51 protein-coding genes, 1 tRNA gene, 1 pseudogene and 1 riboswitch (1 of these 54 running past the window's edge) are annotated in these 57671 nt (G+C 60.8%); of the genes and pseudogenes, 20 read left to right on the plus strand and 33 right to left on the minus strand.

Annotated features, from left to right (window positions below; genetic code table 11):
* The 6 genes from ABDB81_RS24125 to ABDB81_RS24150 form a co-directional block, all read left to right on the plus strand.
* Positions 1–415: isochorismatase family protein (locus ABDB81_RS24125; protein ID WP_346813810.1), on the plus strand; the 415-nt coding region annotated here is incomplete at its 5' end.
* 221 nt (positions 416–636) lie between these two features.
* Positions 637–1116 (plus strand): VOC family protein, encoded by a 480-nt coding sequence (locus tag ABDB81_RS24130; protein WP_160474523.1) that lies wholly within the window; start codon positions 637–639, stop codon positions 1114–1116.
* Complete coding sequence (locus ABDB81_RS24135; protein ID WP_346813811.1) at positions 1113–2333, plus strand: FAD binding domain-containing protein; 1221 nt, start codon at positions 1113–1115, stop codon at positions 2331–2333. The genes ABDB81_RS24130 and ABDB81_RS24135 overlap by 4 nt, the downstream gene beginning before the upstream one ends.
* Before the next feature lie 28 nt (positions 2334–2361).
* Complete coding sequence (locus ABDB81_RS24140) at positions 2362–2739, plus strand: DUF485 domain-containing protein (protein WP_346813812.1); 378 nt, start codon at positions 2362–2364, stop codon at positions 2737–2739.
* A complete protein-coding gene (locus ABDB81_RS24145; protein WP_346813813.1) occupies positions 2736–4373 on the plus strand; it encodes a cation acetate symporter in 1638 nt (545 codons plus the stop codon). Before ABDB81_RS24140 ends, ABDB81_RS24145 begins: the two co-directional genes overlap by 4 nt.
* 119 nt (positions 4374–4492) lie before the next feature.
* Positions 4493–5158, plus strand: coding sequence for a TetR/AcrR family transcriptional regulator (locus tag ABDB81_RS24150; protein ID WP_202126872.1), 666 nt, complete (start codon positions 4493–4495; stop codon positions 5156–5158).
* Between the two features lie 8 nt (positions 5159–5166).
* Here the strand turns inward: ABDB81_RS24150 and ABDB81_RS24155 are convergent, their stop codons facing one another.
* From ABDB81_RS24155 to ABDB81_RS24180, 6 genes are all read right to left on the minus strand, one after another.
* Positions 5167–6285 carry an alkene reductase gene (locus tag ABDB81_RS24155; RefSeq protein ID WP_346813814.1) on the minus strand — a complete coding sequence of 373 codons (1119 nt, stop codon included), beginning with the start codon at positions 6283–6285 and terminating at the stop codon, positions 5167–5169.
* A gap of 52 nt (positions 6286–6337) precedes the next feature.
* Entirely contained in the window at positions 6338–8602 is a 2265-nt protein-coding gene (locus ABDB81_RS24160) for a molybdopterin cofactor-binding domain-containing protein (protein WP_346813815.1), read from the minus strand.
* Complete coding sequence (locus tag ABDB81_RS24165; RefSeq protein WP_160474517.1) at positions 8599–9081, minus strand: (2Fe-2S)-binding protein; 483 nt, start codon at positions 9079–9081, stop codon at positions 8599–8601. The genes ABDB81_RS24160 and ABDB81_RS24165 overlap by 4 nt, the downstream gene beginning before the upstream one ends.
* A complete protein-coding gene (locus ABDB81_RS24170) occupies positions 9078–10364 on the minus strand; it encodes a c-type cytochrome (protein ID WP_346813816.1) in 1287 nt (428 codons plus the stop codon). The genes ABDB81_RS24165 and ABDB81_RS24170 overlap by 4 nt, the downstream gene beginning before the upstream one ends.
* A gap of 247 nt (positions 10365–10611) precedes the next feature.
* Complete coding sequence (locus tag ABDB81_RS24175; RefSeq protein WP_346813817.1) at positions 10612–11811, minus strand: MFS transporter; 1200 nt, start codon at positions 11809–11811, stop codon at positions 10612–10614.
* Positions 11812–11926: 115 nt separating this feature from the next.
* Positions 11927–12853: a LysR family transcriptional regulator gene (locus ABDB81_RS24180; protein ID WP_160474515.1), complete on the minus strand. Its 927-nt coding sequence runs from the start codon at positions 12851–12853 to the stop codon at positions 11927–11929.
* 193 nt (positions 12854–13046) lie between these two features.
* On the opposite strand from ABDB81_RS24180, the gene ABDB81_RS24185 reads away from it, so the two are divergent.
* The 5 genes from ABDB81_RS24185 (at position 13047) to ABDB81_RS24205 (ending at position 19660) form a co-directional block, all read left to right on the plus strand.
* Positions 13047–16244 carry an efflux RND transporter permease subunit gene (locus tag ABDB81_RS24185; protein WP_346813818.1) on the plus strand — a complete coding sequence of 1066 codons (3198 nt, stop codon included), beginning with the start codon at positions 13047–13049 and terminating at the stop codon, positions 16242–16244.
* Positions 16241–17482: an efflux RND transporter periplasmic adaptor subunit gene (locus tag ABDB81_RS24190; RefSeq protein ID WP_346813819.1), complete on the plus strand. Its 1242-nt coding sequence runs from the start codon at positions 16241–16243 to the stop codon at positions 17480–17482. Before ABDB81_RS24185 ends, ABDB81_RS24190 begins: the two co-directional genes overlap by 4 nt.
* On the plus strand, positions 17479–18933 hold the full coding sequence (locus ABDB81_RS24195) for an efflux transporter outer membrane subunit (RefSeq protein WP_346813820.1): 1455 nt from the start codon (positions 17479–17481) through the stop codon (positions 18931–18933). The genes ABDB81_RS24190 and ABDB81_RS24195 overlap by 4 nt, the downstream gene beginning before the upstream one ends.
* A gap of 92 nt (positions 18934–19025) precedes the next feature.
* Complete coding sequence (locus ABDB81_RS24200) at positions 19026–19187, plus strand: hypothetical protein (protein WP_346813821.1); 162 nt, start codon at positions 19026–19028, stop codon at positions 19185–19187.
* Positions 19166–19660: a MarR family transcriptional regulator gene (locus ABDB81_RS24205; protein ID WP_346813822.1), complete on the plus strand. Its 495-nt coding sequence runs from the start codon at positions 19166–19168 to the stop codon at positions 19658–19660. The genes ABDB81_RS24200 and ABDB81_RS24205 overlap by 22 nt, the downstream gene beginning before the upstream one ends.
* A 9-nt stretch (positions 19661–19669) precedes the next feature.
* Here the strand turns inward: ABDB81_RS24205 and ABDB81_RS24210 are convergent, their stop codons facing one another.
* The 20 genes and pseudogenes from ABDB81_RS24210 to ABDB81_RS24305 all read right to left on the minus strand — a co-directional run bounded on the left by ABDB81_RS24210 (position 19670) and on the right by ABDB81_RS24305 (position 43185).
* Positions 19670–20104 carry a cupin domain-containing protein gene (locus ABDB81_RS24210; protein WP_346813823.1) on the minus strand — a complete coding sequence of 145 codons (435 nt, stop codon included), beginning with the start codon at positions 20102–20104 and terminating at the stop codon, positions 19670–19672.
* A 250-nt stretch (positions 20105–20354) separates the two neighbouring features.
* Positions 20355–20648 carry a hypothetical protein gene (locus ABDB81_RS24215; RefSeq protein ID WP_160474511.1) on the minus strand — a complete coding sequence of 98 codons (294 nt, stop codon included), beginning with the start codon at positions 20646–20648 and terminating at the stop codon, positions 20355–20357.
* 514 nt (positions 20649–21162) lie between these two features.
* The gene (locus tag ABDB81_RS24220; RefSeq protein ID WP_346813824.1) at positions 21163–21636 is read right to left on the minus strand and encodes a hypothetical protein; all 474 of its coding nucleotides are present in this window, start codon (positions 21634–21636) and stop codon (positions 21163–21165) included.
* A gap of 969 nt (positions 21637–22605) precedes the next feature.
* Complete coding sequence (locus ABDB81_RS24225) at positions 22606–23412, minus strand: Imm49 family immunity protein (RefSeq protein WP_346813825.1); 807 nt, start codon at positions 23410–23412, stop codon at positions 22606–22608.
* A gap of 227 nt (positions 23413–23639) precedes the next feature.
* Positions 23640–24254 (minus strand): POTRA domain-containing protein, encoded by a 615-nt coding sequence (locus ABDB81_RS24230; protein WP_346813826.1) that lies wholly within the window; start codon positions 24252–24254, stop codon positions 23640–23642.
* Positions 24255–24464: 210 nt separating this feature from the next.
* Positions 24465–24815 carry a DUF596 domain-containing protein gene (locus ABDB81_RS24235; protein ID WP_346813827.1) on the minus strand — a complete coding sequence of 117 codons (351 nt, stop codon included), beginning with the start codon at positions 24813–24815 and terminating at the stop codon, positions 24465–24467.
* Positions 24812–25096: a hypothetical protein gene (locus ABDB81_RS24240; RefSeq protein WP_137926627.1), complete on the minus strand. Its 285-nt coding sequence runs from the start codon at positions 25094–25096 to the stop codon at positions 24812–24814. Before ABDB81_RS24240 ends, ABDB81_RS24235 begins: the two co-directional genes overlap by 4 nt.
* 1025 nt (positions 25097–26121) lie before the next feature.
* Complete coding sequence (locus tag ABDB81_RS24245) at positions 26122–26409, minus strand: hypothetical protein (protein WP_137926629.1); 288 nt, start codon at positions 26407–26409, stop codon at positions 26122–26124.
* Positions 26410–26526: 117 nt separating this feature from the next.
* Positions 26527–26832 (minus strand): hypothetical protein, encoded by a 306-nt coding sequence (locus ABDB81_RS24250; protein ID WP_237380685.1) that lies wholly within the window; start codon positions 26830–26832, stop codon positions 26527–26529.
* Entirely contained in the window at positions 26816–27154 is a 339-nt protein-coding gene (locus ABDB81_RS24255; RefSeq protein ID WP_137926630.1) for a hypothetical protein, read from the minus strand. The genes ABDB81_RS24250 and ABDB81_RS24255 overlap by 17 nt, the downstream gene beginning before the upstream one ends.
* A gap of 279 nt (positions 27155–27433) precedes the next feature.
* Positions 27434–27943 carry an SMI1/KNR4 family protein gene (locus ABDB81_RS24260; RefSeq protein WP_346813828.1) on the minus strand — a complete coding sequence of 170 codons (510 nt, stop codon included), beginning with the start codon at positions 27941–27943 and terminating at the stop codon, positions 27434–27436.
* A 22-nt stretch (positions 27944–27965) separates the two neighbouring features.
* Positions 27966–28439: a hypothetical protein gene (locus tag ABDB81_RS24265; protein ID WP_346813829.1), complete on the minus strand. Its 474-nt coding sequence runs from the start codon at positions 28437–28439 to the stop codon at positions 27966–27968.
* A complete protein-coding gene (locus ABDB81_RS24270) occupies positions 28439–29071 on the minus strand; it encodes a hypothetical protein (protein WP_346813830.1) in 633 nt (210 codons plus the stop codon). The genes ABDB81_RS24265 and ABDB81_RS24270 overlap by 1 nt, the downstream gene beginning before the upstream one ends.
* A 204-nt stretch (positions 29072–29275) precedes the next feature.
* Positions 29276–29764, minus strand: a complete 489-nt coding sequence (locus tag ABDB81_RS24275; RefSeq protein WP_346813831.1) for a hypothetical protein — start codon at positions 29762–29764, stop codon at positions 29276–29278.
* Between the two features lie 28 nt (positions 29765–29792).
* A pseudogene (locus tag ABDB81_RS24280) lies at positions 29793–30344 on the minus strand (POTRA domain-containing protein); the annotation flags it as partial.
* 196 nt (positions 30345–30540) lie between these two features.
* Positions 30541–30933, minus strand: coding sequence for a hypothetical protein (locus tag ABDB81_RS24285; RefSeq protein WP_346813832.1), 393 nt, complete (start codon positions 30931–30933; stop codon positions 30541–30543).
* Between the two features lie 101 nt (positions 30934–31034).
* Positions 31035–31292 (minus strand): hypothetical protein, encoded by a 258-nt coding sequence (locus tag ABDB81_RS24290; protein ID WP_346813833.1) that lies wholly within the window; start codon positions 31290–31292, stop codon positions 31035–31037.
* Between the two features lie 153 nt (positions 31293–31445).
* On the minus strand, positions 31446–33140 hold the full coding sequence (locus tag ABDB81_RS24295) for a ShlB/FhaC/HecB family hemolysin secretion/activation protein (protein ID WP_346813848.1): 1695 nt from the start codon (positions 33138–33140) through the stop codon (positions 31446–31448).
* A 249-nt stretch (positions 33141–33389) separates the two neighbouring features.
* Entirely contained in the window at positions 33390–33773 is a 384-nt protein-coding gene (locus ABDB81_RS24300; protein ID WP_346813834.1) for a hypothetical protein, read from the minus strand.
* A complete protein-coding gene (locus ABDB81_RS24305; RefSeq protein ID WP_346813835.1) occupies positions 33760–43185 on the minus strand; it encodes a hemagglutinin repeat-containing protein in 9426 nt (3141 codons plus the stop codon). Before ABDB81_RS24305 ends, ABDB81_RS24300 begins: the two co-directional genes overlap by 14 nt.
* Positions 43186–43576: 391 nt before the next feature.
* Between ABDB81_RS24305 and ABDB81_RS24310 the strand changes: the two genes are divergently transcribed.
* Both ABDB81_RS24310 and ABDB81_RS24315 read left to right on the plus strand, forming a co-directional pair.
* Entirely contained in the window at positions 43577–44272 is a 696-nt protein-coding gene (locus ABDB81_RS24310; protein WP_160474491.1) for a helix-turn-helix transcriptional regulator, read from the plus strand.
* 38 nt (positions 44273–44310) lie between these two features.
* Positions 44311–44817 (plus strand): hypothetical protein, encoded by a 507-nt coding sequence (locus ABDB81_RS24315; RefSeq protein WP_137928378.1) that lies wholly within the window; start codon positions 44311–44313, stop codon positions 44815–44817.
* Positions 44818–44844: 27 nt separating this feature from the next.
* Here the strand turns inward: ABDB81_RS24315 and ABDB81_RS24320 are convergent, their stop codons facing one another.
* Positions 44845–45852 carry a LysR family transcriptional regulator gene (locus ABDB81_RS24320; RefSeq protein WP_237380681.1) on the minus strand — a complete coding sequence of 336 codons (1008 nt, stop codon included), beginning with the start codon at positions 45850–45852 and terminating at the stop codon, positions 44845–44847.
* 252 nt (positions 45853–46104) lie between these two features.
* Here ABDB81_RS24320 and ABDB81_RS24325 point away from each other — a divergent pair, with 252 nt between their 5' ends.
* The 3 genes from ABDB81_RS24325 (at position 46105) to ABDB81_RS24335 (ending at position 48538) form a co-directional block, all read left to right on the plus strand.
* Positions 46105–46371, plus strand: a complete 267-nt coding sequence (locus ABDB81_RS24325; RefSeq protein WP_137928379.1) for a PepSY domain-containing protein — start codon at positions 46105–46107, stop codon at positions 46369–46371.
* 23 nt (positions 46372–46394) lie between these two features.
* Positions 46395–46928 carry a cytochrome b/b6 domain-containing protein gene (locus ABDB81_RS24330; RefSeq protein ID WP_346813849.1) on the plus strand — a complete coding sequence of 178 codons (534 nt, stop codon included), beginning with the start codon at positions 46395–46397 and terminating at the stop codon, positions 46926–46928.
* Positions 46929–46986: 58 nt separating this feature from the next.
* Positions 46987–47096: riboswitch (glycine riboswitch) on the plus strand.
* A gap of 176 nt (positions 47097–47272) precedes the next feature.
* The gene (locus ABDB81_RS24335; protein WP_346813836.1) at positions 47273–48538 is read left to right on the plus strand and encodes a D-amino acid dehydrogenase; all 1266 of its coding nucleotides are present in this window, start codon (positions 47273–47275) and stop codon (positions 48536–48538) included.
* A 213-nt stretch (positions 48539–48751) separates the two neighbouring features.
* Here ABDB81_RS24335 and ABDB81_RS24340 read toward each other — a convergent pair.
* Together ABDB81_RS24340 and ABDB81_RS24345 are read right to left on the minus strand one after the other, a co-directional pair.
* Positions 48752–48838 (minus strand) — tRNA-Leu (locus ABDB81_RS24340).
* Positions 48839–48922: 84 nt separating this feature from the next.
* Positions 48923–50485, minus strand: a complete 1563-nt coding sequence (locus tag ABDB81_RS24345) for a diguanylate cyclase (RefSeq protein ID WP_137927627.1) — start codon at positions 50483–50485, stop codon at positions 48923–48925.
* A 113-nt stretch (positions 50486–50598) separates the two neighbouring features.
* Between ABDB81_RS24345 and ABDB81_RS24350 the strand changes: the two genes are divergently transcribed.
* Entirely contained in the window at positions 50599–51066 is a 468-nt protein-coding gene (locus tag ABDB81_RS24350) for a hypothetical protein (RefSeq protein WP_346813837.1), read from the plus strand.
* Between the two features lie 24 nt (positions 51067–51090).
* Here the strand turns inward: ABDB81_RS24350 and ABDB81_RS24355 are convergent, their stop codons facing one another.
* Positions 51091–51606, minus strand: coding sequence for a hypothetical protein (locus ABDB81_RS24355; RefSeq protein WP_137927625.1), 516 nt, complete (start codon positions 51604–51606; stop codon positions 51091–51093).
* A gap of 119 nt (positions 51607–51725) precedes the next feature.
* Positions 51726–52997: an MFS transporter gene (locus tag ABDB81_RS24360; RefSeq protein ID WP_346813838.1), complete on the minus strand. Its 1272-nt coding sequence runs from the start codon at positions 52995–52997 to the stop codon at positions 51726–51728.
* Between the two features lie 166 nt (positions 52998–53163).
* Here ABDB81_RS24360 and ABDB81_RS24365 point away from each other — a divergent pair, with 166 nt between their 5' ends.
* Positions 53164–54105: a LysR substrate-binding domain-containing protein gene (locus ABDB81_RS24365; RefSeq protein ID WP_346813839.1), complete on the plus strand. Its 942-nt coding sequence runs from the start codon at positions 53164–53166 to the stop codon at positions 54103–54105.
* Here ABDB81_RS24365 and ABDB81_RS24370 read toward each other — a convergent pair.
* Positions 54062–54328 (minus strand): DUF2917 domain-containing protein, encoded by a 267-nt coding sequence (locus ABDB81_RS24370; protein ID WP_137927622.1) that lies wholly within the window; start codon positions 54326–54328, stop codon positions 54062–54064. The genes ABDB81_RS24365 and ABDB81_RS24370 overlap by 44 nt on opposite strands.
* A 189-nt stretch (positions 54329–54517) precedes the next feature.
* On the opposite strand from ABDB81_RS24370, the gene ABDB81_RS24375 reads away from it, so the two are divergent.
* Positions 54518–54925: a hypothetical protein gene (locus ABDB81_RS24375; protein WP_346813840.1), complete on the plus strand. Its 408-nt coding sequence runs from the start codon at positions 54518–54520 to the stop codon at positions 54923–54925.
* A 3-nt stretch (positions 54926–54928) separates the two neighbouring features.
* On the opposite strand, the gene ABDB81_RS24380 is transcribed toward ABDB81_RS24375, so the two are convergent.
* Entirely contained in the window at positions 54929–56587 is a 1659-nt protein-coding gene (locus ABDB81_RS24380; RefSeq protein WP_237380677.1) for a phospholipase D family protein, read from the minus strand.
* Positions 56588–56856: 269 nt separating this feature from the next.
* Between ABDB81_RS24380 and ABDB81_RS24385 the strand changes: the two genes are divergently transcribed.
* Positions 56857–57671 carry the 5' portion of a DUF1254 domain-containing protein gene (locus tag ABDB81_RS24385; RefSeq protein ID WP_346813841.1) on the plus strand. The gene runs 598 nt beyond the window's last position, so the window shows 815 of its 1413 coding nt (coding positions 1–815); its start codon is at positions 56857–56859; the stop codon falls past the right edge of the window.

Raw genomic sequence — 57671 nt, forward strand, 5'->3', positions numbered from 1 at the left:
GGTGCGCGACGCACTGGCCGCGAATGGCCGCAAGAAGATCGTCGTCGCCGGACTGTGGACCGAAGTCTGCAACACCACGTTCGCGCTGTGCGCGATGCTCGAAGGTGACTACGAGATCTACATGGTGGCGGACGCTTCGGGCGGCACCACCAAGGAAGCGCACGACTATGCGATGCAACGCATGATCCAGGCTGGCGTGGTGCCGGTGACGTGGCAACAAGTGCTGCTCGAATGGCAGCGTGACTGGAAGAACAAGGAAACGTACGACGCCGTGACGAGCCTGGCCAAGGAACACTCGGGCGCCTACGGCATGGGCATCGACTACGCCTATACGATGGTCCACAAGGCCGCGCAACGCACGCAGACGACGCATGAGTCGATTGCTCCGGTGCATGCGCCGGTGATCGAGCGCTAAGCCAAATCGAGCAAGAAGAAACCAGAATCCGCAATCGTTGGACGCCGGTTCTCCGGAATGAAGGCTGCACGCCGGTATGGATGCAGCCTTCATTTTTTTCCATGCACCGAAACACCCCTAGGGTAAATACCAGTCACGACCCGCTTGGCTAACGCCGACGTTCTCCCTATGATTTATCACATGATCACTTATCGATCGATAATCATCAGAAGGAGGCAAACATGGGACTCACGAAGCTGGCCCACTACTCGGTCCGCACGCACGATCTGGAGCGTTCCTGCGCGTTCTACGAACGGGTGCTCGGGTTCCGGCGCGGCTACCGGCCGCCTTTCGATTTTCCCGGCGCGTGGCTCTACATGGGCGACGACGAGCGCGATTTCGGGACCGTGCACATCATCGGCATTGACCCGAACAATCCGTCCGGGCTGTCTGCATATCTCGGTGACAAGGCATTGCCCGCCGCCGGTACGGGAACGGTAGACCACATCGCCTTCCTCGCCACCGGCGTCGCCCGGATGTGGACCACCCTTCGCACCGAAGGCATCCCGTGGCGCGACCGCACCGTGCCCAGTCTCGGGCTGCATCAGGTGTTCATCGAAGACCCCTCGGGCGTCACCATCGAACTCAACTATCCGGCCGAGGAAGTGGCGGCCCTTACCCCGCCCGCGCAAGACCAGCACCAAGCAGGAGTAACAGCATGAGCGCAGTGCAAACCTCGCAGCGCAAGGCCATCGTGATTGGCGGCTCGGTAGGTGGATTGTTCGCCGCCAACCTGCTGTCGCGCAGCGGTTGGAACGTCGAGATATTGGAACGCACGCCCGAGGCGCTCACAGGCCGTGGCGCAGGCATCGTCACGCATCCCGAGCTGTTCGAAGCGTTGGCCGCCGCAGGCGTGGAAGTCGATGACAGCATCGGCGTGTCCGTCAATACGCGGATCACGCTTGCACTGGACGGCAGCACCGTCTCGCAAAGGCAAATGCCGCAGACACTGACGGGCTGGGGCAAGATGTACGAAGTTCTCGGCAAGGCATTCACCGGCACCTATCGCACTGGTGCCCATGTCATGCGCGTCGCATCGTACGCCGACCATGCCGAGGTCACGCTTGCCGATGGTTCGACGCATCGCGCGGACATGGTGATTGCCGCCGATGGGTTCCGCTCCAGCGTGCGCGAGCAACTGCTGCCCGACGCGCGCCTTGAATATGCGGGGTATATCGCGTGGCGCGGGCTCGTCAATGAGGGCGACCTGACCCCGCCCACGCATGCGGCGATCTTCGACAAATTCGCATTCTGCCTGCCGCCGCGCGAACAGATTCTCGGCTATCCCGTGGCGGGCGAGCACAACAGTACGGCTGCTGGCGCGCGCCGCTACAACTACGTCTGGTATCGGGCGACGAGCGAAGACGAGCTGGCGAACCTGTTGACCGATGCCCATGGCAAGTGCTGGTCGACTGGCATCCCGCCTGGCCTGATCCGTCCTGATGTCATCGCCGATATGGAAAGCGCCGCTACCGACCTGCTCGCGCCGCAATTCGCCGAAGTGGTGGCACGCACGGCACAGCCGCTGTTCCAGCCCATCTACGACCTGACCGTGTCGCGGATGTCATTCGGCCGCGTTGCCTTGCTGGGCGATGCCGCCTTCGTAGCGCGTCCGCACTGCGGCATGGGTGTCACGAAAGCGGCTGGCGACGCCATCTCGCTGGTCCGCGCATTGGAAGCCAACGCTACCGTCGAAACAGGTCTCGATGCATACAGCGCGGAGCGGGTACAGGTGGGCCGGGCCATCGTGGAGCATGCGCGACACCTTGGCGCCTACATGCAGGCGCAACTGAAGAGTGACGAGGACCGTGCCTTGGCCGAGCGCTACCGTACGCCGGAAGCGGTCATGCGCGAGACCGCCGTGTCACGCCGGTTCTAAGCATCCAGACAGAACATAAGGAGACAACATGCCTCAAGCCGCCCCCCACGCCATCTCGGCCGGCACCCACTACGGCACTGACGCCGACGATGCGAACCCGCCGTTCGTTCCACATCCAATGCTTGCGCGCGCCGACTTCCAGACGCTGCACAGCGCTCGCCGACGCTTTTCGTGGACGCTGACTGCGATCATGCTGATTGCGTACTTCGGCTTTATCCTGACGCTGGCGTTCCGTCCCGACCTGTTGGCCATCCCACTCGTTGCCGGGCAGCCGATGAGCGTCGGCATTCCGGTCGGCTTCGGCATGTTCGCCTTCACGTTTGCGCTGGTTGCGGTGTATGTCTATCGCACCAATACGGTCTATGACCGCATGATCGACAATGTCCGCGCCGGAGTGCAATCATGAGCCGCATCCTCTGCGCCGCCATCACCATGGGGTTGGCGGCCCCTGCCCTCGCCGCCACCCCGGCCGTCGGTCAAGGTCTCAATGTCATCGCCATCGGGATGTTCCTTGTATTCGTCGTGGCCACACTCGCCATCACGAAGTGGGCCGCGCGGCGCAACAACAGCGTGGCGGACCACTATGCAGCAGGCGGCAAGATCACCGCGATGCAGAATGGCTGGGCCATTGCGGGCGACTACATGTCCGCCGCCTCGTTGCTCGGCATCTCCGCACTGGTGTTCACCAGCGGCTACGACGGACTGATCTACTCGATCGGCTTTCTCGCAAGCTGGCCCATCATCCTGTTCCTGATTGCGGAGCCGCTGCGCAACCTCGGCCGCTATACGCTGGCCGATGTGCTGTCGTACCGGCTCAAGCAACGGCCCATCCGTGCGTTCTCGGCGTCCAGCTCCATCGTGATCGTGCTGCTCTATCTGGTCTCGCAAATGGTGGGTGCCGGCAAGCTGGTGGAACTGCTGTTCGGATTCAACTACACCTCGGCGGTCGTACTCGTCGGCGTGCTGATGGTGGTCTACGTGTTCTTTGGCGGCATGCTGGCCACCACGTGGATCCAGATCATCAAGGCCGTGATGCTGCTGGCCGGTTGCGCGTTCATGGCCTTCATGGTGATGAGCCGCTTCGGGTTCAGCCTGAACAACCTGTTCGATCACGCCATCACCGCCCATGGCAAGCACGAAGCCATCATGCGCCCCGGCGGCCTGGTCTCCGATCCCGTATCGGCGGTATCGCTCGGCCTCGCGCTGATCTTCGGCACGGCGGGCCTGCCGCACATCCTGATGCGCTTCTTCACGGTGAACAATGTGAAGGCCGCGCGCAAGAGCGTGCTGTACGCCACCGGCATCGTCGGCACGGGTTACGCGCTGATCATCGTGATCGGATTCGGCACCATTGCACTGGTGTCGCAGGACCCGCTCTATCACAACAGCAACGGCGCGATCATCGGCGGCCTCAACATGGTGGCGGTGCATCTCGCGCATGCAGTCGGTGGCAACGTATTCCTCGGATTCATCTGCGCGGTAGCGTTCTCCACGATTCTGGCCGTGGTGGCGGGGTTGACGCTGGCGGGTTCGTCGGCCATCTCGCATGACCTGTATGCCACGGTGATCCGCAAGGGACAGGCATCCGACAAGGACGAGATGCGGGTCTCTCGCATCACAACGTTGGTGCTCGGTGTGCTGTCGATCCTGCTGGGCATCCTGTTCGAGAAGCAGACCATCGCGTTCATCGTCAGCCTGACGTTCTCGATTGCCGCGAGTTCCAACTTCCCGGTGCTCCTGCTGTCGATCTACTGGCGTGGGCTCACGACACGCGGCGCGGTGGTGGGCGGCACGATGGGCCTCGTCACGGCGGTGGTGCTGACCATCCTGAGCCCGACCGTCTGGGTGCAGGTATTAGGCCACGCCTCGGCCATCTATCCGTATGAGTACCCGGCGCTGTTCTCGATGCTGGTGGCGTTCATCGGCATCTACGTGTTCTCGGTGACGGATCGCTCGGCGCGCGGCGCCTGGGAGCGCAGTGCCTACCAGAACCAGCGCGTGGATTGCGAACTGGGCATCATCGCAAAGACGGGAAGCTGAGCCGCGTTCCAGCGTTTGCATGAGGGCTGCGGTCTGCAAAAGACTGCGGCCCTGTTCCCATTTATCGGGTGATTGGTAGAATCGGCGGATTACAGGACAGCAGGACCACAGAGACAGCCATGGAGTCACGCGCCACTTCCACCGAACCCGAGGTCTCCGCAAAATCCACGCGACGGCTGTTGCCCGAGGAGCGCGAGCAGCAGATCGTCGAGAAAGCGATCGAGCACTTCACGCGCAACGGCTTCGGCGGCAGCACGCGCGAACTGGCGCGGCAGATCGGCGTCACACAGCCCCTGCTCTACCGGTACTTCGAAAGCAAGGATGCGTTGATCGAGCGGGTCTACAACGAAGTCTTCCAGTGGCGTCCTGACTGGGAGCGGCAGATCGCGGACCGCTCACTGCCGCTGACCGAACGGCTCCACGCCTTCTATCTCGACTACTCCTCGGTGATCCTGCGCGAGGAATGGATTCGCCTTTTCATCTTTGCCGGCCTGACGCACGAAGGCATCAACAACAAGTATCTCAGCAAGCTGCGCACCAAGGTCTTCCTGCCGGTGCTGGCCGAAGTGCGCGAGGCTTTCGGCATCGCTGCGCCCCGTAGCACGGCGGAGACGGATGCCGAGATCGAGATGATCTGGAGCCTGCACGCGGCGATTTTCTATATCGGCGTGCGCAAGTGGGTTTATGGCCTGAAGGTACCGGCCGACCTCGATGCGTTAATCCGGCAAAAGGTCGACCTGTTCCTGTACGGTGCACCAGCGGCGATGAAGAAGTTGCGCGGGTAGAACCTGCCCTACGCAAGTGCCTTGTAGTCCGTATAGCCCACGGCACCGCCGCCGAAGAAGGTTGCCGGGTCAGGTGCATTCAGCGAGGCGGCCAGGCGGATTCGTGCAGGAAGATCCGGGTTGGCAATGAACGGACGGCCAAACGCGATGATGTCGGCCCGCCCCGAGGCCAATGCCTCCTGCCCCGTCTTGCCATCGTAGCCACCTGCGAGGATGAGGACACCGTGCCACGCTTCGCGCATCGACAGGATCATCTCGTCCCACCGTGGATCGTTGGCCTCGTCCCGGACGTTGCCGACCATCGCGGGTTCCACCAGGTGCAGATAGGCCAGCGACCACTCATTGAGACGCCGCGCGATGTAACCGAAGGTCTGCATGGGCGTCTCGTCGCCCATGCCCATGAAGCGACCCATCGGCGTCAGCCGAACGCCAACGCGCGACGCGCCAATCTCGTTCGACACCGCTTCCACCACCTCCAGCAGCAGGCGTGCCCGATGCTCCAGACTGCCACCATAGGCGTCGTCGCGATGGTTGCTGTTCGAATTGATGAACTGGTCCAGCAGGTAGCCATTTCCCGCGTGGATCTCCACGCCATCCATGCCCGCCTCGATCGCGTTGCGGGCCGCATAACGGTAGTCCTCCACGATGGCCGCAATGCCTTCGAGGGTCAACGCCTGCGGCGTCGGCACATCGCCCCACACGCCCTTGCCTTCCTCATCGACGATGAACGTCTTTCCCGGAACGGGTAGCGCGCTGGGCGCGACAGGCAGAGCGCCGCCCGGCTGGAACGACGGATGCGACACGCGCCCGACATGCCAGAGTTGCAGGAACATCCGGCCACCGGCTTCATGCACCGCCTTGGACACGGCACGCCACCCGGCAATCTGTTCAAGCGAATAGATGCCGGGGGTCCACGCATATCCCTGCCCCTGCGGCGAGATCTGCGTGGCTTCGGAAATGATCAGTCCGGCCGATGCGCGCTGCCGGTAGTACTCGACGTTCAGCGCGGTGGGCACATTGCCGGGCTGGCCTGCCCGCGACCGGGTCAACGGTGCCATGGCAATGCGATTCGGCAACTGGAGCGATCCAATCTTGATTGGCGAGAACAGCGAAAGCGTACGGTCCATGAGAATCTCCAGGATGTGGGGGAAAGAGCGCCGTGAAGGCGCCTCGCGGTAACTAGGGAGCGATCAGGTTCTTCAGCCGCTCACCCGCCAGCGGCATGTCGCGCAGACGGTGACCCGTGGCATCGAACAGTGCATTGCCGATGGCGCCCGCCGTCGGACCCATCGCTGCTTCGGCCACGCCCAGGAACGGCATGCCGGGACGGTCGATCAGGTGTACGTTGACCTGCGCGGGCACCGCCGAGAACCGCAGGATCGGGTATGTGCCCCAGTCGAAACTGCGGATGCCCTGCGGATCGAAGCGAAGCTGTTCGTAGAGACTCCAGCTTGCCGCCTGCAGGATGCCGCCCTCGATCTGGTTGCGCACGCCATCGGGATTGACGATCTGCCCGCAGTCCACCGCCACTTCGGCACGTTCGAGCTTCACCTGACCGGTGTCGCGCTCGACCGATACCTCCACGGCCATCGCCACATACGCCATCAGGTTCTTGTACTTGCCGAATGCAAAGCCCACGCCGTGTCCTGGCTTGCGCGCGGGGCGCGGCCAGCCAAAGCGCTGTGCGGCGAGGCGGATCACGTCGAGCGCGCGCGGATCGTCCATATGGCGGATGCGGAACGGCACGGGGTCGATGCCAGCCGCATGCGCGAGATCGTCCATGAAGGTCTCGATCGTGAACACGTTCATGTGCGCGCCCAGCGAGCGCATGGCCGAGGTGCGCAAAGGCATCGTCGGCGAGAAGTTGTTGACGATGTGGCTGGTCGGCAGCCGATAGAGCGGAATCGCGTTGCGATCCCCACCGCCTTCGGGCTGCAACATCGGCGTGGACGGCGCGGGCGTGAAGGGCTTGGCAAGCAAGGTGGCAGGAAGCAGGCGCCCTGCGTTGACCACGCGCTCGTTGTGCGAACTGCTCCACAACGCATAGTCCCAATCGACGATTGTGCCGTCCGCCGAGAGCGACGCCTTGACCTGCGTGACCATCGCAGGCGTGAAGTGGTCCCAGAGGTTTTCCTGATCGCGCATCCACTGCACGCGTACCGGTTGACCGGGCAGCGCGCGGGCCAGCAGCGCGGCATGTGCGGCGGCATCGTCGGCGGGGTTATGGCCGTAGCAGCCCGAGCCCTCCACATGCACGCAGCGGATCTTGTCCTTGGGCATCGACAGCATTTCCCCCAGGCCGTCGCGCAGCGGATAGACACCCTGCGAATGCGTCCAGACAGTGAGCATGCCATCGTCGAGATAGCCGACGGCGCACGATGGTCCAATCGAGCCATGCATCAGATAGTGCTTGGCGTACGTGGCGGAGAGCGTCTTCACCGCAGGCGCCATCGGCGCGCGTTGATTGGCGATGACGATGTGTTCCGTGCTGATCTGCTTGAGCTGCGCGTTGACCTGATCGGGCGCAGGTAGCGTGCGCCCCGGCCCCCATCGGCAGCCCGCCGACAGCGCGCGCTGCGCGAGCACGGCCTGCCATTCGCGGTGCGCCACCACGGCCAGCATGTTGCCGTCGCGGACGATGGCGACAAAGCCCGGCGTCGCCCGCGCGGCGGTCTCATCCACGGACAACAACTGCGCGCCATACGCTGCGGGCAGCACCACGCGCGCATGCACCATGCCGGGCAGCTTCATGTCCTGCACATAACTCGGTCCGCCGGTGACCTTGCCCGGAATGTCTACGCGATGCATCGGCGTGCCGATCACCGTGAACGTCGACGGATCGCGCAACGGCGACGTGGGCGTAGCCACTACATGCAGGTTCACGCGCGGCAGCAGTTCCGCAAAGGTCAGCGCGCGTCCATCCGCTGCGACGATGCGCGCATCGCTCGTCCTGAGCGTGGACGGATCGACGCGCCACGTTCGCGCGGCGGCATCGACCATCAGCCCGCGCACCTGCGCGGCGGCGTTGAGCAGGGCGCTGCCGCTATCGGCCATCGTATGGCTGCCGGCAGTCAGACCTTCGTCGGGCGAGTGCGCGGTGTCGGCGGTCAGGAACGTCATGCGATGCGGCGCGATCTGCAGTTCCTCGGCAGCCACCTGCCATAACGCGGTCCGGATGCCGGTGCCGAGTTCCACCTTGCCGGTGTAGACCGTGACATGGTTGTCCGGCGCCACCTGGATCCATGCATCGAGATACGGATTCGTCTTGAGGCTGCCGGCGAGCTTCGTGTATTCACGGCCCACGGTTACCGCCGCGCCTTCGTCGGCAAGCACCATCTGCGCCAGTGCCTCGCGACCCGGCAACAGCGAGAAGCCGACGACGAGCGCGCCCGACACCATGAAGGCACGGCGGCCGGGATTGTCGATCTGTTCGTCGTAGCTCATCGCGCTGCCCCCGCTGTACCACCACTTGCTGCACCCGATGCCGCCCGGATGGCAGCAAGGATGCGCATATGCGTGCCACAGCGGCACAGATTCGGCTCCATGTGCGCGCGGATCTCTGCATCGGTGGGATGCGGATTGCGGTCGAGCAACGCCTGCGCGCGCATCACCATGCCGGCGATGCAGTAGCCGCACTGCGCAGCCTGATGATCGATGAATGCCTTCTGCAAGGGGCCCGGCTTCTCTGCCGTGCCGAGGCTTTCGATCGTGCGCACGGGACGCTTGCCGATGGCCGCAACCGGTGTCACGCACGAGAACGTGGGGTTGCCATCGACGATGACCGTGCATGCGCCGCACTGGCCCATGCCGCAGCCAAACTTCGCGCCGTTCAGCCCCAGGTCTTCGCGCAAGGCGTAGAGCAGCGGCGTGGCCGGGTCGATATCGAGGGTGTGGCTGACGCCGTTAACTGTGAGCTGGATCATCGCGATGCATCTCCCTTGCGGATATCCGCCACCGCCTGCGGCACGTTCTGCCACGGCGATAGCGTCGTATAGGTGGCGCGCAGGTACATCGCCAGATCGGCGATCTGCGCATCGTCCAGCGACTCGCCGAACGCGGGCATGTAGTGCATGGGCTGCTCGCCCTGCCATGGCACGCCGAGCAACATCATCTGGATCACGTTGCGCGGCGTGCTGGCCAGCACCGCGCTGCTGGTGGACAGGCTCGGGCGGTCGCCCACGCTCTGCATCGGTGACTTGTCGCCATGGCACGACGCACACGCGCCGTTGAACAGCACCGCACCACGTGCGATGGATTGCCTGTCGGCATCTGTTGAAGTGGTAGCGGCCGGATGCTCCACGGGCTGCTGCAGCGAGAACAGGTAGGTGGCCATGGCCTGCACATCGGCCAGCGGCACCGTGGCCAACTCTTGCGTGACGGGCAGCATCGGACCCGCCGCCGCACCGTGGCGCGCCGACATGCCGGTGCGCAGGTACGTCACAAGGTCGGCCTCGGTCCATGGTGCGCGTGCATTCGCCAGCGACACCAGCGAAGGCGCGACCCAACCATCGACCACGCCGCCGTGCAAGGACTTGCCCCAGCTTTCCGCGCCAATCGGATTGAGCGGGCTGTGGCACGCTGCGCAATGGCCGAGTCCGGTCACGAGTTCACGCCCGCGATTCCATGCGGCGCTCTGCGTGGTATCTGGCGCTTCGGGACCCGTGCGTAGAAACAGCACGTTCCAGAACGCGACGAGCGGCCGGAAGTTCAGCGGGAACATCAGGTCGTTGGCCGGCGCCTTGGCAACAACGGGATCGCGCCGCATCAGGAAGGCATATGCCGCAGCGATGTCGTCATCGGACATGCGCGTGTAGTGCACATACGGAAACGCGGGATAAAGCTGGTGACCGTCGCGCGCAATGCCACGACGCAGCGCACGCTTGAATGCGTCGAGCGACCACGTGCCGATGCCCGTCTCCGCATCGGGCGTGATGTTGGTGGTGTACAGCGTGCCAAACGGCGTGGCCAGCGGCAGGCCACCCGCATAGGACTTGCCACCTGGTGCGGTGTGGCAGACCGCGCAATCGCCCAGTGCCACCACGCGTGCGCCGCGTAGTGCGAGTTCGCGGTCGATGGTTGAGGGTGCGGGCGGCTGGATCGGCGCGATGGCCGGCTCCCACATCAGCCATGCCGCCACGGCTATGCCGACCACGGCAACGGCCGCTCCGGTAATGACGATGGGCTTCCATCGGAATCTGGACAACATGTGGTGGACCTCCGCCATCTCTTCTGTGGGTTGCGGCAATCGTAGAAAACACGGGGAAGGCGGACAACTGGCACGTAGTGGAGCACGGCTGACACCATGGTATGGGCTGCGATAAACCAATCCCTTGGCGGTCTGTGCACGGGCTCAGTGTGGTGTGCGATTCAGAAATCGTTGGCGTTGTCCGGAAGCGCGATGCAGCGATATGCCCTAGGGATGCATCCCAAAGGCATACCGTATCCGACTCGATTCAACGGCGCGACGTCGCGCTAAACGCCGCCAGTGAAAGCAGCGCCATGCTGCCGCCTGCCACGACAATGCCGTGCCAGCCGAAGTGCGTGTAGAGCGAGCTGGCCAGCGCGGAGCCTGCGGCACCGCCCACAAAGATGGCCGTCATATAGAGCGCGTTCAGGCGCCCACGGCTCGCCGCATCCAGTGCGTAGATAGTCCGCTGCCCCAGCACCATGTTCATCTGTACCGCAAAGTCGAGCAGGATGCCCGTGAACGCAAGGCCAATCACTGCACCGCTACCGCTTGTCAACCCCGGCAGGAAACTCAGCGCAGCAACGGTCATCGCCGCAAGCGAGGCGATGCGTGTGTGTCCTGCATCGGCCAGGCGTCCAGCAATGGGCGCGGCCACGGCACCCAGCGCACCGACCAGTGCGAACAAACCGATTTGCGATTGCGACAGGCCATGTTGCCCAGCCAGTTCCAGCGGCACCGCGGTCCAGAACAGGCTGAACGCTGCGAACAGAAGACCCTGGAACAGCGCGCGCTGACGCAACAGCGCGTAGCGGGCGAACAGATGCCACAGCGACGCCAGCAAACTGCCGTAGGTGGCGCGATGCTGCGGCACACGGCGTGGCAGCGTCATCACGATGATCCCGACGGTCAGCAATGTCAGGGCCGCTGCAATCACGAACACCGCCCGCCAGCCCAGCCATTGCGCCGCCATGCTCGAAAGCGGGCGCGACAGCAGAATGCCCGACAGCAGGCCACCCATGATCGTACCGACGGTGCGGCCACGCAGCGCCTCCGGCGCAAGGTGGGCGGCAAGGGGAATCAGGATCTGCACGCTCACAGAACTGAGCCCCAGCAGCAGCGAGACCAGCAGGAAGACACTTGGCTGCGACGACAAGGCCGCGCCCGCGAGGCTTGCAGCGGCGGCCACTCCGCTAATGGCCAGCAAGCGGCGGTTCTCCAGCAGATCGGCGAGCGGCACGAGGAAGAAAAGCCCGACCGCGTATCCAATCTGCGTCAGCGAAACGATAACGCTCGCGCGGTCGGTAGAGAGTCCGATCGCAGGGGCGATCAGCTCGATAATCGGCTGGGCATAGTAGAGGTTGGCCACCAGGACGCCGGCGCAGAGCGAGAACAGCGCGACGAGCGCGGGTGACATCGGCGACACCGTCACATTGCCAGCGGGGGAGGGAGAGGCTTGGGTAGACATGGCTCCGGTTCCTGAAAGGGAATGACCGGAGGTTAGTCGTCAGGCGACGTTGCGGGAATCGCAACACGGCGCAAGACAGCGTTGCGCGCAGGGCAATGGGTGGATTGACCGCTGCTTATTCCGCAGTGGGCCTTGCCTGGCCGGTCGGCCCCGGCAGCGACGACAGGAACTCAAGGAACGTGGCCACGCGGCGCGATCCGCGATGATTCGGAAGATAGAGCGCCGTAATGACCGAACTCGAATCGTTGGGTGTCACGTCCCACGACGCGAGCAACGTCACCAGCCTGCCCTCGGCAATGTCATCCTGCACAAGCCAGTCTGGCAGCAATCCCACGCCCAGGCCCGCCAGCACCGCATCCCTCAACACTTCGATGTTGTTGCTGCGAAGGCTGCCGTTGACGGGCACCACCACCTTGTGCGCGTCCTGGCGAAACGTCCAGACCTGATCGCGGCGTCCAAAGCTGAAGCGCAGGCAGCAGTGATCGAGCAAGTCGGCAGGCTCCGCTATCGCCGCATGCTGGTCGAGGTATTTCGGGCTTGCCACCACCAGCCGGCGAAACCGCCCCACTTCCCTTGCCACGACATTGTCGTAAGTGGCAGCGCTGCCCAGCCTGACGGACACGTCCACGCGTGCATCCAGCAGATCGACAATCTCGTCAGTGAGCTGGACTTCGACTTCCAGCCGAGGATGCTGCGCCATCCACGCACCGAGATAGGGCGACACGCAACACCGGCCGAATGCGACCGGCAGCGATACGCGCAACTGACCCACCGGCGCCTCGCCACGGTCCGCGATCAGCGCGTCGGCCTCTTCCACCGCCTCCAGTATCTGCCGCGCGTGCTGGTAGTAGCTCGCACCGGCTTCCGTCACCGTGACCTGGCGGGTGGATCGGTTCAACAGCACGGCGCCCAGATCGCTTTCCAGTCCGTCGAGCGCGCGCGTGACAGACGAGGTCGCCAGGTTCATGCGTCGCGCAGCCGCAGAGAAACCCTTGGCATCGACGGTCTCGACAAACATTTTCAGGGCGAGCAACTTGTCCATGGGCTGGGTGGGGCAAAGGATTGAGGATGACGCAGGTTGCGGATCAACCGCTTGCGTATCGTACATGCCCGGGGATTCTGTCGTATCGAAGTGGCATTTGAAAAGCCCTGCGATCTGGCTGCTAAACGCCCCCACGCGGTATCCCTAGACTTCGCGAATCTTCACGGAAGTCCCCCAACCGGATAAAACAGGCATGTGGATCGTCAGGCTCGCCTTGCGTCGGCCCTATACCTTCATCGTTCTCGCGATCCTGCTCATGCTGGGCGGAACGCTGGCCGTCCTGCGCATGCCCACGGATATCTTTCCCGCGATCGATATCCCTGTAGTGAGCGTGGTCTGGAACTACAACGGGCTGTCGGCGCAGGACATGGCGCAACGCATCGTGACGCCTTACGAGCGCTCCCTGACCACGGATGTCGACAATATCGAGCACATCGAGTCGCAGTCATTGGCGGGCGTAGCGGTTATCAAGGTGTTCTTCCATCCAGGTGCCGACATCAACCGGGCCATCGCGCAAGCCACGGCAGGCGCACAGTCCATCCTCAAGCAGATGCCACCGGGTGCCACTCCGCCGCTGGTGCTGAGCTACAACGCCTCGACGGTGCCGATCCTGCGACTCGCCCTGGGCAGCACCACATTGCCCGAGCAGGAACTCTACGACCTTGGCAACAGCTTTATCCGCACGCAGCTCGCGACAGTGGAAGGCGCCTCTGTTCCACTTCCGTACGGTGGCAAGGTGCGCGAGGTCACCGTCGACCTGAACGTGCCCGCATTGCAGGCGCGCGGCCTCTCACCGCTTGACGTGGTCAACGCTGTGAATGCCCAGAACCTGGTGTTGCCGGGTGGCACAGCGAAGATTGGCACGCTCGAGTATCGCGTGGACCTGAACGGGAGCACGCAGACCGTTGCGGCGCTCAACGACCTTCCGGTCCGCTCCGGGCCCGATGGCACCATCTTTGTGCGCGACGTGGCGCAGGTACACGATGGCTATGCGCCGCAGACCAACGTCGTCCGTCACAACGGCTTGCGTTCCGCCCTGCTGGAGATCGAGAAAACGGGCAGTGCCTCGACGCTGACCGTCGTGGCCCAGATCCGGGCCTTGCTTCCCCATATCACGGCGGGATTGCCAAAATCCCTTGATGTGCAGCCGCTATCGGACCAGTCGGTCTTCGTGACATCCGCAATCGACGGCGTGCTGCACGAGGCGCTGGTCGCGGCTTGCCTGACAGCGACAATGATCCTGCTTTTTCTTGGAAGCTGGCGGGCGACGCTGATCATCGCGATCACGATCCCGCTATCGGTCCTCGCGGCATTGATCGCCCTCGCCGCTTTCGGTCAGACCCTGAACATCATGACGCTCGGCGGACTGGCGCTTGCCGTGGGCGTGCTGGTGGATGACGCGACGGTGGCCATCGAGAACGTTGCGCATCATCGGGAACAGGGCAAGCCGCTTGAGCAGGCCATCCTGGACGGGTCCGGCGAGATCGCGCTACCTACGCTCGTTTCCACGATGTGCATCTGCATCGTGTTCCTGCCGATGTTCCTGCTGAGCGGCGTGGCGCGCTATCTGTTCGTACCGCTGGCCGAAGCCGTCGTGTTCGCCATGATGGCCTCGTACTTTCTGTCACGCACGCTGATTCCCACGTTGGCGCACTATCTTCTGCGTGGCGAAGGGCGCGGCCCGGCAGCTACCCGAGGCCCTGCCTACTGGTTCGATGTCGCACACAAGCGCTTTGAAGCGGCATTCGAGCGCGTGCGAAGCAAGTATTCCGCGATGCTGTCGGCCGCACTGGCCGCGCCGCGCCGTACCGCGCTGGCATTCGCATTGCTGTGTGTGGGCTCGATGACGCTCGTGCCGTTTCTCGGACAGGATTTCTTCCCGGCCATCGATAGCGGAGAGCTTCGACTGCATATGCGCGTCCGCACTGGCACGCGCATCGAAGAGACGGCGCGTATCGCCGATGAAGTCGAGAACGAGATACGCCGCATTGCCGGGCCCGGCAATGTCGGCGGCATCGTCGACAACATTGGATTGCCGGTAAGCGGCATCAATCTCACCTACGACTCCTCGCTGCCCATCGGCACGGGCGATGCCGAGATTCTTGTTTCCCTGAATCCCGGTGCTGGTTCGTCCGCAGCGCTCGTGGAACGTCTCGACGCTGCGCTCCAGACATCCTTCCCAGGTGTCAGCTTCGCGTTCCTGCCCGCAGACATGGTGAGCCAGATCCTGAACTTCGGCCTGCCCGCACCGATCGACATCCAGATCGTTGGCAATGACGTGGATGGCAACCGGCAGGTTGCGGACTCCTTGCTGCGCAACCTGGCGGCGGTGCCGGGGCTGGCCGATCTTCGCCTTCAGCAGCCGGCGGACCAACCCGCCCTGGCCATCGACGTAGACCGGACGCGGGCGTTGCAAGCCGGGCTGACGCAACGTGAGGTGGCGCAGAACCTGCTGATCGCGTTGTCCGGAAGCGGTCAGACTTCGCCAAACTTCTGGCTGAATCCGAAGAATGGCGTCAGCTATCCGGTTGCCGTCTCCGTGCCGCAGTACGCGATGGATTCCCTCCAGACGCTATCGAACATTCCCGTCCGCCTGGGGGTCAATGCGCCCCAGCAAGGCGGGGCAGGTGAAATCGGCCAGCTTGGCAGCGTGAGGCGGTATTCGCAGCAGGGCGTCGTCTCGCACTACAACGTCCAGCCCGTACTCGATATCTTTGGCGCAGTGAGAGGACGAGACCTCGGAGGTGTGGCTGCCGATGTGCAGCGTATTGTCGATCAGGCGCGGCCTCATCTGCCTGCCGGCTCGGAGATCATCGTGCGCGGCCAGGTGCAAACCATGCACACATCGTTCAGCGGGCTGCTGACCGGGCTGGCCATCGCAATCGTGCTGGTCTACCTGCTGATGGTCGTCAATTTCCAGTCGTGGCTCGATCCGTTGACGATTGTCGGAGCCCTTCCGGTGGCGCTATCCGGCATGGCGTGGATACTCTTTGCCACGCACACCACTATCAGCGTTCCCGCAATGACGGGGGCCATCATCTGCGTCGGCATAGCCACCGCCAACAGCATTCTCGTCATCAGTCATGCTCGGGGCCTGCTCGCTGCCGGCAAATCGGCGCGCGACGCCGCCTTCGAGGCGGGATTCAGCCGCTTCCGTCCAGTCGCGATGACTGCGTTGGCGATGTTGTTCGGCATGGTCCCCATGGCATTGGGCTCCAGTGGAGCCGGCGCGCAGAACGCCCCGTTGGGCCGTACGGTCATCGGCGGACTCGCCTTCGGAACGACTGCCACGCTGGTGCTTGTACCGGTGCTGTTCGCTGCGCTGCACGGCTGGATGGCAGCGCGCTCGCGCCCCGCAGCTTCTCCCAACCTTCATGAAGGCACGGCATGAGTTCGCCCCAATCTGGCTCCGCGTCTGAACAGCCGCCGCAAGACCCTTCCGAAGGCGCGCTGGAAACGAATACCACGCCAATGCGCCGCTCCCGTGGGCGCCTGCTTGCGCTGCTTGTCATGGCACTGGCTGCTGCGGCGGCATTGACAGTCGGTCTTGTGCCACGCTTGCACGGACAGAAGGTCTTGCAGGAACGCGTTCAGGCAACGCAGATACCGATCGTCAATGTGGTGGCGCCGCGCAATGGGGCGCAGGCCTACGATATCGTGCTCCCTGCCGACGTCCGCGCCTACGAGGACACGGCGATCCACGCACGCGTGAGCGGATACCTGCGCCGTTGGTACGTGGATATCGGTACGCCGGTCAAAGCAGGTCAGTTGCTCGCAGACATCGACGTGCCCGAGATTGCCGACCAGCTCCGCCAGGCACGCGCCACCGAGGCCACGGCATCGGCCGAGTATGACCTTGCCCGGACTACCGCGCTGCGATGGAAGGCCCTGCAGGCGACGAACTCCGTGGCGCAGCAGGATACCGACCAGAAGGTTGCCGACATGAACGCCAAGGCGGCCCTCTTGAGCGCCGCGCACGCCAACACGGCCCGACTTGCGCAACTGACCAGCTTCGCGCAGATTCGCGCGCCGTTTGACGGCGTGGTCACGCAGCGCAACGTGGACACGGGGGCATTGGTGGATGCTGGAAGCGGTACGGGCCAAGGCCCCGAACTCTTCCACCTGTCGGCAGGGTCACGGCTGCGCGTCTATGCAGAAGTGCCACAGGACATCAGCGCAGCACTGGAACCCGGCACCAAGGCGTGGCTGACGTTGCCGCAATCACCCGCGAAGCGCTACCCGGCAACCGTGGCGCGCACGGCTGGCGCGATCAATCCTGTCACACGCAGCTTGCGCGTGGAACTGGACGTAGACAGCCAGGAGGTGGAAATACTGCCGGGCACCTATGCGGAGGTGCACCTCGTCATCGCCAATCCGCATGCCGGTCTGGATGTGCCGGCCAACACGCTGAGGTTCGGCAAGGATGGCGCAGCGGTCCTGATCGTCGACGATCAGGACCGGTTGGCCACACGCCGCGTAACGCTCGGTCGCGATTACGGCTCTCACGTCGAGATCCTTGCCGGACTGCAGGGAAACGAAAGACTTGTGACGAACCCTGGAGATGGACTGGTGGCTGGCGCGACTGTCCGCGTCGCATCCGCCGTCAAGGCCAAGGGAGCACCGGCATGAAGGGGGTCTCGATACTGCTGGCCTGCGTCGTGCTGGCGGGTTGCGCGTCGGCTCCGTATCACGCGCCCGACATGCCAATGCCATCCGCGTATCGCGAGGCGGGCAATACCGTCCATCAGGTCATCACGCAAGATTGGTGGAAGGCATATCAGGATGAGACGTTGAACACCCTGATCGCACGCATCGACGCCGGCAGTCCGACATTGATGAAGTCGATCGCCCTGCTGCACGATGCGCGCGCGCAGGTTGCAGCGGCGAGAGCGGATTACTTCCCTACGATAGGCGCCGGGGCTAGCGTCACAAGCACGCATCTGTCTGCCAACGTGCTGGGCCATTCGCTGGCTGGACGGACCACCCCGGATCATCTGCTGGGACTAGGCGCGAGTTGGGAGCCCGACCTGTTCGGCCGTATCGGAAGGAACGTGGATGCAGCGAAGGACCGCGAGCAAGCCAGTGTGGATGACGTGGCTGCGGTGCGCCTGGCCTTGCAGGCAGAAGCCGCCATTGACTACTTCGGCATCCGCTCCCTCGACAGGGACGCGGCGTTATTGCAGCGGACGATAGCTACCTATGAAGCCGTGCTGCAACTGACAGAGAACCGGTATCGCGGCGGCATCGTTGCAGAATCGGACGTAGATCAGGCGCGCAGCCAGTTGGAAACCACTCGAACCAAACTGGCCGATGCACAGTTGGCGCGCACACAGCTTCTTCATGCGCTGGCCACACTGGTCGGGGAGCCTGCAACGTCCTTCTCCGTACCGGACGAGAACGCCCGACAGCGCTTTCAGGTGCCACCCACGCCCGATGCGGTGCCCGCCACGCTGCTGCAACGCAGGCCCGACATCGCCGCAGCAGAGCGACGCGTGGCGGCGGCCAATGCGCAGATCGGCGTGGCGCGCGCAGCGTTCTTCCCTACCCTGATGTTGAATCTCAACGGCGGCCTGGAGAGTTCCGGCCTTGCGGGTTGGCTAACCGCCCCGAGCCGCTTCTGGGCCGTGGGACCGGCATTGGCCGCGACGCTGTTCGATGGCGGCAAGCGTGAAGCAGGGGTGAACAGCGCGCAGGCGCAATTCGATGCCAGTGCCGCCGACTATCGCGACACAGTCCTGAAGGCAGTACAAGACGTGGAGGACAACTACGCCGCCCTCAGGATTCTCGCCGATGAATCCAGAAGCCAGGAGACGGCGGTGGCGGCATCGGAGCGCGCGCTCCAGCAGGTGACCGAACGCTATCGCCTGGGAGCCGTTGCATATCTCGATGTCAGTGTCGTGCAAGCCACCACGCTCGATAACCTGCGCGCGCTGGAATCCATTCATCGGCGCCAGTTGGCAGCCAGTGTGTCGCTATATCGAGCACTAGGTGGAGGTTGGACCGTGAGCGACCACGACCAACCCAACGCGTCGAAGCGTCCAGATGCTTTGCGCCCGGCAGGATATGTAGAAACGCAATAACAGTTATGAACGTCCGTGGGTGGCTCGCAATCTCTACGGACGCCACAATCTCGCCTCACATCGGCACCCTCAACATTCCGGATATGCGACTCATGAAGGTTCTCATTGCACTGGCGTTCACCAGCTTGTCGATCTCGGCCTTCGCCGGCCCGGACTGGACAGTGATCGAGCGCGCCCGGGCAGCCGCGCGTCAGGCCAACGCCACGGCATCGCAGCCCCACGAACAGGCCACTTGCGCAAAGGCCACGCATTGACAGATTTGCCCACAGTCCCGCGCAGCCTGATCGATGCCGGTGACTTTGACCTGAGCGGCAATATTGCCTATCTGCTCGTTCGCGCGAAGAACACGCTGTCCCAGTACGTGGAGCAGGGAGCCAGCCATATGGGATTGACGCATGCGCAGGCATGCTGCCTCATGATGCTGGCAAATGGCCACTCCACGACACCTACCGAACTCTCCCGGCGGCTGGACATCGATGCCGGCGCCGTGACGCGTCTGGTCGATCGCATGGAGCGGCGCGGCCTCATCACGCGTAGCCGCGGCGAGGCCGACCGCCGCATGGTGCATCTCACGCTGACCGATGAAGGCCATGCAATCGTCCAGAGGCTTCCGTCGGTGTTCATCGACGTCACACACAGGGGCTTCGCGGGATTCAGCCCCGAAGAGATCGCCATGTTCCGCCAAATGCTGATCCGGGTCGTGGCAAACGGCGGCGTTGCTGACTGACTTCTTGCGCTACTTTTTGGCTGCTTCGCTCACCGCGGCGGCATCGTACACCACGTAGATCTTGGTATAGCCCTGGGTCTCGAATACCCCGCTCCATCCCTTCGGGATCGTCACGGATTCGCCAGCCCGAACCGTCATCGACGAGCCATCCGACGATGTCAGCTTGACGCTTCCCGAGACGAAATACAGGAACTCGTCATACGGAAAACCGGGGTTCGCAGCGATCTCTTCCCGGAACGGTCCGGACTTGTACATGCCCGTCTGAAAGGCACCATCCGCCGAGGTATAGCGCTGCGCATCCGCCGACACCGAGCCATCCGGCGCACGCTCCACCTTCACTTCCGGCTGCCTGAATATCGCACCGCCGATGTCGGCACGCGAGTCCTTGATGGGCTTGATAACCTCCCCGTGAGCCATGGAGGTAAGGATGCATGCGGCGGCCATCAGACCCATCCGAATTAAATTGCGCTTCACGGTATGTGTTTTGTAGTTTTTGGAAACTACGCAGTATGGGAGGCAGATGCCTCGGACGCCATGGACTGGCATTCATGGCAGGCATGCCGGGCGGGCATGGGGCGAGGGGTGATGATCTCTAAACGGAAATTCGGCTAATTGGAAGAAGGGGGATATTGCATTTCCGCTTCAACATCGCGAATTTCAGGTTTCCGATCCCTACCGTGGCACACTAAGTTTATTAGCGCGCCTCGTGGATTCTCACCAACTCTCCGGTTAATGCAGAATACACCAAATTGAAGTCCAACCCTTTATATGGACGAAATACGATGATTACTTCTTCCGCGCTTATTCCGTTCAACCAAAGATAGACTCCCTTCTCTAAAGATTCAATAGTTTGCGAGCCACGATTAAGCGACTTCCATTTTTCAAGACTCGGCGCAGTATTTCTCCATATTAAATTATTTTCTTTATCAGAATAACAAATTGACTTTCCGTCGCATGAAATTTCTAAGTTTTGTTTTTTCAATTTCATAGCTACGTTGCCTGTCCTTTTCTACGCATGCAGCCCTGCCCCGGATTGCCGGAATGAGAATGGTAATAGGTACGCCTGCCATCGCCCGGCTTTTTTGACATCGGCATTATGGAGAATGAGAGGATGCCAAGGAAAAATTTCAACGTTTACAATTAGCGCGATGCAACACCCTCAGTACGAAACCTACGAATCCAATTGCGATTAGCCCCAGCATGAAGTAGAGACAAAATAGAAATACGAGATGCAGTTGCTTCGCATCCACGTTGAATCCCAAGATCTTTGGCGACCAAGCGATGGCGTAAAGTATCCAGGGTGAGAGAATGCCTCTCGCGATAATTAGGATAGATTTAAGCTTCATTTGTTAGTACCGAATACAGACGCTGCATCGACATTCGTCTGCTTCAAACAAGGAAACGCAGGGTGCGCCGCTTGCACTCCTTAGAACATTGGAGAGGATGGAGCCTGAGTCACCCGTGATAGGGAAGAGCGCGCTGGCGCAGATGGAAGTTTATTTTCACCAGTGCTTACCCAGGAATTCAACCTTGACTAATTCCCCGTTGTTCATATCAAACATGAATCGGCAATCACATCTATCACCGTCGCTACCCTCTCCATACATTACGTTAGTCGGGTCTCCTTTCATGTGCTTCGGAATGCCAAGTTCGCCGTTCTGCGGAACAGAATTTTCACTGAGCTTTGGGACGGCAATACAAAATCTTCGTGTACCGTCCGGATTTAAAACGGTCCAACTCTTCAAGTCGGGAGCAGCGTAAACCAGCCCAGACATGTCGGGGACCGGTACTGGACGATTTTTATCTTCGTATGTTATCCCTTTATAAGTCCTTCGTGTCCCTACAATCTTTCTCGCACCAGTCCGAGCATAGAAGTCATCCCACCACTGCATCCTATCGCTGGCCGCTTCACGCTCTTCCTTAGAGGAGGTTGCACCTGTGTCCCATATCTCAAGGACGCTGCATATTTTTTCCATGATTAATATCCAAGTTGCCGCGGCAGCGTAGTGGGCTTCAAATGTTCCAGGCGCTCAGCCGGAGGAATCAAAAATTGCGCGTGTAATGCGCCACCACGCAGCAGAGAATTTAGCTCTGTGAGCTGACCATTCCCTTGCCTAGTTGTATTTATCTGTGCTCCAGCAAAATTAACGTTGCTATCAAGTGAACCCAGCCAGTCGCAATAGCTGGCGCCACCGAACCAAGCACCATGAGACCGCGCCTGTCATTTGCCATAGATCGCGAAATAACGTCTTTGGTTGCCGGATTGCCCGGAAATCGAACCGAATGTTCCAAGATGCCCCCGCGATACCGCGCCCGACTTCTTAACCGGATTCGGCGTTACTGAGGCTTGCGCATTGATTCCTCGATTTCGCGTTCAAGTTCGGGCGAAATACACTCATCCATCGATAATTCTACGATCTCCTTACGACCGACTTTTGGAAGCAAGGAGCTAAGTCGATCAAATACGACTAATTCAATTATCCCCCATTCCAATAAGCCAGATAAATATCCATGCCACAGCAGTGCAACATTCTCCGTTGCCCCCCCGCCTCGCGAGTTGACGTTTCATTCTTTCACGCAACTCGCTTTCCGTCGGATAGCCAGTCATCATTGCTGTCATTGTGGTAACCTCGGAACGTACACGCTTCTCTGGGAAGTGATAAGCGTAATACTCTTGATTTTTACGCCAGATTTAGAATCTGCCGAGTATGCACGGCTCACTCCGCGCTGAGCGATATCGGGGCTCATGCTAGGTTGGTTGCGTGCATCGATAATGCTATCCGGAGACTGTCCACACCGCTCAGGCACCGTTACCGTGAACAGATTATCCGCATTCTGGCTGATATACGCGACAGCATACCTATCACCGCTTGACCCTTTGGTCGCCCCGTCATCCACCAGACGATAGCCATTATCGAGCAACATGTTTGCTACCTAACGGCGAGTCAGATTTTTAAAAAATCAGACAGCCTTCCAATAAGACCACGGGATGACGGCACATAGTTAGGCGAGAGAAAATCGTAGACTTCAGCATAATGTTCGAGTGGAAGGATTGGCATCAATTCCATCGGCACCAAAGGATGATCAACTCCTACCTGTATACCTCGATACCAGCACAGCTTTGCCTCCAAGGCAGCCGGAAACGAGATATAGCCCTCCGTAATGGCGTCCGCATTCTGAGCATTGGCATCCTCTTTTATGCGCGCTTCCAGATCCGGTTTGCTATTCTTGATTAGCAATGAGAAAAAGTCACTTCCTTCCGAAGCAAGCGTTCGCTCCGGCTTGCGGCCATTCTTCGCAAGCCGGCGTATCTTATCTTCCAGTGCGACGTATTCCCCTCGCAGTGCCAGCTGCCACATATGCACTCTAAATTGCGGACGAATAGGGTTCTCACACGAATCAACAAATTCCTTCGATTCAAAGTTTGCCACAGCCCTGATCATGGCAGGCGAATCAGAAAAAAGTGCAAAAAGTATCTCGTACCCGATTTCGAATCGCTGATGACTATTGATTGCAAATTCCGCCAATTTTAGTTGGCAAGCCGTGTAGAGATGTTGTTTGAAATCATCAACGTTTCCCTCGACAAAATACCTAAAAAATCCAATTATCAAATTATCGGCGGCAAGACTACCGTAACACGCTGACAAATCAATCTTGTCACGGTTGTGACGAATCTTCTTGACGACGTCAGACATATGATCCATCGCAAAATGGAGTCCGCGAAGTTTGTTTTTCAAGAGTTCATTTTCCACGACAGACTCACTTTAGTTTGATAATCGTCCCACTCGTCGAACTAACTCCGGTGCCCACTCACGCGAGTTTGTCGGCCGCACAGGCCCGCCCCCGACGCATCCGCAAGAGCATTGCCACCGCCCAGCCCGGCAATCTCGTGCTGCGGAATCATCGGACTGACACCGCTTGTGTCCTTTGACGTAAATGTCGAAGCTACCATCGCCCGCCAGAATCCCGGATTACCCCCTCACGTTGGCGTAGCATCCTGACTCGCCACACGCTTCATCTGCTCCAGCCCTTGCTCAAGATCGCGCAGGTTCAGCAGTTCGCCTGGCGCCGTCGGGAAAGCAGTCTTCCACGTGCCCCACAAATCAGGATCACTGAAACGGATATCGCCGATGACGCCGGGAATCAGCGCGAGTTTCAGCGTGCCCGATGACAGGTCTTGCTCGGGCACCAGTACGCGGGTGGTGACGTAGCCTTTCGACAGGATCGTTTGCGAGAGGCCCTTCACCAATGTTTCAACGCCCTGTTTGCCAACGCACTGGCCTTGATAGTGTTCTAGCCACTGCCTCGCAAATGCAAAGGGGTCCATCGGCAAAAAAAGTGGACGCGCCAGCCGACTGTATCCGGCGCTGACAACGGAAACCCCATGTTTCCGCGTTGACCACTTCGCACTGGAAGTCCCCAAAGATCTTCCGGCGGACCTCCACTCAGCGCGCGCGATTGCCTCGGCGCGGACTGTAGGGGCATTCACCGCTGCGGCGCGTTCGCGGGCTTCCCGTTGCTGGCGGTTGCGCTGGTCTTGCTCGGCGTTGGTCAGGGCGGCGGCTTGACCTGAAGGCAACGGGACCTGCGCCATCACGGATAACGGCAAGCTTCGAGAAGCCAAGCTTTCATTTCACAGTAACTTGTCCTGTCTTCCATCTCCAACCTCATCGAGGGCGCACAATCGCACCATTATTATCGTAAACGCTTATTTTGATATTTATCACCAAAAATTTTTATAAGCTTGGAACAGCTCGCACATGGCGATCGCTCAGTTGGCAAAGTTAAGATGTTCATGGACCATCTAAGTCCATACCTCCGCTCCGTTCGCGTCAACCCAGACAACGCCAGCCGGCGCATCAGTTAGAAACCACATGCCAAAGCCATCAAGATCATCCTCGTTGGGTTCCGTGGGCCACGAAGGCCTGAGCAGGGCAAGCTGATCCTCCTCGCTTCCGGCAAGCATGATGCCACCACTGCCGAGCCTCACAACTCCTGCCGACATGAGGCTTCGCAGTATGGAAAAAAACATCGCAGTCCTGTCCACACAGATCCCCTCGGACTCTAGACCAACCGTCATATGTTGCCAGATGGCACCCATCGAAAGCCCAAATGCACTACGACGGACGCGTTCAATCAGTTCATCATTCTTCATTTAAATTTGATCTCCACCCGACGCCCGCTATTTATCGATGCATCGATTACATCAATGGTCCACGATGCACCACTCTGCTGGCCAGATGTCGAAAAATTACGTAGCGTTATCTTTGCACCGGATTCCGTGGTTGCCGAAAAAACATCGCCTTTTTCCGCCACCGTTCTTACTGTTGGCATCTCGTCGACACCAGCCAGTTTTCTGAAGTAGCTCATCACGTCGGCGGTTGTGGCTCCCGCATAGACTGGCGCGCCCAAGCTGACCTCCGGGTCCGCTTTCAATACCTTTCCATCCAAACTTTATTTGAAGATCCTTTGGTTGGACTGCGGGATTGTTGAACTGTGCAGGCAAGTTCGTCAATCCTCCTTTGAGATTGCAATTGAAGGATTGTCCTCGACCCCTTGCCCGTCAACGTCGGCCCCGCTGGATTCTGCGCCAGGCGCCTTAGAGCGGCGGCCTCTCCCTCCACGAGCGAGCCGACTGCACTTGCGGTCACTACCGCTCCCGTTCCGGCCGGCATAGCTCCGCCAGCGACAATCTCTCCGGTAGTAATGCCTGCGTTGTTGAGACAAAGAACAGGATTGGCAGCACATGCGCTCGCCGCCGCAACGGCGTTGCCGCTGTGCCCAGTTGGCGCAAGGACGGCCGGTGGGAGTCGTGGGTTCGCATTGACAACATCACCAGCGGCCCCAGCGAGACTTACCCCACGCGCGAGGAAGCCATCGCCGCAGGCCTCGCGTGGCGGGCAGGACCGCAACAGCAGCCATAGAAACGAAGAACCCGGCAGCGAGGCCGGGTTCAGGTTGTTAGCTTGCTATTTTCGCCCTTGTCCACGGGGCGCTAGCAGAGTCGCGGCAAGCATGCCACCCCAATGGCAGATCAGAAAGCTGCTGCACAGTTGGATCAATCTCTACAACGCATCGCAGACTAACGAGCATCGCATCGGACTCGCTTACTGGCTCTGTCTGACTGGTGTAAAACTGCCATGCCCCATCATCGCTATCATGCGACACGTACGCAATCCAAGCGTGCTCCGTGACAATCGTTCGATTGACGATGACCGCTACGTTTGGCTGATCGCCAAAGGGCCAGCTTTCTAGGCTCATGGGCTATTTATTTGACTTCGCTCGGTTTTACTCACGAGAGAGCACTTGCGCATTGCTGTAGCGATTACTGCCTCTGGCAACATCGGGATCAGCCGGACTCTTCGGCACAATATGGTCGATCTGTGCAGCATTTTGGGGAGGAGTAACCCCCGCCTGACTTTTCTCTGGCGTCACCAATTCTTGGCCGTCAAGATCTGATCTTAGCACTCCACCGTTTTTTTCTTTCTAGGTTCTGCTGGTAAATTTTCGCCTTCTGTGCCTGCGTGAAAGTTCTTCGCGCCTCGACCAGCACTCTTCAACTCGTTGCCAACGTAGTTCAGCTCGCGTGTCTGAAGATCCCGCACGGTGTGAGCTACCGGGTCATACTGATACATCCCCGTGGATTTCAGCTGCGCCTGTTCAGCCGTGTATTGCTGGCCACGCTGCTTTTCTGCATAGCTAGGGTCATCTAGGCGCTGCTGCTCTTCCTGGCTCTTACCACGCTGCAAGTCCGCCAACTTCTAACGACGAACCCGGCTTCACACGGCCGGGTTCGGATCTTTGCATGCATGTGTGCCACAGGCCTATGCTGCAGGCCAATGGATGCCAAGTCAGCAGTGTATTGGCTACTCCTTACGCAAATACACGTACCAAGCAAGCATACAGTCTCGATAAGTTTGCGGGGCATCGAGTCTTACGCACTCCGCCTCAACGGATGCCTCTTCAAAGTGCGAAGCCACCTCTGTCCCGACCTCGTCCATCATCTCACGATCGACATCCGAGATCGGACCATCAAAGACGGCCTTCATTTTGACGTCCCCACCTTCAAATTCGCAGCTTATGGCGCGTATGTTGGGGCTGATCCTTCCTAGCAAGGCTGTCTGCATGGCGAGAAGTAGCCGGCGCGTAATGTCTTCAGTACTCATCATCATGTTTCATATTTCTCCGAAGAAGATACGCGCGAAATTGATCGTCACCATCAATCTCAAGTAGATTGATTAATTTCGCTACCGCCTCAGATATCGATGGAAATCTCGACCACAAATCCCAAGGACCTTCTGGAGAAAAGTAATACCAATACCCGGTCAATGCATCACTGGGAGGAGCAACGGCGCCACTTCTTATTCCATCAAGGACAGGAGCCAAATTGACTTCATACAATTCCTTAAGCTGCGCGTCCTCTCCAGCCGCCGGCCGGATAAGCTCCTCTACGCTCACAACTTGAAGCAAAATTAAGTTATTCAATGTAGTCATATTCACTGCAACTTTATTAAGCCGCCGGATATCATTTTCGGCGGAGTGAACTACGATTGCATGAAGTGCGGCTCTCGCGCTCTCGGTTTCGGAAGTGCCCTTGCCAAGCGAATCGACCAGAGTTCGAAAATTGAGCCGCCCCCGTAAATCCCAACGCGCGATGACATCGCTAATTCCTCCTGAATTCGGTCGAATCTGGGTTAGTCATGCCCATTGCAGCATACGAATGATTAGGGTGATAAGATTACTCGGCCGTAGCCTTGGCAGGCTTGGCTGCGGTCAATGCTCTGTCGATCGGCTTTTTGGCGGATTAAACCAATCTGGATCCACCATCAGCCGCTGAAAAAACTCAATTAGCGAGTCGCAGATTCTGTCACCCCACATCCAGTAGACGGCATTTGGGTTGCCACTGCGGGGTCGGAGACACAAAAACAAATCGAGGTCCCGATCGAAAAATGGGAGAACGTCAGGTTGGATTTCAGTGTACGGCATCATCCATTCACATGTTCCGTCGAGCAACTTCGGTATATCCGTCGGGTGAATCACGGAATTATGTGAATGTGAAACAAAGCGGGCTTCTTCCCCTGACTGCAATCGTCCCTCGCCGATTTCAAGGTAGAAAGTGCGCAATTCGTTTGGGAACGCATAGTCGAGCTTCCTTTCGGCTTCAAATATCATGTCATTATTGACTGGAAAAAAACATTTTCGAACAATCCAAAACGCAAGGTTGACGAAGGGATGCGGACAAGAGGCTTCAAGAATTCGAACATATCGTACGGATACGGACACAGGGCATTGTGTTCTTCGATAGTCAATTCGCCAGCCTTCCTAAGAAAGCTTTCAGATCTACAGCATAGCAAAACGGAACGCCGTTGCGCTCACCCGACACTTCCGAACCTAATTCGCCAATCCCTATGTAGATTGCTGGAATTTTCACTCCCCGCATTCCAAAGCAGATTTCGTGACGGCGCCTGTATTCGAACAGCTCGTCCAGTTGCTCATCTAGATAGGCATCGAAGTTCTCATACGTAGTCTCAATGGACCTGTGAATTGATCCACACCATTGAACAAACGTTGGAAGAGATTCTTTTTCCATGTGGGACTTATTGTCCTTAAACCAACCTACCAGTTCATCAAGATTCCATTCGACGTCCAAAATGACATCACTTTTCCCACTGTCGAGAACAGATAGCACAATCTGACCCACGCGGTTTCCTGCTGGGAATCCCAAATCTGTTGCGGATTTATTTTGCGACAGGAAGAATTCAAGATTCAGTTCGCTCATCACTTTCCCTTGATAAGTTTTCCATATTCGGCTTTATTAATATCACCGCGCTGCAATAGCGCTCTCAACACACTTGCCGGAACTTCATTGCCCGGAACTGGATAGCCATGCCATCCTCCAACATTATCAGGCTGGAATTCATACACTCTCCCATCGGAAACGCCGTAACGCTGCTTTCCGCCTTGCACGGAATTATTCAGCACTTGCTGTGCTGCTGAATCCTCTAGATCCATGGGCATACCCCATCCGCCAACGTCGTGTTTCGGGCTCGGCGCGTACTTGGGTGCGTCATTCCCGCTACTGAAGATCGCCCCGAGTCCTTCAACAATCTTTAGCGGGTTGGGCAGTATTCCACCAACTACTGCCCCAATGGTATCTGCTGTATCGACAATCGGCTTCGATTGATCAGCACGGAGTCGGTAATGGGATGAACTTGGAACGTCCCGTCGCCCGAGGACGCCAGTGATGCACTGGCGCCGATGAACCCAAACATGGCAAGCGCCACGCTCCGGAGCGACTTTGCGAAGGTGTAAAAAGGCATGATTCGTATAGTCTTGAATGGGCTTGCCGTTTGCGCTAAGGACAAGCGGCATGACTTGATGATGGCCAGCGGTCTCGGGGTGGAAACTCATTCGCTCAGCGGAACACCAAGATGAGGCGAAGGGAAAAGTAGGTCGTATAGCACCGAAGTAGTCTCGTGCCCCTACTAACGCGCCACAGAAGGTTGTCGGACTAGTGAAATTCCGTACGTACTGGAGTCTTCGAAGTCGGAACAGCAGAGCAACGCTGCGCATCGCGCAAATCGATCTTCGAATAAAACGACGTGGATTCGTGAGCTATTTCTTCGATTTTGATGGACCTGCTACGGAACTAATAGCTCCTTTCACGTCCTCGGTTGAATTCATCAACATCGTTGCATCAATGTAGCCTTCAAGATCGGCACTCAGCCAGCTTTCCCCATCTCTCTCTACGTGGAACTTCACAACAACGCAAAGTTCGTCAGCGGAAAGAACGGCGACGAGAACGCGACTTGTGAATTTGTTCCAGACTTGAAAGATGCGGTGTATGAATTGGATTGCTTGAGGTAGAGGAAATATTTCATCGTAATCTTCGATATGAAGTGAATTAATGAAACATTCATACCCTGTTGCGTCTTTGAAGTCTCTCCGGCTAACGTTTGTTTCTCTTTCACGCAAAGCAGCCAGAAGATAGCCGTCTCCGACGACTTGAAATCCCCGTTCTGCTATCGACACCAATTCAGGAGTGAGCTCGCGGGTTACTGGAGAACTCACTAATAGGCGCTGCATCTCATTGTTAAGCTTCATCACTTCGCTCCGAGATATTGCCCCACAAATCAGGATCACTGAAACGGATATCGCCGATGACGCCGGGAATCAGCGCGAGTTTCAACGTGCCCGTTGACAGGTCCTGCTCGGGCACCAGTACGCGAGTGGTGACGTAGCCTTTCGACAGAATCGTTTGCGAAAGTCCCTTCACCAAGGTTTCGACGCCCTGCTTGCCAACGCATCGGACTAGATAGTGTTCCAGCCACTGCTTTGCAAATGCAAAGGGGTCCATCGGCAACGCCGAGGCTCCCACAGACTGGAGGTCAGCCGGAAGATCTTGGGGGACTTCCAGTGCGAAGTGGTCAACGCGGAAACAAGGGGTTTCCGTTGGCAGTTTGGGATACTCGGCGCGTGCGATAGCCTCCGCGCGGACTGCGGGGGCATTCACCGCTGCGGCGCGTTCGCGCGCTTCCTGTTGCTGGCGGTTGCGCTGGTCTTGTTCGGCGTTGGTCAGGGCGGCCTGACCGGACGGTGGTGGGACCTGTGCCAGCGCAAACAACGGGGTTAGGAACAGTTCAAGCGCAAGTGACGCGCTCCTGGCAAATAGCGACGAGTTCATGGACGATACAAGTGCCAGGCGGGACTCTGGTGTTCGCCGGACGAGTGTGTTGATAGGGAATGGACTAACTAGCTGATCGCAGGGTCCGCATCATCCTCCAAAGCAGTTGCCAGCTTGTTTCCGGGTACTGCTTAACGACGCTGTCGTTCCGACTACGTGCAAGACCCTCGCATCCAAGAACTTCTACCAGCGCCACTCAAAACTCCAAAAAATGCCGAATTCCCTGATCGTCTCGAGTCGCGTAAATTGATTCGTACTGAAAAGATAGCACCCAATTTGCAGCGGACACTCTGGAAATTTCCGCTAAAAAATTTTTTAATTGCCTCCGACATTCATCAAGGTTTTCGATGACGTAAACAAAAATACACCGCATCCCTACGACCCAATTCCCTTCATAGCCCTCGGCGTTAATTTTAGATTTCTCAATACTCTCACGTTGAAATGAAAAATACATATTAGAGAGTGGAAAATTCCCTCTTATACTGCGACCATTCACATAAAAATCTTTCACACCAGATGAGACCAAAGCTTTTCGAAAATCGACTTCTGATATCCCGGTCTCGGCCTCAAATACCATCATGATTGACATATTATCCTCCGATCAAAATAGCCTTTCCATTTTTAATAATGCCGCTGGAGGGTGCGTTGATCTTGTTCAGCTTTAATAAAGGCGGCGGTCGTTTGCGCTACTCAATCACCCTCCCAATAGCCTCTCCTCTTCGGTAGATCCGACTCACCTCGCTCCTTTCGACGCAGTGCGCTGAATTCTTTAGCGAACTGATAGGTTATCCCTGCGAGAAGTGTCAAGTAGACCGGCACGCCAACGATAACTGGCCTCCAGCTCGCTCCTTGCGCAAGACTAAATATCAGCGTAAACAGCGGCAACGAAAAACAGCCGACATAGCCGATTAAGAATTTACGGTACAGTTTCTTCCGTTCGGTAGTCATGATTTTTTATCCTGCTCAAATCTTTCTCAATTTCTGTCTACATCGGCCCCGGAATAATTTGATTTCCCGCTGCACCCATCGGCTTTGGAAGCAACGCACTAAACGAATTGCCCAGTGCCGATGAACCAGCCATTGGCGTCGCCGCCGATATCGCTAATACTGATAAACCACCTGCACCCCACCCGTCACCCCTGCCGTGTGGAACTGCTCCGGCTTGTACACGGGCACTCCCAGAAACACGTCATACGAGACACCGCCGAATTTCTGCGAACCCACGCCGCCTCGAACGCCGATGACTGCACCGGCCAATTGAGTACCTACCAGCACCGCCGTGGCTGGACCGTAGACCCGGCCGTAGTCCAGGCCGGCATAAAGAGCCTGACCGGTTGAACCGAGTGGTGCTTGCAACTCGTTGCGCCAATAGAATCCGCGCTCGCCCGCCAGCAGGCTTTCTCCATCGAAGCCTCGCACGGTGTATCGACTGCCGATGGTCAGGTCATCGACATAGTAGAGACGGTCATTCGTGAACTGGCCGCGGATTGTTGTCACGTAACGGAATGGCTGCGCGGCAATCTTGAAGGGGACCGAGAGGTTGGCGTCGAGGACGGCCATGCGGAAGCGCCATGTGGGGCCATCGTCTGCGGCCAGCGCATCGGGCTGCGCGCCCATCGCCCCGATGCCTTGACGGAACGAGAGCGTCGCATCCAGTTGCGATTGCCCGAAGTAGTGCCGATCCGTCATACCAATTTCGAGGATCGTGTTGTTGCGGCGCTGCTGCGGAATCTCGGTGTCCTCGATATAGCTCTTGCCGAATCGGCGCGTCAGTCGCACCTGCATGCCGAAGACATCGTTCTGACTGCGACTCAGCACGCGATGCAACTTCAAATCCACGTTCTCGGACTTGCCGCTCGACACAAAGGTGGTGTTCACACCCGCAATCTGCTGGAAGTAGTTGCTGCTGTAAGCCGACAGCGTGGCTGTCCAATATCCCCACGGCACCGAGTAGTAGCCGTTCCAGCCGCGCGTGCCGTGTTCCTTGTTGTTGAACTGCAAATCCTGGCTGTAGCCAATGTTGAAGATGTCGCTCAGCCCCAGCGGATTGTCGATGCCTAAACTCACGTTGCCTTGCCATTTCCCCGTGGAACGCGAACCCGAGTTATCGACCGATGCCACCAGCGTCCACGGCTTGTTGCGCTTGATGGCAATGACGACATCGCTGCGCCCCGGCACCGGAGTCGGCACGATTTGCATATCGACATCCTGACTCGCCACACGCTTCATCTGCTCCAGCCCCTGCTCCAGATCGCGCAGGTTCAGCAGTTCGCCTGGCGCCGTCGGGAAAGCCGTCTTCCACGTGCCCCACAAATCAGGATCACTGAAACGGATATCGCCGATGACGCCGGGAATCAGCGCGAGTTTCATCGTGCCCGTTGACAGGTCCTGCTCCGGCACTAGTACGCGGGTGGTGACGTAGCCTTTCGAGAGGATCGTTTGCGAAAGTCCCTTCACCAAGGTTTCGACGCCCTGCTTGCCAACGCACTGGCCTTGGTAGTGTTCTAGCCACTGCCTCGCAAATGCAAAGGGGTCCATCGGCAACGCCGAAGCGCCAGCCGACTGGAGGTCCGCCGGAAGATCTTGGGGGACTTCCAGTGCGAAGCGGTCAACGCGGAAACAAGGGGTTTCCGTTGGCAGCGCTGCGTACTCGGCGCGCGCGATTGCCTCGGCGCGGACTGCGGGAGCATTCACCACTGCGGCGCGTTCGCGGGCTTCCTGCTGCTGGCGGTTGCGTTGGTCTTGTTCGGCGTTGGTCAGGGTGGCCTGACCGGACGGTGGCGCGATCTGTGCCATTACGGACGACGACAGACCCGCGAGGCTAACCGCGAGTAACGCAGCGGTGACAGTGTGCGGCGGTTTGAAGTACATCGGCGAAAAGGAAAGCCAGACGGGGCTTTCGCACCCGCCCGGACGTGGAAAAATCTTGGAACGATACTTCGAGAAATCAGCCGCAGGTTTGACATCGGCTCAACCGTGCACCGATGCAGACCTATTGCACCGAAAAGCTCTCGTAGTAGCCGGTCACTTGAAAAATTCTCACGCCTACATCTTCAATCCATATGCGCGCTCTAAGGCATCCGAGTATCCGAAAAATTCATCAAGCAATGCCAGATTATGCACAATGGCGTCAAGGCTGGCGTCCATTTTGAAACGTTGACTAGCCTCATATGACCAGAAATCTGCTGGACCAAAATAATGGGGTCCGATTGCCAGTGAGACGCTGCTTAAGGTAGACCCTCGATCTTGCACCACACCGTACTCCACAACGTGCTTTCGATCGACAAGAAATCGCGCATAAAATTCACCATCGTTTCCCGGTGGCTTATCCGCGAATATAGTTACCGTGCGCACCCCCATTTTTTTGTAATATGCATATATCGCAGCATACAAAGCTTCGAAACTTTCAAAATCATTATTTAATTGCACGATAAAACCCCGACTTGTCTGGAACGATTAGATAACCCTTCTCCTGCAGGTATTTGAATTCCTCTGCAGCGTATGTTCCTGAAGCAGCGTTAGCCGGGTTAGCGGTAAAGATAAACGTTTTACCTTGACTTATTTGCTGATCCAAGAAGGCTTGGTTTATGCTCCACATGTTCTTTTCTCCAAGTTGGGCTCGCACGGAAAACCAGTCAGACATGCTGAAGTATGTAGCACCCCGAGCCTCCGCGACGGCCTCATAAGAATTCTGACTGCCCGCTATATATTTACCAAGAATGACTTCCGATGCACGGCTATTGTGCGTCGAGCTTAGAGCGGCTTGATTGTACGTCTGCTGAATAAGTTCCGGCGAAGCCCCATCCCGGTAGAAATTATTCAGCTTGGCAGCGGCCGCTTCTGCGGCGGCCTTTCCCCCAAGCGTTGGCACGGACGCCCCCGTCCCCAAGGGCATCGCACCACCGGCGGCTACCTCACCAGCGACGATACCTGCTTGGTTCAGGCACAGCACTGGATTAGACGCACAAGCTCTTGTAGCAACTGCAATTGCTGCTGCAACTTCCGGTGCGAGACCCGCAGTGACAATCCCCGCAGTAATCGCTAGTCCGGCTGCCGGATTTCCCTTCGCGCCAGGCAACGCACGTTGTTCCGGCGTCAGCGAACCGTCTGCATTGCCATAGAGAAATGGCTTGTTGTACTCCTCAGGCGTCCTGGAGAACAAGTCACCGGCATATTGGCTGATGTAGTTGATCGCGACCGAATCGCCACCTGGCCCCTTGCTGGCCGCAGCATCCACTATGCGATAGCCATTGGCCAGCAACATGTTTTCTGCCTGATCGAGGGTCAAATCCTCGCCCTTCGCACTCTTGTAGTACTGCGCAAAGCTCCTGGCATTATCTTTTGCCCACTTCCGCTCATCCGGATGCAACTGCCGATTAAACCGATCCACATTCGCCGCAGTCGCCGCTCCCGATCCGCCACCAACCGCAGCGCCAATACCTCCTGCCACAAGATTCGCCGCCAGGTTGCCAATGGCCTCGTCCAGATTCTTGTTGCCACTGTCCACGCCATCGGCGACGGACCTGCCCACTGACGCGAGTTTGTCGGCCGCCAGCGAAGACAATCCAGCCCCAACCGCACCCGCAAGAGCATTGCCACCGCCCAGCCCGGCAATCATCGCGCCGCCCGCAGCATGCAGCGCCGCGCGATACTCGCCACCTTCCTTCCAGTTGGCGATATCCGCATTGGCGGCATCGATGGATGCACGGTTTGCGTCGCTCGGGTCTTTTTCATAGGCTTCGGTGGCTGCTTTCAGCGCTTCCTTCGCGGCTTTTTCCTTGCTCCCCGCAATATCACCCACCGTCTTCGCCACCGCCTCCCCAGCCGCCTGCGCCGCAGCCATCATGTCGGCCTGCTTGCCCAGCAAGTTGCCGAGATCCGGGCCTTTGCCCACGGTGGAGTTCGTGTTGGACGTGTCGCGGTTGAGGGTTGCCACGTCCTGCGTCTGGTTCGCCTGATCCGTGACGGTGATGGTGCCGCCGGCGATGCCCGATTGGGCGACGCCGCGCTCGCTTCCGCTCTCGTGCTGCGGAATCATCGGACTGACACCGCCTGTGTTCTTGCCCGACGTCTGGCCAGACTTCTTGTCATCGACCTTGGGTCCGAACGTGAAGCCGCCACTGATGCCGAGCGAGGTAGCGCTGTAATCCGACTTGTTCTCGATGTCGCTCCAGCTCAAGGTGCCCGTACTCAGCTTGTTCTTGTCCTCCGTTGCCGTGCTGGCGATGATGGCGCCCTTGAGGTCGGTGTTGCCTTTGACGTGGATGTCGAAGCCGCCATCGCCCGCGAGAATCCCGGTTTGTTCCGTCACGTTGGCATAGCTGCCGTCGCTCTTGCCCTTGGATGCGGAGAACGAACCGCTTACTCCGCCGCCTTGGCTGAAGCTCAGGCCACCGCCGACGCTTTGCTGGCGGGCGCGGCTTTCCTCGGTGTCCTGGCGACTCGCCAGGTTCAGGTTGCCACCCACATCGGCGGAAACCTTTCCTCCGCTGACGACGCCACCCAGGATGTTCGTGTCATTGCCGGAGAGGATCGATACCGACTCACTGCCTGTGATGTGACTGTTCACCTGCGTGGTGCCGGTGGTGTCGCTATTGCCTTTGCTGGCAGAAGCAGACGCCGAGACACCGAACCCCTGCGCCCCGTATGACACGCCGATGGTGCCACTGCTCGATTTGTTCGTGCTGTGGCTCTCATAAGTATCGGTCGCCGAGACGATGTTGACGTCGCCCTTGGCGCCCAGACCCACCTTCGTGGCCGAGATATCCGATCCGATGATGTCGAGGTTCCCTGTGGTCTTGTTGCCATCGGCATCGACGCCCGTGGCGATGAACGTCGCAGTGCCTCCCGCCTGGATGTTTGAGCCAGTATGCGTGGTGCTGTCCTGCGTGAAGGTGTTCTTGGTTTTGCTTGTGCCGAAAGATAGCGTCACCGCCGTACCGGCAGGCCCCTTGCCATCAGCCAGGCTCTTCATTGCATCGCCAGCACCCATGGCCGCATCGTAAGCATCGCGGCCAGCGGCAATGCCCCACAGCGCAGATGCGCGGCCGTCCTGGCTCTTGGTTGCCGAACTGACCTTCTGCCCCGCGCTGATCGCAGAACCGATGGCGCCGCCGCTTACACCAAGCGTAAAGCCGGTTTGCTTGATCTCGTGCGTTTCGTCGTGATGCTCGCTACCCACGGCTGCATCAATGATCACATCGGCCCCGACGCCGGTCAGATCCTTCGCGGCAATGACCTGGCTGCCAGTCACATGCAGCGTACTGCCGGCCTTCATGCTGACGTTCCCGTCGGTACTGCCTACCAGGCTGCCGGTCTGCGTGACCGAACGGTCATTGGTGGTGTCCTTCTGATCGCGCATCCCGTACGAGATACCCCCGCCTGTGGCACCAAAGCCCGTGGCCTTCGTATGTGAGTAGCTGTAGCTTTCACTGGTGCTTTCGGCGGTGGTAATGGTCAGATTGCGGCCAGCCTCCAGCATTACGTCGCCGGTGCCGGCAACAGTCGAACCACTGATCGTCATGTCGCGGCCCGCACTTCCGACGATAGAGTCACCCGACACGACCGAGCCTACCGCCACCGTGTCGTGCGATCTGGAAGTCTTCGTGGTTTCAGTCTTGGAGAGGAAACCCGACTTCTTGGTTTGCGACCAGTTCTGCGCATCGTGCTGCTCGGTCACGGCTCCTACCGTCACATCGCCAGTCGCCACGAGCTTGACCGCACCACCGTTGCCGGTGGCACTGCCAGTGCTGACGGAGGAACCGAGCACAGTCACATCGCCTGTCGTAGCACCCTCGACGGCAGCAGGCGTGATGCCGTTGGCCCCGAGAATCTGGCCCGCTACGGTCGTCTGTCCTGCCGCCAGCGTGACGTTGTTGCCCCCTTGCACCGAACTTCCCCGCGCCCCCTCGTCATAACTCGACTGCGTAAACTGCGAAGCCTTGTTGCTGAACGCGCCTGCCTCTTGCGTGCGTGAATCCATCGCCGCAGTCACTGTGGTATTGCGACCCGCCACGAGGGCGGCGTCGCCGCCAGCGTCGATCATGGAACCCGTCAGCGTGGCGTCCCCGCCGGCGACGGCGGTTACGTTGCCTCCGGATTGCACCGTGCTGCCCTGGTTCACGACAGTCTGATCTCGCAGGTAATCCTTCCCTCCGTGTGCGGTCGCATCCTGTGTGGTGCCGAGTTGCACCGTGCCGATGTTCAGATCCCTCCCAGCGGCGAGCAGCGCGTTGTTGCCCGCATCCACGGCACCACCGGCCATGCTGATGTCGCGGCCGGCCAGCAGGGCGACATTGTTCGAACCCGCGATTGTGGCCACGGCACCCACGCCCGTCGCGCTCGCGCTATTGCCGTTGGCCAACGTTGTGGTGTTCGTGATCGTCTGCGATGCGTTGACGATGTCTCGCCCTGCAGAGACCACGACGTCTTCTCCGCCGATCCGTCCGCCGAGGTTGCGCACATCCTGCGTCGCCTTGACGACCGTGGTGCCGGTGCCGCCGATATTGCCGCGATTGACGATGTCGGTGCCCACGACTTGCGTGGCGATGTTGCCCACGATGGAGCCGCTGTTGGCAACTGTCCCGGTGGCATTGATGGCAACCGATCCACCGGCGACGAGGGCACCGGTTGCGTTCAGATCCACGCCGCTACCCTGCGCGAGATACACCTTCGGTACGAGAACCGATTGCGTAGTGCCATCAGGCAGTGTCACGTCCTGCGAGACCATCCAGACCATGTCGGTCGTGAGCTGCAGCATCTGCTCGTCGGTCAGGCCCACGCCGGGGGTCAGACCGAAGGACTTGCCATACGTCACGCCGTTGTTCATCAGCGCTTTGTATTCCTCGAGCTGATCGCCATAGCCTTCGAGGAAGGTCTTGCCCGTCAATTGCGTGACCTGGTCGCGAATGAGTTTCTGCTCGTAGAAGCCATCCCCGAGACGCTTCTGGGTCTTCTGCGGATCGAGGCCCAGTGCGTCGAGCATGTAGTCGCTCGAAATAAAGCGCGTGTACTGCGTGAAACGGGAGTCTGTCGCGACGAGGTAGGTGTCACCCGGCGCCGTGCGGAAGGTATAGAGACCGTTGCTCGGCAGGCGCAGATTGGGAATGCCACCCTTTGCAGTGCCTAACGTCTGGGGCGGGCGCTGGCCGGTAGCGCCGGACACTGCGCCCGTGCCGTTGGTGCTACCTGTGGCCGCTGCGGCCTGCGTGCCAGTGCCACCGCCACCGGTGATGGAGGCACCCGTTACTGCAGCGCCTACGGTGTTGACCGATGCGACGGTCACGTTCTGCGCCGTGGTCTGCACGGTCTGGTTGCCCGTGGCAATGGCTGGCAGAGCGGCAGTCGTCGTAGATGCTTGCGGGGCGCTCGGGAATGCCACCTCCTCCCATTTCTGGCTGCCGCCTGTGCGCTGATGCCAGTAGAACGTGGAGGTGTCCTGCGTGGTGACCGTTTGCTGCAACACGGTGCCCACATCCTGGATCGAGCCATTGGCTGCCACGCGCACGAGGTTGCCACCCGCAGCCATCGTCGAGGATTGGTTCAGGACGCTGCCATTGTTGCTGTTGATACGAATATTGCCGCCCGCCTGAATCTTGGCGGGGTCCGATGCACTGACGAGTTGATCGGTCGCCGTCATCGTGACGGTCGTGCGGGAGATCTCGTTGAAGTCTGTACCGAAGTTGGCCTGACGAACTTCGTCGGGGCGAATATGAATGTTGGGGTCCCAGTCTGGCCAGAAGGTGATGCTGTAGGTGGTGCCGTTGTCCTGGATGGCCTGGTAGTACTGGGTGGGTTGCGTGGCGATCGGACGTTTGCAGATCAGGGTTTCTTCATCGCAGTTCGGTCCCATCGAATAGACGGCGTAGTACTCCTCGATAGGCGACGTCGCAAAGGACAGTGTCTTGGACCCCAAATCCAGATTCTTGACGTCTGACTTGTCCACCGTCACCGTAATCGGAGCCCGGAGCGCGTTGGTCTGCGGTGTGCTGACAGGTGCAGCCGACGTGCTCCACATCCAGCCAGGGAACGTAATACTCGCGTGGTAATTCAAGTCCCCGCCACTCAACCCCGCCTGCCACAACACCAGCGTCTTCACCGCCGTCTGCACCGGCGTTCCCGCCGTTGTCACGATGTTCGTGCGCGTGTTCTGCACCTGATTGGCCGCGATATCGATATCGCCGTCCGCTTCGATCGTGGCGGATCGATTGATCAGTGAGTTTGTCTGATTGGCAAGTAGCCCCGAGTTGGGATCGCGCGTGCCGTCCCGTGCGATTTGGAGGTTGCCCGCGCTGTAGAGCGTAGCGCCGTCGAGGTTCTGGACCGAATTGCTCGCGTACAGGTTCAGGTTCTGGACGGACGCCATCAGCGCCGACGCACCGTTGTTGACGATGTCCGTACCACGCACCGTGACGTTATTGCCGATGACCGTGCCGGTATTCGATACCGTGGCTGCGCTGGCTTGTACCGTATCGCCCTCGATGCGCCCTGCATTCGCGAGCAGATTGCCAGCGGCGATGGTCGTGCTACCCGATGCGATGCTGGCACCGGCGGCGTTGACGATGTTCGCACCGGACAGATCCAATGCGCCAGCGGCAGCGAGACTCGCGGTATTGGTCAGCGTACCGCTGGTGGAGAGTTTCAGCGTGCCGTTGGCACGCAACTGGTTGGACGCATCGTTGGTGTAGTCGCCAGCCAGATTCAGCGTCAGGTTTCTGCCTGCGAGGAAGGTGCCGCTGCCTCCGAGCGCACCCGTCATGGCGATGTCCTGATTCGCCTTGACCGCGCCACCGAGGTTGGACATCGACAACAAGCCGAGGCGGATGCCTGTGCCGCCGAGCACCTGACCGCTTGCGTTGTCGAGCGTTGCACCCGCCTGATCGAACGTCACGTCCTGGCCGTATAGCGTACCGCCGCGATTCTCAAGCCGATTGGTGACTTGCAGATCCAGCGCGCCGCCAGCGGCCACTTGTGCCGCCGTCGTGCCGTTTGCGTTGTTGGTGAAGGTCTGCGCGGCAATGGAGACGTCACCGTTGCCACCGATTCGCCCCGCTGTGTTCGTTAGCGAAGCGGTGGCCTTGACGGTGGTGCTGCCTGTGCCCGCATTGAGCAGCGCGCCACGGGAGTTGTCGATGCCGGTGGCGGAAATGCTCACCTCGCCGTCCGAGCCATTCGCAGCGAGCGTGCCATCCACGTTGGTGACGGCGCCGGTTGCCACGATGCCCAGATCGCCCTTGGTTTGCGCTGATCCAGAGGTGTTATCCACACTGCCGCCCGACGCAATCGACAAGCCGTCGTTCCCGTAGAGGCTGCCCTGCCGGTTGTTCAGTGTGCCGCTCGTGATTGCTGACAACGCACCCTGCGCGGATATCTTGCCGCTGTTGTTGTCGAGCGTGACCGCCTTGGCTTGCAGCGTGCCGTTGGTCTGGATCGTCCCTGTGTTGTTGGAGAGCGCACCCTGGCTTGTGACATCAAGCGTGCCGCTTCCCGCATGAGACACGGTGCCACCATCGTTGATCAACGATGCGCCTGCGATGTCGAGGTCGACACCGTTCGCAACGATACTGCCGCTGGTGTTATCGAGTTCACCGCCTGCAGTCACGGATGTGGCCGTGTCGCCGTACTGCTTGATCGTGCCACCACGGTTGGACAGGCTGCCCGTGGTACTGATTGTCACGCGGTCGCCATCGATGTGGCCGCCAGCATTGTCCAGCGATGCACTCTGCAGAGTCGTCGTAGCGGCCGATATCGTGCCGCCAGCGTTGGTCAGCGTGCCGTCGGCTTCCAGCGACAACGATGCCCCTGCAAGCAACGACGCGTTCGTGTTATCCACCGCGCCATGCGAGGCAAGACTCAGTGCCTTGCCAGCCGAAACGGCTCCGCCTGCGCCAAGGAACGAGCCGAGCTGCGCCTGCAATGTGCCATTCGTCTCGATGGCACCGTTCACATTGCGCGCCGTGCCTTGCACCGTCGCCGTTAGCGTGCCGGCACCAGCGTGGGACAACTTGCCGGTGTCGTTGCTCAGGCTACCCGCTTCGAGCGTCAGATTCTTGCCATTCGCAGCGACTGTGCCGCCCGTGTTGTCGAGCTTCCCGCCGGCCGCAATGATGGCATCGGTCTGCCCGTATTGCTTGATGCTTCCGCCCTGATTGACGACATCGCCAGTCGCCTTGATTGCGAGGGCATCGCTTTCAATCTGGCCTGCCGTGTTGTCGAGCGACGCGGCGGTGAGCTTCACCGCGCCGCCAGTCACCGAACCCTGACGATTGCTACCGGCCCCCGAAACGTTGGCACTCAGCGCGCCACCCGCGCTCAGCAAACCCGCATCGTTGGCGAGCGCAGCCGCATGAATGGCGAGATCGCCCTGTGCCGTGACCTGTCCGCGCGTATTGTCGAGCGCGCCTGCAGTGGTTGCGGACAGATGCGTCCCCGCATTCACCGTTGCGCCCGAGAGGTCGAGGTTGCCCGCGATGGCCGATAGATTCATCGCACCATTGGCGACCGTCTGACTGCCAGCAAGATTGATGCTGCTGCCCGTGATATCGACGTTGCCGGTGGCCAGGTTGCTGCCGGTCGCGGAAGCTGCCCGCAACGTGCTGATGGTCAGGTCACCTGTCCCGGCAGGCTTGCCGTCGGGACCCATGCCCGCCGCAAGAGTGCCTGTGGAATTCAACTGCCCTGCACGAATGCCGACCGATTGCTGTGCGACGAGCGTGCCGCGATTGTCCAAAGCCGCGTCGCTGTCCAACCCGATATTGCCGCGCGCATACGTCGTGCCGCTATTGTCCACGCCATCACGCGCGGATATCGCAAGATTGCCCGTGGCGCTGGTTTGGCCTGCGAGCACGAGCTTGCCCTGTGCGGTCAGTGTCAGGTCACCGGCCTGTGCGGCCAGCACGCCGCGATTGGAAACCCCGACACCCAATTCGGTGGATGCCAGCAAGATCTTGTTGGCGTACATGCCGCCCAGTTCGCTCACATCGATGCCCACTGCCGACGCTGCGCCACTGGGCGCAATGGCACTGGTCGCCAACGTCCCGTAGTCGACCTGGTTCGCCCCGGCCACCACATTGAGCCGGTTCGCATAGAGCGCTGCATTGGCCTTTACCGCCCGCGCGATGAGGTCCACCTGATCGACACTCGCCGCATTGAGGCCCGCGCCCTCGACACTGATCTGCCCGCCCGAAACGCGGAATGCATCAAGACTGCCGCTGCCGCCATAGATTGGCGTCCCGGTGGTCAGGGTGACGCGGCTGGTGTTGATAAAGCCCGCACCGTCCACGAGCAGCCCGTTCGGATTGGCGATCACTACATCGGCGCGCTGCCCAGCCACTTCGAGATAGCCCCGCAGTTGGCTCGGCGACGTGCTGTTGACCTGGTTGACGATGATGCGCGCCGCGCCGCCCGGCAGCAGGTTCGGATTCCCGTTGATGTAGCCGGCTTGCTGCGTGTTCGTGATGACCGGGGAATTGTTGAGAATCGCGCCGGGCCGATTGACATCGAATTGGCTGTACTGATTGACCGAGACACCTGCGCCGGAAGGGCGCGTGATGTTGACCTGCGGCAGGCCATTGGCGGTCTGGATCACGCCCGGTCGATTGGCGCCTGCATTCGGATCGCCCACGATCTGCGCGCTGGCGATGATCGGCAAACCCAGACCGATACCGATGGCCAGTTGAATCGCCGAGATGGCCATCCACGAAACATCGGGACGGGAAGCGGCCGAGCCACTGGCGGAAGCAGCGGCTGTCTTGCCTGTGCCCGTGCTGCTGGCGGTTTCGGCAACAGCCATGAGCATGGCGCGCGCGCGATTGAAGACGATGCGATAACGAAGACGATTCATAGCGACCCGGATTGCTGGCGTGTCTGGTGGTCACGCGCTGCAACGGCTGCTACCAAGGGCTAAGAACCTCTTCGTACGTGCAACTCCAGCTGTAACCTTTTGTAACGACACTGTGTGGGCTGGAGAGTAAGTCAACGTAGCGAGCGCTCGACACCCTACTTTCTGGCTATGGCTTGTGAGCCAACCCACAAAATGACTACGCCCGCAATCATTTAAAACCCGCCAGGCCAGCCCGTACAACGGCTTGCGGGCGATAGTCGCACGGAGCGGCATCGCCGATCTCTTAAGATTTGATGCGAAGATGGTTTGCTTAATAACAACGATTGGACGCACTTTCGCCCGTCATTCCGCTCGTCCTATACTGCATCCATTCTTCACCCTTCACTGAATCATGGAATTTGCACCCGGTATCAGCCAGCTCGCTGGATTGCTCTCCGACCCAGGCCGGGCGGCCATGTTGTGGGCGTTGATGGATGGCAGTGCGCGGCCGGCGGGGGAGTTGGCGTTGATTGCGGGGTTGTCGGCGTCGTCGACGAGCGGGCATCTGTCGCGGTTGTCCGAGGGTGGGTTGCTGGTGGTGGAGACGCGCGGGCGGAATCGCTATTACCGGCTGGCGACGCCCGAGATCGGGGTGGCCATCGAGGCGCTGGCTACGGCTTCGCTGGCCAGTCAGCCGCCGCGGATGCGGGCCGTGCCGGTGTCGCGCACGGCGCCGCCCGCCCTTCGGCAGGCGCGGACCTGCTATGACCACCTCGCCGGGGAACTTGCGGTAGGGCTTTTCGAACGAATGTCGCAGGCGGGATGGTTCGCGGTGGCGGGTTCGTCAGTGGATCTGACTGCGGACGGTACGCAGGCGATGACGCAGCTTGGCATCGACCTGGCTGCCGCGCGGCGCAAGCGGCGGCAGTTTGCCTGTACCTGTCCGGACTGGAGTGAGCGCAAACCCCATCTGGGCGGTGCGCTTGGAGCGGCGATGTTGCAGGCGCTGCTGGCGCGGGGCTGGGTGGAACCCACCGCAACCTCGCGAGCGCTGCGTGTGACGCCGAGCGGACATCGAGAGATCGAAAAAGTGGCGGCTACCATCTAGAATGACGCCCGAAACACGCGCCAAGAAGGAGGCAGCATATGGCAATTGAACTGGAAGACGACGCGCAGGACGCAATCAGCCGCCTGTTCGCATTGATCAATCTCGGCGATACGCAGCAGACCACGCGCCATCTGGCACTGTTCGAGGAAGCGCTGGAAGATTCCGAGGAAGACGAGGCCGACGGCGACGCCCTGCTCTACCAGATCAAGGAAGTCATCGACTGGGAAGCCGGCTTCTATGTCGATTGGAAGGATGCCGAGTCATTCATCGGCTGCCTGAACCAGTTGTGCGAGCGCATGGACCTGGAAATCAACTGGGGCACCGACGATACCGAGGACGAGGACTTCCTGGAGGGCACGAGCGTGCCTGAACTGATGGAACTGGTGACCGATCAATTGCGCGTGGCCGGCTACACGCTGTGGAACTGGGACACCGGCGGCGACGCGTACGCCGGGTTTATCACCCGCAGCGAAGACGACGACGAGATGCTGGAGATCGCCGAAACGCTCGCACTGGACGTGCGCACCGGCGACCAGCCTTACTAAGGGTGTAGCGAGCGCCAGTCCCTCGCGTTAGCCCAGCGTCAAGACGGCGGGGGCCGCATTTGCGCCGGCTTCCGCCAGCAGCATGGGCTCCGCCGATTCTGCCGCTGCGGCATCCGATCGCAGCACAGGGCGGCGGGCCGCTTCCGGTACGCCCAGCGTTTCCTCCAGCGCGTTGAGGAACGCCCGCACACTGGCTGGCATGAGCTTGCGCGCCGGCATCAGCACGTACACCTTCAACGGCGACGACGCATAGGCAGGCAGCACGCGCACCAGTTGCCCCTGCAGCAATTGCTCGTGCACGAAACGCGGCGAGAGTCGCGTTACGCCGAGTCCGTCGACGGCGGCCTTGAGCCGGACTTCCGCGTTATGCGTGCAGATACGCGGCACCACATCCATCGAGAATGTTTCCACGCGGTCGCGCAGAAACTCCCAGTGCGTGTCATCGAGATTCCCCACAGTCGGCCAGCCCTGCAGGTCCTGCGGCGTCCGCGGCAAACCCCGTTCGCGGATCAGCGACGGCGCGGCGTAAAACGCGCGGTCGATCAACACCACGCGCTTGCTGGCAAACGAACTGTCGTGCAGGTTCGTGTCGGTCATCACGAAAGCCAGGTCATAGCCATGGCGAACCAGATCGGGCTGGTCCCAACTGACGTCCAACTGCACGCGCAGCGACGGATGCTGCTTCAGCAGCCGGTTCAGCGTGGGCGACAGATGCTGCGAACCCACTTCGTACGGCGTGGCAATCCGGATAGTGCCGCTGACTTCGTCGCTGAACGAGGCGGCTTCGGCACTGATCTCGCGCAGCGCACCGAACAGCGGCGCGACACGTTCATAGAGCTGCTGCCCGCGCTGCGTCACACGCACACGGCGCGTGGTGCGCTCGAACAGGCGTGCGCCGAGTTGGCCTTCCAGCCGCGCCACCGCGGCACTGGCCGACGACTTGGGGACTTCAGCCAGCTCCGCACCCTGTGTGAAGCCGCCGCCTTCCACCACTCGGCAGAAGATTTCCCAGTCCTTCCAGTCGCTCGTTTTCATCTGACACCTTATTCGTAGTATTTCTCCGGGAAAACCCTAGCCCGGCGGGCGATTGTCCCACACTACGAACAATGATGAAGTCCACGCTCTTAGTGTGGACATTGCGGGACGATGACATCGGGGTGACATTCACAGTAGCGAGCGATGTACTCGGCGCATGCCGTCCACCGGGAAAGCGATGACATGAAACGTGTCTCATTCCGGAATACGATGCGAGACATCGCCCGAATGGGTAAATCGGAGGAGTCATTCATGTACAAGTTCGCAGCCTTTGCCCTCGCTGGCCTGTTCTCCTCGGCAGCGTTCGCTGGCGCCAACTGCGCCAAGCACCCCAAGGCCGAATGGATGCCCGAGGCTGACGCCAAGGCCAAGATCGCGGCCCAGGGCTACAACATCAAGAAGTTCAAGGTAGACGGCAACTGCTACGAGATCTACGGCACCACCAAGGACGGCAAGAAGGCCGAGATTTATTTCGACACGAAGACGCTCGACATCGTGAAATCGGAAATCGAGAAGTAAGCATGTCTACGCCGGCGGATCGCATGGCGCGGTCCGATACGCTCGCCGTATGGGATCTGGCCGTCCGCTTCACGCACTGGAGCGTGGCGGCCATCGTCCTGTTCGATATCTTCGATGACTCCGGCGACCGCCTGCACCGTGTGCTGGGCTATGTGGCAGCCGGATTGGTACTGTTTCGGATTCTCTGGGGATTTGTCGGCACCGAGCACGCGCGCTTTGGCGCCTGGCTGCCGCGTCCGGCTGGCGTGCTGCTCTATGCCCGGGCATTGCTGCGTGGCCGCGCGCCGCGCCATCTCAGCCACACGCCGCTCGGCGCCGTGATGATGCTCGCCATGTGGGCGCTGATCCTTGGCCTCGCCGTCACGGGATGGATGTCCCGGCTCGATCCGTTCTGGGGCGAGGACTGGCCCATCGACATCCATCGATGGATGTCGAACACGCTGCTCGGGCTGGTCGTCGTCCACGTAATCGCGGCCATCGCCATGAGCCTCAAGCTGCGTGAGAACCTCATAGCGGCGATGCTCACCGGCCGCAAGCGTCGCGCGTCGGATCGTTGATATCGCTCAATGGACATAGCCGAAATCTTAAAACCTGTGGCATAGTGCCTCACGTTGTCCCGTGATATCGGGAGAGCCCGTGCCAGTCCGACTCGATCCGACAGGCAGCACGGCGCCGAAGGAGCAACCGCCCCGGAAACTCTCAGGCAAAAGGACCGATATCGCCAATGCACTCTGAAGAACCACGGCTCTCACGTCGGCCGCTGGTACCGAAGGAGCAAGCGATGTGTGCCGTCCTCCGCGACCGGCGCCGCGCGAATCTCTCAGGTCAAGGACAGAGGGGGCGTCTATCCGCGCATGGGGCGCGGTGGACTGCCATCCCTTGACGTCCTCGCGACCTTCTCATGAAAACCATTGCAGTGATCGGCGGCGGTATTACCGGCGTCACGACCGCTTACGCCCTCGCCAAGCGCGGATTCTCCGTCACGCTCTTCGAACGCCATCGCTATGCGGCCATGGAGACATCGTTCGCCAACGGCGGACAGCTATCGGCATCGAACGCCGAAGTCTGGACGCACTGGTCCACGCTCGTTAAGGGTGTGAAGTGGATGCTCCGCAACGATGCGCCGCTGCTGGTCAACCCGCGCCCTACGTGGCACAAGTTGAGCTGGTTCGCCGAGTTCTTCGCGTCGATGCCGCACTATCGCAGCAACACCGTGGAGACGGCGCGGCTTGCCATTGCCGCACGCCAGCACCTGTTTGCCTGGGCGGATGCGGAAGGTATCGATTTCGATCTGAAGCGGCGCGGCATCCTGCATATCTATCGCAACAAGTCGGGGTTCGATCATGCCGGGCGCGTGTCGACGCTGCTGGCCGAAGGCGGACTGGAGCGGCGCGCGGTCACGCCTGCGGAGATGCGCGATATCGAGCCGACGCTGGCCGGCAAGTTCTACGGTGGGTACTACACCGAGAGCGATGCCACCGGCGATATCCACAAGTTCACCAGTGGGCTCGCGGCGGCCGTGCAGCGGCTGGGCGTGACGACGCTATACAACCAGGACGTGCGCACGCTATCGACCACAGGCCGACGCGTCACCGTGGTATCCGCCGAAGACGGTCTACCCTCATCGCGCGAGTTCGACGGCATCGTGGTGTGCGCTGGCGTGGCGAGCCGCACCTTTGCGCAGCAGCTTGGCGATCGCGTCAACATCTATCCGGTGAAGGGTTACTCGATCACGGTCAACCTGAACGATGCCGAGAGCCAGGCCGGCGCGCCTGTTGTGAGCCTGCTCGATGATGAAACCAAACTGGTCACTAGCCGGCTGGGTGTCGATCGTTTTCGGGTGGCGGGCACGGCGGAGTTCAATGGCATCAATCGCGATATCCGCGCCGATCGCATTCGTCCGCTGATCGACTGGGTGCACGCATGTTTTCCTGCGGTGAGCACACGCAGCGTCGTGCCCTGGGCCGGGCTGCGCCCGATGATGCCGAACATGATGCCGCGCGTGGGCAGGGGTCATGCGGCCAATGTGTTTTACAACACGGGGCATGGGCATCTGGGATGGACGCTGTCAGCGGTGACCGCCGAGATGGTGGGAGATGTGGTGCGGGGGGCTGGGGCTGAGGTGGTAGTGGCTGGAGGCGAGGTGGGGGGTAGTGCGGTTGCCTGAATCGCCTGATGGTGTGCTCCCCTCTCCCGCATGGCGGGAGAGGGGTTGGGGGAGAGGGCTGGAGGTACAAATTGCTACGTGGTCGGCAAGCAGAGCCTCCGGCCCTCTCCCCCGCCCCTCTCCCATTTCATGGGAGAGGGGAGACCACCGAAGGAAATTGAATCGCGTAAACGGAAAAACCCCCTGCTCTTGCGAACAGGGGGTTTTCTGAATTGGTGCCCAGAAGAGGACTCGAACCTCCACAGTGTTGCCACCGCTAGGACCTGAACCTAGTGCGTCTACCAATTCCGCCATCTGGGCTTCGTATCGCTGCATTGCTGCGTCGATGCGAGCCGCGAATTCTACAGAAGACTTGGCAATTTGCAAGCCCTTTTCGCGCGATGGTCACAATCCGGTGTTTTGCACGCCGAGGGACAGGCTGCCGTCGAGCACATACCGGTTACGCCCCGCGCGCTTGGCGCGGTACATCGCGCTGTCGGCGCGGTGCAGCAGTGGCTCCAGGCGAGGCGCCTCCGGCAGTGTGCAGACGGCGCCCACACTGATCGTCACGAAGGGCTGCACTGGCGTGCCGTTGTGCGGAATGCCAAGGTCTCGCACCGATGCCACCAGCCCGCGGGCAACACTGCGTGTCTCGTCCACGTTCGAATTCGGCAGCACCACGGCGAACTCCTCGCCGCCCAGGCGCGCGCAGAACTGGTCGTCGCGCAGCACGCCGTTCAGTGCCGATGCCACCTGCCGCAGGCATTCGTCGCCCACGGGATGCCCATACTGATCGTTGAACTGCTTGAACAAGTCCACATCGAGAATAAGCAACCCGAGTTCCTGGCCACGTTCGTACGCGCGGGTGACGGCTGCCAGAGACTCGCGCTGGAAAAACCGCCGGTTCGGGATGCCCGTCAGTGCATCGATGTCGAGGTCCGCCTGCACGCGCGACAGTTGCGTCGTCAGCGCCAGCTCACGCGATTGATAGCGGCTGATATCGTGCAGGAACACCAGCCTGCCGATGGTCTTGCCGTCCATGCGGACGACCGGCTCTACCGACAACTCGAACTGGGCACCCTCCGGGATGTAGTGGGGCGTTTCGCCAGGCGCGTCCAGCACCGCGTTCCACTGCGTGGGTGGCAACTGGCCGCGCCGCATCTCGGGCAATAGCCGCATGGCTGCAGGATTGCATTCGGCGATACGGCCATCGGCGCCGATCACCACACAGCCTTCGCGGATCGTGTCGAAGACGCGCAGCCGCGCATAGTGGCCGATGTCTTCCAGATGCGTGCGCAAGGCGCAGATCCAGACCAGCACCGTCATCAGCGAGAACGTGGCCGGCGTGAGGTCACCGCCGAGCGGACCGGTCCAGCGATACAAGTAGGCGATGTGTGTGAGCAGCGGCAGGAACAGGCCGCCCATCAGCACGTTGCGGCCGCGCACGGACAATGCGGCATTGGGCACGCGCGCCGTGGCCAGGAAGTACATGCTCAGGCCCAGCATGCCGTAAGTCCATGCGGCCACCAGCGTGTAGCCGATGCCGTGATGGAATACCGCACCGGGCGACACGCCGGGCGGCATCAGTTCGATCGACGTCCAGATCAGCCCGTGCCGCTCGTTGGTGAAGACCAGCGCCAGCGTCAGCAGCGCGGCAAACACCGGCACGCCGAGCATCGACCACGGCACGACAAAGCGTGGACGGCTCAGGTGGATCATCGCCACGAGCCAGCCGATGGGCACCGCGACGATCCCCGCATATTGGAACTTGGCCCAGAAGATGCGTCCGGCCAATCCGGTTTCGCTGATTTCCAGCAGCCGGCCTCCGCTCCAGATCGCCACGCCGCCAGCGAGCACCAGGAACGCGCGGACCGTGGGATCGTCGCGCCGCGGCCAGGCGGCAATGGCCATGCCCACACTGCAGACAACGGCAATGGTCAGGCAAAGGACGAGAGGATACGATGGCATGAAAGCGTGACGGGGCCGATGTCGAAACCTCGCCGGCAACGGCGGGGCGAACCATTATAGGCCCGCGCAGTCCCATCTCCGCCGCGCCTCAACGCACCCATCTGGAACTCGACGTGCCCATCATTCTTCTCGGACTGGCGATTCTCGTCGCCTTTATCTACGGCCTGGTCCGCCTTTACCAGAACGTAGCTGGCGCCTTTGGCATCGTGGCCGGTGCAGCCGCGGTAATCGCCATATTGGCTGCACTCACCGCACTGTTCCTGGCATGGCTGCGCCGCTACCGTGCGATTCACGGCAAGCGCGTCGGCGGCGAGCGCGTGCTGACGCTGGCAGGAGACTGGGGAACGCTGAAGGTGGATGCGGAGCGCAAGAACGCCGTGATCGAGATGAACGGCCAGCGCGAGGTGCTGATCTTTGCCGATATCGCCAATTCGAGACCCGAGGCGCGCGAGGGGCGCTGGTACATCGTGCTGGCATTGCACCACCACAAGCAAGCCGAGTGGGCGATTCCGGTGCCGGATCGCAATGCGGCCAGCCGGTGGGAAACCATCTTCCGGCTGGCCGCATTGCAAAAGCTGTGAACGCGTCGCTAACCCAACGCCCGATCAGCGCTTGCTGCGATCGCTGCCGCGAGCATCCTGAATGATCATCGTGCGATCCAGTACGCCGTTGTCGTCGAAGTAGATGCTGAAATGGGCCGGCACATAGCCGGGCAGGTACATGCGGTACGACCACGCCTCGCGTTTCATCAGCGCGTAGTACTGGATCGGCTCCTTCGGCGTGCCCCAGCGTTCCAGCGCATCTTTCTTGGTCCAGACGCCGGGACGCGCGGTGTAGATCTCGGCTTCCGTCAGCATCTGGCGATAGTTCGTCAGCCGGCCGCTCGCATCGAAATCGGCAGCGTAGATATCGAAGCCGTACGGCTGCTTCGAATAGATCCAGCGTTGCGTGCCGTCCGCCAGCTGGAATGTCTCGGTGGGAGCGCCGAAGGTATCGCGCACGGTAGCCTGCGGGCTGCCGATCAGTTTCTTGCCGGTCTCTTCAGGCTGCAGCGTGGCGCAGGCACTCATCGCAATGGCCACGGCGATGGCGCCTGTCCAGGCAAAGAATCGATTGAGCATGGCGGGGCCTCCGTATCCGTATCCGGGCAGGTTCGAGCAGGTTCGCGCCGTCCGCAGACGGCGCCCTCGCGCGGAGCTTACACCACTCGCAGCAGCCATGCCGATGCACGCAGCGCGCGTCAGGTCCGCGCCGCCTGCCACGGCGCGCGCACCACTTCGCGATCGTCGATGGGCCAGTGCAGCGCGGCGGCCACCACCCCCAGCGCCATCGCGCCCATCCACACTGGATCATAGGAATGCGTCAGCTCGAATACCAGCCCGCCCAGCCACACGCCCAGGAACGACCCTAACTGATGCCCGAAGAACACGAAGCCGAACAGCGTGGTGATGTATCGCACGCCGAACACCTGCGAGACGATGCCGCTGGTCAACGGCACGGTGCCCAGCCACAGGAATCCCATCACGGCTGCAAAGCCATAGAGCGTCCATGCGCTCAACGGCAGCAATACGAACAACGCCATGGCCGAGGTACGCGCCAGATAGATGCCGGCCAGCAGGTATTTGCGCGTATGCCGTCCGCCCAGCCAGCCGAAGCAATAGGTGCCGAAAATATTGGCCAGCGCAATCAGCGCCAGCGCCACCATCGCGCTGTCCGGCGCCATGCCCTTGTCGCGCAGGTAGGCCGGCAGATGGTTCGCGATGAAGGCGAGTTGAAACCCGCAAGCGAGAAATCCTAGGTTCAGCAGCCAGAAACCGGAATGGCCGAACGCTTCGCGGATGGCCGCGCCCATGGGCTGCTCGTCCCCTTCGGCATCGATAGCGCCGCTCGCTGGCTGCACCGGGCGATCCCGAAACGGCAACGCAAAGGGCAGCAGTACCGCCATCACTACGGCGAACACCAGCAGCGCCTGCTGCCATCCCACGCCCGATAGCAATGCCTGCGCAATGGGCACCATCAGGAACTGGCCAACGCCGCCCAGCGCACCGGCGATGCCGAGCATGCGGCTGCGCTGCGTGGGCGGCGTCATGCGGCTCAGCGCGCCATAGACCACGCCGAACGTGGTGCCGGATTGCGCGATGCCGATGCACACGCCGGCCATCGCCACAAAGCCGGTCGTGGAAGGCGCGAGTGCCATGCCTGCCAGGCCGATGCCATAAAGCACCACGCCGGCCAGCATCGCCTTCCACGAGCCGAGCCGGTCCGCCACCATGCCCATGAAAGGCTGCGAGAGACCCCAGACCAGGTTCTGCACGGCCATGGCGAAGGCCACCGTGTCGCGTGTCCATCCCCGCTCGGCGACGATCGGCAGCAGGAACAACCCCTGCACGTGGCGCACGCCCAGCGACAGGCCCAGCACGAGCCCCGCCGCCAGCAGCAGGAATCCGGTGGCGCGCCACCACGGCGCTTCGGCGGCAGCGAGTGAGTTGGGTCTGGCAGTCTTGGCATGCATGGCGGAGTTCCTGCGGTGAAGCGATGGCAATGGCCATATTTCAGGCGAAAGGTGGCGCGGATTCAAACGAGTTTTCGACCCTCCAGACATTCCCATCACGCATGGCTGACGATCCGGTTCCGTGCTGTAATCCCACGCATCGATTCTCTGATGCGCCCCCGTCACCATGTCCGTTCCGCTCGTCCGCCTGTTTCCACTCGATCTCTTGAAGGGCTTTGTGGCCGTGGGCCGGCGCATGAGCATCACCCAGGCGGCCGACGACCTGTGCCTGACCCAATCTGCCATGAGCCGCCAGATCCGCGCGCTGGAAGACCATCTGCAAGTGCGCCTGTTCGTGCGCCAGCATCGGGGCGTGGCCTTCACCCCGGAGGGCGAGCGCCTGTTCCGCAGTGCCGATGGCGCGGTGCAGCAACTGCAGGACGTGGCCGGGGAAATCCGCAAACGCGAGGGGCGGCAGCCCGTTACCGTGACGGCCAGCATCGGCGTGGCGGGACTCTGGCTGCTGCCGAGGCTCGGCAGCCTGCAGCGGCAATTTCCGCAACTCGATGTGCGACTGTCGGCCATCAACGCGATCAGCGATCTGCGGGCGGACGGTATCGACCTGGCCATCCGCTACTGCCCGGCATCGGCCGCGCCGCCGCATGCAATCCGCCTCTTCGACGAGACCATCGCGCCTGTTGCCAATGCCACGCTGGGCATTCCGGCCGTGCTCTCGGCCGATACGCTCGCGGGCCTGCCCTTGCTCGAACTTGACGATCCACGACCGTGGCTGGGCTGGCGCAACTGGCTCGGCGCGCAGGGCTACCGGCAAGCCAACCGCCGCGGCATGCTGCGCTTCAACCAGTACGACCAGGTCATCCAGGCGGCGCTGGCTGGCCAGGGCGTGGCGCTGGGACGCCTGGAACTGATCGAGCCACTGCTCGCAGGCGGTCAGTTGCAGGTGCTGACCACGGCGGGCGCGGCCATGCCCAGTCCCAATGCCTACTGGCTGATCCACGCCACCGAACAGCCACGCCAAGACGTGCTGCATGTGGCGGAATGGATTCGGGAGGAAGCGGCACGCGTCAGGCCAGGCGCAGCGCCAGCCGGGCATCTTGCGGCGCGGTGATGCGGCATTGCACGGCGCCTGCGCCCCGCAGCGCGCTCAGAAAATAGGTGGCAGTTTCCGTCACGCAGTGGCTTTGCCCCGGCAGCAACACGATGTCTTCCGAGCGCCTGGCCTGCGCGTGCTCCACCGTCACCCACAGGCTGCCGGCCTGGCAGGCCAGCCGCGCACCGGCCCGCAACGCCACGGGGATGCAGTCCGAATCGATCAAGAGGTTCCAGGTCATGGCAGGCTCCTTGCCCGTTTGTCCTTGTCACCTTTGCAGTCTCGGGCCACGCGAAACCGCTTGCCATGAACAATGGCGCATCCACCCATGACATTCGCGCACGGCATCCGAAGAAAACGCTCAGGATTGCCTCAGGCCGTCCGTTAACATGGGCGTCGCCGTGAAATCTGTCTTCCACGAGTACCAGCCATGGATCCCTTGTCGTTCGAATTCGTGAGTGTCGAAGAGGCCAAGAAAGTCCTCGACGGCGAGCCCTCTGCAGCGGCAGTCGCGGCCCAGGTGGACTGGAGCGCGCTGCGCGAGACACCCGATGCCGCCAAGCTGGCGCTGAGCCCTGCCGCTCTCAAATGGCTGGCCTACCTGCCGCGCGAGGTGCGTCCGCTGGAGTTGTTCCATACGTATCCGCGCATCGCCAACCAGATGGCCGCGCTGGGCAATGCGGCGTCGGTGTCCGCGTTGCTCACTGAACTGCTGATCGACCGGCGCGGTGGCCGGCAAGGGTTTCCGGCGGGGGTGGCGACGGAACTCTCGACATTGCAGGAATTCCTGCTGACGCTGCTCAAGCCTGCGGCGACGGGAGCGCCTCCCGAGGCGTAGCGGCTACAACTGATCCTCCACCGGCAGCACCCGCAGGATGCCAATGCCCATGTGCTGCCACACGTTCATATCGGGCTCGCTGTCGGACACCACTTCCTTGCCGTTCTCGATGGTGGTCCACGTCAGCGATTCGGCGCCGTTCTCGCCTTTCTTCAGTTGCACGCGCCAGGCTATCTGCATCAAATCCTTCTCCATGCCCTCCACCAGTTGCGTGGCCATCGGCACGCTGTCGAGCACCACACCCATCTCCGTATTGAGCTTGATGGAGCGCGGGTCCAGGTTCAGCGATCCGATGAACAGCAGGTGCCGGTCCACCACATAGGCCTTGGCATGCAGACTCGCCCGGCTCGAGGCAAACATCCGGCTCTTGCGCGTGCGGCTCTTCGCCAGATCCGCATTGGCCGTGGGTTTCAGTTCATAGAGTTCCACACCCGCCTGCAGCATCGCCTTGCGCGTCGGCGCGTAGCCAGCATGCACGGCGGCCACGTCGGTGGCGGCAAACGAGTTGGTCAGTACCTTGACGATCACGCCGCGTTTGGCGATGCCGGCCAGCCATTTCTGGTTCTCTTCGTCGGGCACGAAGTACGGTGATACCAGCACCAGTTCGCGCTCGGCCTTTTCCATCAGCGCGCGCAACTGGGGAATGGCATGCGTGGACGGATCGTCGGGATCGTCCTCCACCTTGTCGGGCTTGTCGGAAATCACACGGGCCCCACCGATAAAGCCCGGCAGGTGGCCCATCTCGATACCGCGCGCCAGGCCCTTGTCCACCAGTTCCTGCACCAGCGGACTGGCCTTGGCCATGTCGCCCTTGGCTTCGATCTGCTTGCGGAACGCGCGCAACTCCGCCGGCGCCTCCTTGTTGTCCTTGAGCAGCGTGCCGATCGGATAGGCGTTCTCGCTGTTCCAGTAGGCGTCGAACACCTTGCTGGCGGCCGGCGCCGCAGGGCCGCCCACCATCACGTCGAGATCGCTGAAGCTCATGTCCGGCTTGGCCGAGAAGTACGCATCGCCGATGTTGCGGCCACCGACAATGGTCACCGTGTTGTCCACCGTCAGTTGCTTGTTGTGCATGCGGCGATTGATCCGGCCGAAGTCGTAGATCATCTCCGCCCAGCGCATGCTGCGGTTGGCAAACGGGTTGAAGATGCGCACCTCGATATTGGGATGCGAATCCAGCGCCGCCCACGTCTTGTCCTGCTTGCCGGTGTGGATGTCGTCCATCAGGATGCGCACGCGCACGCCACGATCCGCCGCGTCGATGACCTCGCCCATCAACGCGCTGCCGGTGGTGTCCACGTCGTAGATGTAGTACTGCATGTCCAGCGTCTTCTGCGCGGCACGCGCCAGCGCAATACGCGCCGTCAGCGCGTCAGGCCCCGACCCGAGTGGGTAGAAGATCGACTGGCCGGGATAGTTGGCCAGACGCGGTCGTAGCGCACGCGCCAGCGTGGTATCGCCGACATCGGTAATGGCAACGCTCGGCGTGCGGCCCGCGTTGGCAGGCAGGCTGGCGCAACCGGCCAGCAGGCCGAGCCACAGGGTGACGCATAGCAGCATCGCCAGCCCGCGCGCACTCTGGCGCAATGGCCGGCCATGCGGCGAGCACGGCACGCCGCGCCCCGTCGCAGTGCTCCCCCCTCCCCTCAGCATCAGCGCCATGATCCTCTCCCAGACGTCCATTGCCCCGGTCGCCAGATTCTTCTTCTCGGACTGACCAGTAGTGGGCAGCCCTTTCCACTGGGCAGTTTGCCGCGTGCCCTGATTCGGCCACAGCAGGTTTCGTCCGGTTCCGCTGTCGGCGTTTCTCCTGCATCGGCTCTGCATCCGACCGGGTGAAAGATCAAAAACCGAATGGCCGGATCGGGTCAGAATCGCGTCGCGTCATGCTGCGACGCAACCTGCCATAAAGCAATACGAAGGAGAAGACAATGATGTGGAAGACTACCCGTCGCCTGCTGCTCGCGGCTGCGGGAATGGCCGCAATGGCCCAACCCTGTGGCGCTGCCAATGGCGTAACCGCCACGCCAGAGCAGGCCCGTACCCTGGCTCGTGAAGCCTATATCTATGGGTATCCCGTGGTGGCGTCGTACACCACGCTGTATTCACAAGCCGTGGATCGGGACGATGCCAATTTCAAGGCGCCGCTGAACCAGATCGGCCATGCCAGCGGCACGTTCTCCCCGCGCGACACCGCGATCATCACGCCCAACGCGGACACGCCGTACTCGTTCGCATGGCTGGACCTGCGCGCGGAGCCGATGGTACTGACGCTGCCCGCCGTGGAAGCGGAGCGCTACTACTCCGTGCAGCTGCTCGACATCTACACGCACATCTTCGGCTTTCTCGGCACGCGCGAGACCGGGAACAAGGGCGGACGCTTCCTGGTAGCCGGACCCAATTGGAAAGGGCCCACGCCCGCAGGCATCGACCGCGTCGTGCGTAGCGAATCGGATATTGCCTACGCGCTGTATCGCACGCAACTGTTCGACGATGCAGACCTCGCGCGTGTGAACCAGATCCAGAAACGCTACACGGTGCAACCGCTCTCGGCGTTCCTTGGCAAGCCAGCCCCGGCGGCGTCGCCGGCCATCGCATGGCCGCGTCCGCAAGCGGATGCCACGCAGGGCGTGGCGCTGTTCCGCTATCTCGATGTCATGCTCGGGCTGGCGCAGGCCAACCCCGGCGAAGCCGCACTGATGCAGCGCCTGGCCGCCATCGGCGTGGGACCGGGCCTGTCGTTCGA

It is taken from the genome of Cupriavidus sp. DL-D2 (assembly GCF_039710735.1).
In the GTDB taxonomy this organism is placed as follows: domain Bacteria; phylum Pseudomonadota; class Gammaproteobacteria; order Burkholderiales; family Burkholderiaceae; genus Cupriavidus.

Coding starts and splice junctions, on each gene's coding strand:
- ABDB81_RS24130 (WP_160474523.1), top strand. CDS start 637: ATGGGACTCACGAAGCTGGCCCACTACTCGGTCCGCACGCACGATCTG.
- ABDB81_RS24135 (WP_346813811.1), top strand. CDS start 1,113: ATGAGCGCAGTGCAAACCTCGCAGCGCAAGGCCATCGTGATTGGCGGC.
- ABDB81_RS24140 (WP_346813812.1), top strand. CDS start 2,362: ATGCCTCAAGCCGCCCCCCACGCCATCTCGGCCGGCACCCACTACGGC.
- ABDB81_RS24145 (WP_346813813.1), top strand. CDS start 2,736: ATGAGCCGCATCCTCTGCGCCGCCATCACCATGGGGTTGGCGGCCCCT.
- ABDB81_RS24150 (WP_202126872.1), top strand. CDS start 4,493: ATGGAGTCACGCGCCACTTCCACCGAACCCGAGGTCTCCGCAAAATCC.
- ABDB81_RS24155 (WP_346813814.1), bottom strand. CDS start 6,285: ATGGACCGTACGCTTTCGCTGTTCTCGCCAATCAAGATTGGATCGCTC.
- ABDB81_RS24160 (WP_346813815.1), bottom strand. CDS start 8,602: ATGAGCTACGACGAACAGATCGACAATCCCGGCCGCCGTGCCTTCATG.
- ABDB81_RS24165 (WP_160474517.1), bottom strand. CDS start 9,081: ATGATCCAGCTCACAGTTAACGGCGTCAGCCACACCCTCGATATCGAC.
- ABDB81_RS24170 (WP_346813816.1), bottom strand. CDS start 10,364: ATGTTGTCCAGATTCCGATGGAAGCCCATCGTCATTACCGGAGCGGCC.
- ABDB81_RS24175 (WP_346813817.1), bottom strand. CDS start 11,811: ATGTCTACCCAAGCCTCTCCCTCCCCCGCTGGCAATGTGACGGTGTCG.
- ABDB81_RS24180 (WP_160474515.1), bottom strand. CDS start 12,853: ATGGACAAGTTGCTCGCCCTGAAAATGTTTGTCGAGACCGTCGATGCC.
- ABDB81_RS24185 (WP_346813818.1), top strand. CDS start 13,047: ATGTGGATCGTCAGGCTCGCCTTGCGTCGGCCCTATACCTTCATCGTT.
- ABDB81_RS24190 (WP_346813819.1), top strand. CDS start 16,241: ATGAGTTCGCCCCAATCTGGCTCCGCGTCTGAACAGCCGCCGCAAGAC.
- ABDB81_RS24195 (WP_346813820.1), top strand. CDS start 17,479: ATGAAGGGGGTCTCGATACTGCTGGCCTGCGTCGTGCTGGCGGGTTGC.
- ABDB81_RS24200 (WP_346813821.1), top strand. CDS start 19,026: ATGAAGGTTCTCATTGCACTGGCGTTCACCAGCTTGTCGATCTCGGCC.
- ABDB81_RS24210 (WP_346813823.1), bottom strand. CDS start 20,104: ATGGCCGCCGCATGCATCCTTACCTCCATGGCTCACGGGGAGGTTATC.
- ABDB81_RS24215 (WP_160474511.1), bottom strand. CDS start 20,648: ATGAAATTGAAAAAACAAAACTTAGAAATTTCATGCGACGGAAAGTCA.
- ABDB81_RS24220 (WP_346813824.1), bottom strand. CDS start 21,636: ATGGAAAAAATATGCAGCGTCCTTGAGATATGGGACACAGGTGCAACC.
- ABDB81_RS24230 (WP_346813826.1), bottom strand. CDS start 24,254: ATGGCGCAGGTCCCGTTGCCTTCAGGTCAAGCCGCCGCCCTGACCAAC.
- ABDB81_RS24235 (WP_346813827.1), bottom strand. CDS start 24,815: ATGAAGAATGATGAACTGATTGAACGCGTCCGTCGTAGTGCATTTGGG.
- ABDB81_RS24250 (WP_237380685.1), bottom strand. CDS start 26,832: ATGATGATGAGTACTGAAGACATTACGCGCCGGCTACTTCTCGCCATG.
- ABDB81_RS24255 (WP_137926630.1), bottom strand. CDS start 27,154: ATGACTACATTGAATAACTTAATTTTGCTTCAAGTTGTGAGCGTAGAG.
- ABDB81_RS24265 (WP_346813829.1), bottom strand. CDS start 28,439: ATGAGCGAACTGAATCTTGAATTCTTCCTGTCGCAAAATAAATCCGCA.
- ABDB81_RS24270 (WP_346813830.1), bottom strand. CDS start 29,071: ATGAGTTTCCACCCCGAGACCGCTGGCCATCATCAAGTCATGCCGCTT.
- ABDB81_RS24275 (WP_346813831.1), bottom strand. CDS start 29,764: ATGAAGCTTAACAATGAGATGCAGCGCCTATTAGTGAGTTCTCCAGTA.
- ABDB81_RS24285 (WP_346813832.1), bottom strand. CDS start 30,933: ATGTCAATCATGATGGTATTTGAGGCCGAGACCGGGATATCAGAAGTC.
- ABDB81_RS24290 (WP_346813833.1), bottom strand. CDS start 31,292: ATGACTACCGAACGGAAGAAACTGTACCGTAAATTCTTAATCGGCTAT.
- ABDB81_RS24295 (WP_346813848.1), bottom strand. CDS start 33,140: ATGGCACAGATCGCGCCACCGTCCGGTCAGGCCACCCTGACCAACGCC.
- ABDB81_RS24305 (WP_346813835.1), bottom strand. CDS start 43,185: ATGAATCGTCTTCGTTATCGCATCGTCTTCAATCGCGCGCGCGCCATG.
- ABDB81_RS24310 (WP_160474491.1), top strand. CDS start 43,577: ATGGAATTTGCACCCGGTATCAGCCAGCTCGCTGGATTGCTCTCCGAC.
- ABDB81_RS24315 (WP_137928378.1), top strand. CDS start 44,311: ATGGCAATTGAACTGGAAGACGACGCGCAGGACGCAATCAGCCGCCTG.
- ABDB81_RS24320 (WP_237380681.1), bottom strand. CDS start 45,852: ATGAAAACGAGCGACTGGAAGGACTGGGAAATCTTCTGCCGAGTGGTG.
- ABDB81_RS24325 (WP_137928379.1), top strand. CDS start 46,105: ATGTACAAGTTCGCAGCCTTTGCCCTCGCTGGCCTGTTCTCCTCGGCA.
- ABDB81_RS24330 (WP_346813849.1), top strand. CDS start 46,395: ATGGCGCGGTCCGATACGCTCGCCGTATGGGATCTGGCCGTCCGCTTC.
- ABDB81_RS24335 (WP_346813836.1), top strand. CDS start 47,273: ATGAAAACCATTGCAGTGATCGGCGGCGGTATTACCGGCGTCACGACC.
- ABDB81_RS24345 (WP_137927627.1), bottom strand. CDS start 50,485: ATGCCATCGTATCCTCTCGTCCTTTGCCTGACCATTGCCGTTGTCTGC.
- ABDB81_RS24355 (WP_137927625.1), bottom strand. CDS start 51,606: ATGCTCAATCGATTCTTTGCCTGGACAGGCGCCATCGCCGTGGCCATT.
- ABDB81_RS24360 (WP_346813838.1), bottom strand. CDS start 52,997: ATGCATGCCAAGACTGCCAGACCCAACTCACTCGCTGCCGCCGAAGCG.
- ABDB81_RS24365 (WP_346813839.1), top strand. CDS start 53,164: ATGTCCGTTCCGCTCGTCCGCCTGTTTCCACTCGATCTCTTGAAGGGC.
- ABDB81_RS24370 (WP_137927622.1), bottom strand. CDS start 54,328: ATGACCTGGAACCTCTTGATCGATTCGGACTGCATCCCCGTGGCGTTG.
- ABDB81_RS24375 (WP_346813840.1), top strand. CDS start 54,518: ATGGATCCCTTGTCGTTCGAATTCGTGAGTGTCGAAGAGGCCAAGAAA.
- ABDB81_RS24380 (WP_237380677.1), bottom strand. CDS start 56,587: ATGGCGCTGATGCTGAGGGGAGGGGGGAGCACTGCGACGGGGCGCGGC.